This window comes from Streptomyces sp. NBC_01294, assembly GCF_035917235.1.
Lineage (GTDB): Bacteria > Actinomycetota > Actinomycetes > Streptomycetales > Streptomycetaceae > Streptomyces > Streptomyces caledonius.
In genome coordinates this window covers 6244515-6300890 of record NZ_CP108423.1, presented here as the reverse complement: position 1 = coordinate 6300890, position 56376 = coordinate 6244515, and the positions used below count along the sequence as shown (strand labels likewise).

The 56376-nt window shown below is 71.3% G+C and carries 53 protein-coding genes and 2 rRNA genes (2 of these 55 running past the window's edge); 23 read left to right on the top strand and 32 right to left on the bottom strand.

Features of this window, described 5'->3' with window-relative positions; translation table 11 throughout:
- The 3 genes from OG534_RS28500 to OG534_RS28490 form a co-directional block, all read right to left on the bottom strand.
- A 23S ribosomal RNA gene (locus OG534_RS28500) occupies positions 1-870 on the bottom strand (it extends 2254 nt beyond the left edge of the window).
- 282 nt (positions 871-1152) lie between these two features.
- Positions 1153-2677, bottom strand: a 16S ribosomal RNA gene (locus OG534_RS28495).
- The 16S and 23S rRNA genes sit together here, the layout of an rRNA operon.
- 557 nt (positions 2678-3234) lie before the next feature.
- Positions 3235-3876: a DNA-3-methyladenine glycosylase gene (locus OG534_RS28490; protein WP_326591762.1), complete on the bottom strand. Its 642-nt coding sequence runs from the start codon at positions 3874-3876 to the stop codon at positions 3235-3237.
- A 109-nt stretch (positions 3877-3985) separates the two neighbouring features.
- On the opposite strand from OG534_RS28490, the gene OG534_RS28485 reads away from it, so the two are divergent.
- The 3 genes from OG534_RS28485 (at position 3986) to OG534_RS28475 (ending at position 6003) form a co-directional block, all read left to right on the top strand.
- Entirely contained in the window at positions 3986-4768 is a 783-nt protein-coding gene (locus OG534_RS28485; protein WP_326591760.1) for a sporulation protein, read from the top strand.
- 49 nt (positions 4769-4817) lie between these two features.
- Positions 4818-5351: a YbhB/YbcL family Raf kinase inhibitor-like protein gene (locus OG534_RS28480; protein ID WP_326591759.1), complete on the top strand. Its 534-nt coding sequence runs from the start codon at positions 4818-4820 to the stop codon at positions 5349-5351.
- Between the two features lie 148 nt (positions 5352-5499).
- Positions 5500-6003 (top strand): HNH endonuclease, encoded by a 504-nt coding sequence (locus tag OG534_RS28475; RefSeq protein WP_301372004.1) that lies wholly within the window; start codon positions 5500-5502, stop codon positions 6001-6003.
- A gap of 59 nt (positions 6004-6062) precedes the next feature.
- Here the strand turns inward: OG534_RS28475 and OG534_RS28470 are convergent, their stop codons facing one another.
- From OG534_RS28470 to OG534_RS28455, 4 genes are all read right to left on the bottom strand, one after another.
- Positions 6063-6833, bottom strand: a complete 771-nt coding sequence (locus OG534_RS28470) for a sulfite exporter TauE/SafE family protein (protein ID WP_326591757.1) — start codon at positions 6831-6833, stop codon at positions 6063-6065.
- An 89-nt stretch (positions 6834-6922) separates the two neighbouring features.
- Positions 6923-7909: an SPFH domain-containing protein gene (locus OG534_RS28465; RefSeq protein ID WP_326591756.1), complete on the bottom strand. Its 987-nt coding sequence runs from the start codon at positions 7907-7909 to the stop codon at positions 6923-6925.
- A gap of 84 nt (positions 7910-7993) precedes the next feature.
- On the bottom strand, positions 7994-8422 hold the full coding sequence (locus tag OG534_RS28460; protein ID WP_326591755.1) for an NfeD family protein: 429 nt from the start codon (positions 8420-8422) through the stop codon (positions 7994-7996).
- Positions 8423-8476: 54 nt separating this feature from the next.
- Complete coding sequence (locus tag OG534_RS28455; RefSeq protein WP_326591753.1) at positions 8477-9271, bottom strand: ABC transporter ATP-binding protein; 795 nt, start codon at positions 9269-9271, stop codon at positions 8477-8479.
- 133 nt (positions 9272-9404) lie between these two features.
- On the opposite strand from OG534_RS28455, the gene OG534_RS28450 reads away from it, so the two are divergent.
- Positions 9405-10190, top strand: a complete 786-nt coding sequence (locus OG534_RS28450; RefSeq protein ID WP_326591751.1) for a hypothetical protein — start codon at positions 9405-9407, stop codon at positions 10188-10190.
- A 207-nt stretch (positions 10191-10397) separates the two neighbouring features.
- Here the strand turns inward: OG534_RS28450 and OG534_RS28445 are convergent, their stop codons facing one another.
- The 3 genes from OG534_RS28445 to OG534_RS28435 all read right to left on the bottom strand — a co-directional run bounded on the left by OG534_RS28445 (position 10398) and on the right by OG534_RS28435 (position 12579).
- Positions 10398-10643 (bottom strand): chaplin, encoded by a 246-nt coding sequence (locus tag OG534_RS28445; RefSeq protein WP_326593913.1) that lies wholly within the window; start codon positions 10641-10643, stop codon positions 10398-10400.
- Between the two features lie 147 nt (positions 10644-10790).
- Positions 10791-11453, bottom strand: a complete 663-nt coding sequence (locus OG534_RS28440) for a response regulator transcription factor (RefSeq protein WP_326591749.1) — start codon at positions 11451-11453, stop codon at positions 10791-10793.
- A complete protein-coding gene (locus tag OG534_RS28435) occupies positions 11446-12579 on the bottom strand; it encodes a GAF domain-containing sensor histidine kinase (RefSeq protein WP_326593912.1) in 1134 nt (377 codons plus the stop codon). The genes OG534_RS28440 and OG534_RS28435 overlap by 8 nt, the downstream gene beginning before the upstream one ends.
- Positions 12580-12751: 172 nt before the next feature.
- Here OG534_RS28435 and OG534_RS28430 point away from each other — a divergent pair, with 172 nt between their 5' ends.
- The 3 genes from OG534_RS28430 (at position 12752) to OG534_RS28420 (ending at position 15632) form a co-directional block, all read left to right on the top strand.
- On the top strand, positions 12752-13555 hold the full coding sequence (locus OG534_RS28430; RefSeq protein WP_326591747.1) for an SDR family NAD(P)-dependent oxidoreductase: 804 nt from the start codon (positions 12752-12754) through the stop codon (positions 13553-13555).
- Between the two features lie 62 nt (positions 13556-13617).
- Positions 13618-14667 (top strand): S-adenosylmethionine:tRNA ribosyltransferase-isomerase, encoded by a 1050-nt coding sequence (locus OG534_RS28425; RefSeq protein WP_442807247.1) that lies wholly within the window; start codon positions 13618-13620, stop codon positions 14665-14667.
- A gap of 308 nt (positions 14668-14975) precedes the next feature.
- The gene (locus tag OG534_RS28420) at positions 14976-15632 is read left to right on the top strand and encodes a transglycosylase SLT domain-containing protein (RefSeq protein ID WP_326591746.1); all 657 of its coding nucleotides are present in this window, start codon (positions 14976-14978) and stop codon (positions 15630-15632) included.
- Between the two features lie 112 nt (positions 15633-15744).
- Here OG534_RS28420 and OG534_RS28415 read toward each other — a convergent pair whose 3' ends face one another.
- Positions 15745-18255: an ABC transporter ATP-binding protein/permease gene (locus OG534_RS28415; protein ID WP_326591745.1), complete on the bottom strand. Its 2511-nt coding sequence runs from the start codon at positions 18253-18255 to the stop codon at positions 15745-15747.
- Between the two features lie 231 nt (positions 18256-18486).
- Here OG534_RS28415 and OG534_RS28410 point away from each other — a divergent pair, with 231 nt between their 5' ends.
- Positions 18487-20133 carry a streptophobe family protein gene (locus OG534_RS28410; protein ID WP_326591743.1) on the top strand — a complete coding sequence of 549 codons (1647 nt, stop codon included), beginning with the start codon at positions 18487-18489 and terminating at the stop codon, positions 20131-20133.
- 343 nt (positions 20134-20476) lie between these two features.
- A complete protein-coding gene (gene serB, locus OG534_RS28405) occupies positions 20477-21676 on the top strand; it encodes a phosphoserine phosphatase SerB (RefSeq protein WP_326591741.1) in 1200 nt (399 codons plus the stop codon).
- Between the two features lie 118 nt (positions 21677-21794).
- On the opposite strand, the gene OG534_RS28400 is transcribed toward serB, so the two are convergent.
- The 4 genes from OG534_RS28400 to OG534_RS28385 all read right to left on the bottom strand — a co-directional run bounded on the left by OG534_RS28400 (position 21795) and on the right by OG534_RS28385 (position 24260).
- On the bottom strand, positions 21795-22316 hold the full coding sequence (locus OG534_RS28400) for a SixA phosphatase family protein (RefSeq protein ID WP_326591740.1): 522 nt from the start codon (positions 22314-22316) through the stop codon (positions 21795-21797).
- Between the two features lie 83 nt (positions 22317-22399).
- Positions 22400-22621, bottom strand: coding sequence for a hypothetical protein (locus tag OG534_RS28395; protein ID WP_326591739.1), 222 nt, complete (start codon positions 22619-22621; stop codon positions 22400-22402).
- A 137-nt stretch (positions 22622-22758) separates the two neighbouring features.
- Positions 22759-22878, bottom strand: coding sequence for an SGM_5486 family transporter-associated protein (locus tag OG534_RS28390; RefSeq protein ID WP_267882100.1), 120 nt, complete (start codon positions 22876-22878; stop codon positions 22759-22761).
- Positions 22879-22883: 5 nt separating this feature from the next.
- Complete coding sequence (locus tag OG534_RS28385; protein WP_326591736.1) at positions 22884-24260, bottom strand: CynX/NimT family MFS transporter; 1377 nt, start codon at positions 24258-24260, stop codon at positions 22884-22886.
- A 90-nt stretch (positions 24261-24350) separates the two neighbouring features.
- Between OG534_RS28385 and OG534_RS28380 the strand changes: the two genes are divergently transcribed.
- A complete protein-coding gene (locus OG534_RS28380; RefSeq protein WP_326591735.1) occupies positions 24351-25055 on the top strand; it encodes a FadR/GntR family transcriptional regulator in 705 nt (234 codons plus the stop codon).
- Here OG534_RS28380 and OG534_RS28375 read toward each other — a convergent pair.
- The 3 genes from OG534_RS28375 to fabG all read right to left on the bottom strand — a co-directional run bounded on the left by OG534_RS28375 (position 25036) and on the right by fabG (position 27268).
- Complete coding sequence (locus OG534_RS28375; RefSeq protein WP_326591734.1) at positions 25036-25467, bottom strand: hypothetical protein; 432 nt, start codon at positions 25465-25467, stop codon at positions 25036-25038. The genes OG534_RS28380 and OG534_RS28375 overlap by 20 nt on opposite strands.
- Before the next feature lie 305 nt (positions 25468-25772).
- Positions 25773-26543 carry an enoyl-ACP reductase FabI gene (gene fabI / locus OG534_RS28370; protein ID WP_326591733.1) on the bottom strand — a complete coding sequence of 257 codons (771 nt, stop codon included), beginning with the start codon at positions 26541-26543 and terminating at the stop codon, positions 25773-25775.
- Between the two features lie 5 nt (positions 26544-26548).
- A complete protein-coding gene (gene fabG / locus OG534_RS28365; RefSeq protein WP_326591732.1) occupies positions 26549-27268 on the bottom strand; it encodes a 3-oxoacyl-[acyl-carrier-protein] reductase in 720 nt (239 codons plus the stop codon).
- Positions 27269-27452: 184 nt separating this feature from the next.
- On the opposite strand from fabG, the gene OG534_RS28360 reads away from it, so the two are divergent.
- From OG534_RS28360 to tyrS, 3 genes are all read left to right on the top strand, one after another.
- Positions 27453-28976, top strand: coding sequence for a TldD/PmbA family protein (locus OG534_RS28360; RefSeq protein WP_326591730.1), 1524 nt, complete (start codon positions 27453-27455; stop codon positions 28974-28976).
- Positions 28973-30376, top strand: a complete 1404-nt coding sequence (locus OG534_RS28355) for a metallopeptidase TldD-related protein (protein ID WP_326591728.1) — start codon at positions 28973-28975, stop codon at positions 30374-30376. Before OG534_RS28360 ends, OG534_RS28355 begins: the two co-directional genes overlap by 4 nt.
- A 66-nt stretch (positions 30377-30442) precedes the next feature.
- Complete coding sequence (gene tyrS / locus OG534_RS28350; RefSeq protein WP_326591727.1) at positions 30443-31717, top strand: tyrosine--tRNA ligase; 1275 nt, start codon at positions 30443-30445, stop codon at positions 31715-31717.
- A 105-nt stretch (positions 31718-31822) separates the two neighbouring features.
- Here tyrS and OG534_RS28345 read toward each other — a convergent pair whose 3' ends face one another.
- Positions 31823-32101 (bottom strand): GlsB/YeaQ/YmgE family stress response membrane protein, encoded by a 279-nt coding sequence (locus OG534_RS28345; RefSeq protein ID WP_326591726.1) that lies wholly within the window; start codon positions 32099-32101, stop codon positions 31823-31825.
- 176 nt (positions 32102-32277) lie between these two features.
- On the opposite strand from OG534_RS28345, the gene OG534_RS28340 reads away from it, so the two are divergent.
- Positions 32278-32619, top strand: coding sequence for a DUF3099 domain-containing protein (locus tag OG534_RS28340; RefSeq protein WP_326591725.1), 342 nt, complete (start codon positions 32278-32280; stop codon positions 32617-32619).
- Positions 32620-32755: 136 nt separating this feature from the next.
- Positions 32756-33007 (top strand): hypothetical protein, encoded by a 252-nt coding sequence (locus tag OG534_RS28335; protein WP_326591724.1) that lies wholly within the window; start codon positions 32756-32758, stop codon positions 33005-33007.
- A gap of 6 nt (positions 33008-33013) precedes the next feature.
- Here OG534_RS28335 and moaA read toward each other — a convergent pair whose 3' ends face one another.
- The 3 genes from moaA to OG534_RS28320 form a co-directional block, all read right to left on the bottom strand.
- Complete coding sequence (gene moaA / locus OG534_RS28330; protein WP_326591722.1) at positions 33014-34003, bottom strand: GTP 3',8-cyclase MoaA; 990 nt, start codon at positions 34001-34003, stop codon at positions 33014-33016.
- Between the two features lie 178 nt (positions 34004-34181).
- Positions 34182-35810 (bottom strand): solute symporter family protein, encoded by a 1629-nt coding sequence (locus OG534_RS28325; RefSeq protein WP_326591721.1) that lies wholly within the window; start codon positions 35808-35810, stop codon positions 34182-34184.
- Positions 35807-36172, bottom strand: coding sequence for a DUF485 domain-containing protein (locus OG534_RS28320; RefSeq protein ID WP_326591719.1), 366 nt, complete (start codon positions 36170-36172; stop codon positions 35807-35809). The genes OG534_RS28325 and OG534_RS28320 overlap by 4 nt, the downstream gene beginning before the upstream one ends.
- 256 nt (positions 36173-36428) lie before the next feature.
- Here OG534_RS28320 and OG534_RS28315 point away from each other — a divergent pair, with 256 nt between their 5' ends.
- A complete protein-coding gene (locus tag OG534_RS28315) occupies positions 36429-37970 on the top strand; it encodes a S8 family serine peptidase (protein ID WP_326591718.1) in 1542 nt (513 codons plus the stop codon).
- A gap of 85 nt (positions 37971-38055) precedes the next feature.
- Here OG534_RS28315 and OG534_RS28310 read toward each other — a convergent pair whose 3' ends face one another.
- From OG534_RS28310 to OG534_RS28300, 3 genes are read right to left on the bottom strand one after another with little or no spacing between them, the layout of a single operon-like run.
- Positions 38056-39099 (bottom strand): zinc-dependent alcohol dehydrogenase family protein, encoded by a 1044-nt coding sequence (locus tag OG534_RS28310; protein WP_326591717.1) that lies wholly within the window; start codon positions 39097-39099, stop codon positions 38056-38058.
- A gap of 56 nt (positions 39100-39155) precedes the next feature.
- Positions 39156-39842: a lysoplasmalogenase gene (locus OG534_RS28305; RefSeq protein WP_442807161.1), complete on the bottom strand. Its 687-nt coding sequence runs from the start codon at positions 39840-39842 to the stop codon at positions 39156-39158.
- Positions 39839-40939 (bottom strand): sterol desaturase family protein, encoded by a 1101-nt coding sequence (locus OG534_RS28300; protein WP_326591715.1) that lies wholly within the window; start codon positions 40937-40939, stop codon positions 39839-39841. Before OG534_RS28300 ends, OG534_RS28305 begins: the two co-directional genes overlap by 4 nt.
- A 92-nt stretch (positions 40940-41031) precedes the next feature.
- Here OG534_RS28300 and OG534_RS28295 point away from each other — a divergent pair, with 92 nt between their 5' ends.
- Positions 41032-44097 (top strand): NACHT domain-containing protein, encoded by a 3066-nt coding sequence (locus OG534_RS28295; RefSeq protein ID WP_326591714.1) that lies wholly within the window; start codon positions 41032-41034, stop codon positions 44095-44097.
- Positions 44098-44121: 24 nt separating this feature from the next.
- Here the strand turns inward: OG534_RS28295 and OG534_RS28290 are convergent, their stop codons facing one another.
- The 4 genes from OG534_RS28290 to OG534_RS28275 are packed head-to-tail and all read right to left on the bottom strand — an operon-like array spanning position 44122 to position 48366.
- Entirely contained in the window at positions 44122-45345 is a 1224-nt protein-coding gene (locus tag OG534_RS28290; protein ID WP_326591713.1) for an amidohydrolase family protein, read from the bottom strand.
- Positions 45342-46649 carry an amidohydrolase family protein gene (locus OG534_RS28285; protein WP_326593907.1) on the bottom strand — a complete coding sequence of 436 codons (1308 nt, stop codon included), beginning with the start codon at positions 46647-46649 and terminating at the stop codon, positions 45342-45344. Before OG534_RS28285 ends, OG534_RS28290 begins: the two co-directional genes overlap by 4 nt.
- A gap of 21 nt (positions 46650-46670) precedes the next feature.
- On the bottom strand, positions 46671-47555 hold the full coding sequence (locus tag OG534_RS28280) for an SDR family NAD(P)-dependent oxidoreductase (protein WP_326591712.1): 885 nt from the start codon (positions 47553-47555) through the stop codon (positions 46671-46673).
- Between the two features lies 1 nt (position 47556).
- Positions 47557-48366 carry an acetoacetate decarboxylase family protein gene (locus OG534_RS28275; protein WP_326591711.1) on the bottom strand — a complete coding sequence of 270 codons (810 nt, stop codon included), beginning with the start codon at positions 48364-48366 and terminating at the stop codon, positions 47557-47559.
- A gap of 125 nt (positions 48367-48491) precedes the next feature.
- On the opposite strand from OG534_RS28275, the gene OG534_RS28270 reads away from it, so the two are divergent.
- From OG534_RS28270 to OG534_RS28245, 6 genes are all read left to right on the top strand, one after another.
- Positions 48492-49139 carry a TetR/AcrR family transcriptional regulator gene (locus OG534_RS28270; protein ID WP_326591710.1) on the top strand — a complete coding sequence of 216 codons (648 nt, stop codon included), beginning with the start codon at positions 48492-48494 and terminating at the stop codon, positions 49137-49139.
- A 152-nt stretch (positions 49140-49291) separates the two neighbouring features.
- The gene (locus OG534_RS28265; RefSeq protein WP_326591709.1) at positions 49292-51880 is read left to right on the top strand and encodes an MXAN_6230/SCO0854 family RING domain-containing protein; all 2589 of its coding nucleotides are present in this window, start codon (positions 49292-49294) and stop codon (positions 51878-51880) included.
- A 53-nt stretch (positions 51881-51933) separates the two neighbouring features.
- The gene (locus OG534_RS28260; RefSeq protein WP_326591707.1) at positions 51934-52911 is read left to right on the top strand and encodes a DEDDh family exonuclease; all 978 of its coding nucleotides are present in this window, start codon (positions 51934-51936) and stop codon (positions 52909-52911) included.
- Between the two features lie 96 nt (positions 52912-53007).
- Positions 53008-53241: a hypothetical protein gene (locus tag OG534_RS28255; RefSeq protein ID WP_326591706.1), complete on the top strand. Its 234-nt coding sequence runs from the start codon at positions 53008-53010 to the stop codon at positions 53239-53241.
- 126 nt (positions 53242-53367) lie between these two features.
- Positions 53368-54159, top strand: coding sequence for an SURF1 family cytochrome oxidase biogenesis protein (locus OG534_RS28250; protein ID WP_326591705.1), 792 nt, complete (start codon positions 53368-53370; stop codon positions 54157-54159).
- A gap of 9 nt (positions 54160-54168) precedes the next feature.
- Positions 54169-54924 carry an SDR family oxidoreductase gene (locus OG534_RS28245; RefSeq protein WP_326591704.1) on the top strand — a complete coding sequence of 252 codons (756 nt, stop codon included), beginning with the start codon at positions 54169-54171 and terminating at the stop codon, positions 54922-54924.
- 17 nt (positions 54925-54941) lie between these two features.
- Here OG534_RS28245 and amaP read toward each other — a convergent pair whose 3' ends face one another.
- The 3 genes in view from amaP to OG534_RS28230 are tightly spaced (at most 5 nt apart) and all read right to left on the bottom strand, a layout consistent with a single transcriptional unit that may run on beyond the window.
- Positions 54942-55499, bottom strand: a complete 558-nt coding sequence (amaP, locus tag OG534_RS28240) for an alkaline shock response membrane anchor protein AmaP (protein ID WP_326591702.1) — start codon at positions 55497-55499, stop codon at positions 54942-54944.
- A 5-nt stretch (positions 55500-55504) separates the two neighbouring features.
- Positions 55505-56089: a DUF6286 domain-containing protein gene (locus OG534_RS28235; protein ID WP_326591700.1), complete on the bottom strand. Its 585-nt coding sequence runs from the start codon at positions 56087-56089 to the stop codon at positions 55505-55507.
- Positions 56086-56376 carry the 3' portion of a hypothetical protein gene (locus OG534_RS28230; protein ID WP_326591699.1) on the bottom strand. It continues 123 nt past the right edge of the window, so the window shows 291 of its 414 coding nt (coding positions 124-414); its start codon lies beyond the right edge, outside the window; it ends in the stop codon at positions 56086-56088. Before OG534_RS28230 ends, OG534_RS28235 begins: the two co-directional genes overlap by 4 nt.

Below are 56376 nucleotides of genomic sequence, written 5' to 3'. Positions count from 1 at the left end.
GTCATCCCCCAGGTTTTCAACCCTGGTGGGTTCGGTCCTCCACGAAGTCTTACCTCCGCTTCAACCTGCCCATGGCTAGATCACTCCGCTTCGGGTCTAGAGCGTGCAACTCAATCGCCCTATTCGGACTCGCTTTCGCTACGGCTTCCCCACACGGGTTAACCTCGCTACACACCGCTAACTCGCAGGCTCATTCTTCAAAAGGCACGCAGTCACGACCGTTGTTCCGAAGAACAACGGCGACGCTCCCACGGCTTGTAGGCACACGGTTTCAGGTACTATTTCACTCCGCTCCCGCGGTACTTTTCACCATTCCCTCACGGTACTATCCGCTATCGGTCACCAGGGAATATTTAGGCTTAGCGGGTGGTCCCGCCAGATTCACACGGGATTTCTCGGGCCCCGTGCTACTTGGGAGATTCTTAAGCAAGCCGCTGATGTTTCGTCTACGGGGGTCTTACCCTCTACGCCGGACCTTTCGCATGTCCTTCGACTACATCAACGGTTTCTGACTCGCCGACCGGCCGGCAGACCGATCAAAAGAATTCCCACAACCCCGCATGCGCAACCCCTGCCGGGTATCACACGCATACGGTTTGGCCTCATCCGGTTTCGCTCGCCACTACTCCCGGAATCACGGTTGTTTTCTCTTCCTGCGGGTACTGAGATGTTTCACTTCCCCGCGTTCCCTCCACACTGCCTATGTGTTCAGCAGTGGGTGACAGCCCATGACGACTGCCGGGTTTCCCCATTCGGACACCCCCGGATCAAAGCTCAGTTGGCAGCTCCCCGGGGCCTATCGCGGCCTCTCACGTCCTTCATCGGTTCCTGGTGCCAAGGCATCCACCGTGCGCCCTTAAAAACTTGGCCACAGATGCTCGCGTCCACTGTGTAGTTCTCAAACAACGACCAGCCACCCACCACCCCACCGGACAAACCGATGAGTTCACTGGGGCCGGCACTGAAGACATGACCTTACGGCCGTACCTTCAGGACCCAACAACGTGCCAGGCACGATCCCGTCCACCATCGCTGTTTTCCACGCCGAAGCAGTACTCACAGGAGGTTTCAGAAACCGTGCCAACTAATCAACGTTCCACCCTGAGCTGACCGTGCAGAACGTTTGTCTGCAATCGGTACTGTGCTCCTTAGAAAGGAGGTGATCCAGCCGCACCTTCCGGTACGGCTACCTTGTTACGACTTCGTCCCAATCGCCAGTCCCACCTTCGACAGCTCCCTCCCTTACGGGTTGGGCCACCGGCTTCGGGTGTTACCGACTTTCGTGACGTGACGGGCGGTGTGTACAAGGCCCGGGAACGTATTCACCGCAGCAATGCTGATCTGCGATTACTAGCAACTCCGACTTCATGGGGTCGAGTTGCAGACCCCAATCCGAACTGAGACCGGCTTTTTGAGATTCGCTCCACCTCACGGTATCGCAGCTCATTGTACCGGCCATTGTAGCACGTGTGCAGCCCAAGACATAAGGGGCATGATGACTTGACGTCGTCCCCACCTTCCTCCGAGTTGACCCCGGCGGTCTCCTGTGAGTCCCCATCACCCCGAAGGGCATGCTGGCAACACAGGACAAGGGTTGCGCTCGTTGCGGGACTTAACCCAACATCTCACGACACGAGCTGACGACAGCCATGCACCACCTGTATACCGACCACAAGGGGGGCACTATCTCTAATGCTTTCCGGTATATGTCAAGCCTTGGTAAGGTTCTTCGCGTTGCGTCGAATTAAGCCACATGCTCCGCTGCTTGTGCGGGCCCCCGTCAATTCCTTTGAGTTTTAGCCTTGCGGCCGTACTCCCCAGGCGGGGAACTTAATGCGTTAGCTGCGGCACCGACGACGTGGAATGTCGCCAACACCTAGTTCCCAACGTTTACGGCGTGGACTACCAGGGTATCTAATCCTGTTCGCTCCCCACGCTTTCGCTCCTCAGCGTCAGTAATGGCCCAGAGATCCGCCTTCGCCACCGGTGTTCCTCCTGATATCTGCGCATTTCACCGCTACACCAGGAATTCCGATCTCCCCTACCACACTCTAGCTAGCCCGTATCGAATGCAGACCCGAGGTTAAGCCTCGGGCTTTCACATCCGACGTGACAAGCCGCCTACGAGCTCTTTACGCCCAATAATTCCGGACAACGCTTGCGCCCTACGTATTACCGCGGCTGCTGGCACGTAGTTAGCCGGCGCTTCTTCTGCAGGTACCGTCACTTTCGCTTCTTCCCTGCTGAAAGAGGTTTACAACCCGAAGGCCGTCATCCCTCACGCGGCGTCGCTGCATCAGGCTTTCGCCCATTGTGCAATATTCCCCACTGCTGCCTCCCGTAGGAGTCTGGGCCGTGTCTCAGTCCCAGTGTGGCCGGTCGCCCTCTCAGGCCGGCTACCCGTCGTCGCCTTGGTGGGCCATTACCCCACCAACAAGCTGATAGGCCGCGGGCTCATCCTTCACCGCCGGAGCTTTCAACTCCTACCCATGCGGGCAGGAGTGGTATCCGGTATTAGACCCCGTTTCCAGGGCTTGTCCCAGAGTGAAGGGCAGATTGCCCACGTGTTACTCACCCGTTCGCCACTAATCCACCCCGAAGGGCTTCATCGTTCGACTTGCATGTGTTAAGCACGCCGCCAGCGTTCGTCCTGAGCCAGGATCAAACTCTCCATGAATGTTTACCCGTAATCGGGTGCACACATCACTTAGAGCGGGCACGTCAGGTCGGAATAAGACCGACGCGCCACAACGTCCTCGCTGTGTAATTGCCTACAGGTACCGTCCGAAGACGACCCCGCAGGTCTTTTTCAAAGGAACCTCATCCACCGAAATGGACGGGGTATCAACTTTTGGCGTTGATTTTTGGCACGCTGTTGAGTTCTCAAGGAACGGACGCTTCCTTTGTACTCACCCGCAGCTACATTCGCTGGGGCTTTCCTCCGGGCTTTCGTTCTGTTCTTGCGTTTCCAACTCTACCAGATCATTTCCGCGCCGTTTCCGGCTTGGATTTGAATTCAGTGACCGTTGGGGGTCTTTGCCTTTCGGCGCTCCACCACATTAGCGCTTATCTCTTGTGGCTCATAATCGAGCCACCGGCCGGGAATTCGGGCATGCCGAATAGGACCCCGCCAGGGGTAAGTCGTAGGTAGTGGGTTGGCCGCTCTGGGGGTCTGCTGACAGCAGTGCCCCGTTCAAGCGGCTCGGGCTACGTTAGGCGCACGGACAGGCCGAGTCAAGTTGAGCGGCGGCGTGGCGCGTGGGCCCGGTACGGGCTCACCGTCGGGTCGTCGGTGAGCCAGAAGCGGTACGGGTGGGTGGCGCCGGCTCCGCCGACTCCCGTGCGCGGGCCGCTGCTCACCAGGTCGGGCGAGGTGGGGGTGCCCGTGAGGAGGGACAAGGGGGAATCGGGGCCCGCGCAGAGGTCGGTGCCGTCGAGGGAGCGGTCGACGTCCAGGGCCGTGGCCAGGCGGGCCGGGCCTTTGGCCAGTTCTCTCGGGTTTCTGGCTGTAACCCGACGTTTGGCGGCCAGGTCGGCACCGACGGTGACCTCGCCCGCGCGCACCAGGACCCCGCCGGCGTGGCCCGGCGGGCCGCACACCAGGTTCAGGCTGAACCACATGCCGTAGATGAAGTAGACGTACGCGTGTCCGGGTGGACCGAACATCGATGCGTTGCGTGCGGTGCGGCCGCGGTAGGCGTGGGAGCCCGGGTCGGACTCCCCCTCGTACGCCTCGACCTCCGTGATGCGCAGTTCCAGGGGGCCTTCCGGGGTACGGCGGACGAGGGTGCGGCCGAGGAGGTCCGGGGCCACCGTGAGGACCGGGCGGTCGAAGAAGGACCTGGGCAGGGGCGTACGGTCAGGGCGCGCGCTCATCCGGTCGAGCGTAGTGGAACGCGTACGCCTGCAACCGGGGCCTAAGGTTCCGCGTTGGTAAGGGGTAGTCGCGGCATAGTCGCCAGATCGTTTCAAGGGGAGTTTGAGCATGGGCTTCAAGAAGCTGTTCGCGAGCCTGGGTGCCGGTGGCGCTTCGGTGGACACCGTCATCACCGAGCCGAACGTCGTTCCGGGCGGGATCGTCCAGGGCGAGGTCCGGATCCAGGGCGGATCCGTGGAGCAGCAGATCGAGGGGCTGTCCGTCGGGCTGCAGGCACGGGTCGAGGTCGAGGGCGGGGACCAGGAGTACAAGCAGGACGTCGTCTTCACCAAGCAGCGGCTGGGCGGTGCCTTCCAGGTGCAGGCCGGCGCGCTGCACGTGGTGCCGTTCGGGCTGGAGATCCCGTGGGAGACGCCGATCACCCACTTCGGGGGTCAGCACCTGCACGGGATGAACATCGGGGTCAGCACCGAGCTGGAGATCGCTCGTGCGGTGGACGCGGGCGACCTCGACCCGATCAACGTGCACCCGGTGCCGGCGCAGCAGGCGATCCTCGACGCCTTCCGGCAGCTCGGTTTCTCCTTCCGCAGTGCGGACATGGAGCGCGGGCACATCCGAGGGACGCGCCAGTCGCTGCCCTTCTACCAGGAGATCGAGTTCCTGCCGCCGTCGCAGTACCGCGGGCTGAACCAGGTCGAGCTCACCTTCATCTCGGACGGCCGGGAGATGGACGTCGTCCTGGAGATGGACAAGAAGCCGGGTCTGTTCAGCGAGAGCAGCGACACATACCGCTGCTTCCAGGTGGGTCTGCAGTCGTACCAGGGGACCGACTGGGTCGCGTACCTGAACCAGTGGATCGCGTCCGTCGGTTCGCAGCGCAACTGGCTCTAGCCGGTCCTAGGCTCGGACCGGTAATCGCGAGCGATCAGGAGGGTCAGCAGTGACCGAGCAGAGCAGGGCGCCTCTTCCGCACGACTTCCACCCGGAGGTGCACGCCTTCACCGTCACCAGCGCGGATCTCGCGCCGGGCGCCGATCTGGGCGAGGCGCAGGTGCACGCGGGTGGGAACGTCTCGCCGCAGCTGCGGTGGGAGGGTTTCCCTGAGGGGACGAAGAGCTTCGCGGTGACGTGCTTCGACCCGGACGCGCCCACGGGCAGCGGGTTCTGGCACTGGGTGCTCTTCGATCTGCCGGCCTCGGTCACCGAGCTGCCGGCCGGGGCGGGCAGCGGGAAGTTCGAGGGACTGCCGGCCGGGGCCGTGCACGCGCGGAACGACTACGGGAGCAACGACTTCGGCGGGGCGGCTCCGCCGGCCGGGGAACGGCACCGGTACGTCTTCACCGTGTACGCGGTGGATCAGGCGAAGCTCGGCCCCGGGGCCGATGCGTCCCCGGCCGCCGTCGGGTTCAATCTGCGCTTCCACACCCTCGGGCGTGCCCAGCTCGTCGGTGAGTACGAGGCGCCCGCGGGCTGATCTTCGCCGAGCGTTTGCCCGGTCCTGGTCTAAAGAAGGCCAGGACCGGGCATTTTTATTGCGTTGTCCCGCGTGGCGCGCGCGGCCAGAGTGGTTGCGGGCCTTGCCGCCGGTGTGGTCGCGGGCCTGCACACGGGAGGTGGGCGAGATGCGGGACACGCTGGTGCTGAATGCGAGCTTCGAGCCGCTGTCGACGGTGACCCTGAACCGGGCTGTGGTCCTGGTTCTCCAGGACAAGGCCGTCGTCGAGCAGTCGCACCCCGAGCTGCGTGTGCGTGCGGCCACCATGGATCTTCCGATGCCCCGGGTGATCAGGCTCTGCCGGTACGTACGGGTGCCTTTCCGAAGACATGCTCCCTGGTCGCGGAGGGGGGTGCTGGTCCGGGACCAGCACCGGTGCGCGTACTGCGGGAAGCGCGCGACGACCGTGGACCACGTGCTGCCCCGGGCCCAGGGGGGTGGGGACACGTGGCTGAACACGGTGGCCTCCTGTGCCGAGGACAACCACCGCAAGGCGGCGCGGACGCCGGAGGAGGCGGGGATGCCGCTCCTGCGCAGGCCCTTCGTGCCGTCTCCGGCGGACGCCATGCTGCTGGCCCTGGGGGTTGCCGGGCGGGAGGCGCTCCCGGAGTGGCTGGAGCGCTCCGCCTAGGGGGATCCCCGCTCGCCGGGTAGTCGGCCGCGCTGGGCGACGTAACTCTGCTACGTCGCTCAGCGGACCAGCAGCTGGACGATGGCGAGGATGCCGACCGTCACGATGACCGCGCGCAGGACGGTCGGCGAGAGCCGGCGGCCGACCTTGGCTCCGATCTGGCCGCCGATGGTGGAGCCGACGGCGATCAGGAGGACGGCCGTCCAGTCGAACTCGGCGACGAAGAGGAAGAGGACGGCCGCGATGCCGTTCACCAGGGCGGCGATGACGTTCTTGACGGCGTTGATCCGTTGCAGGTCGTCGCGGAGCAGCAGGCCCATCAGGCCGAGGTAGAGAACGCCTTGGGCGGCGCCGAAGTAGCCGCCGTAGGCGCTGGAGAACAGCATGCCGCCGAGCAGGGCGGGTCCGCCGTCGGGGTGGCCGGTGTCGCCTCCGGCGGCTTCCTGGCGTCGGCGCAGGGCTGCGGCGAGCCGGGGCTGGAGGACGACGAGCACGAGGGCCAGTGCGATCAGGACGGGCACGATCGTGTCGAAGGAGTCGGACGGCAGGGTGAGGAGCAGTACCGCGCCCGCGAGTCCGCCGACGAGGGAGACGGAGCCGAGGCGCAGGATGCGGGCGCGCTGCCCTTGGAGCTCCTTGCGGTAGCCGATGGCTCCGCTGATCGAACCGGGCACCAGGCCGAGGGTGTTGGACACGTTGGCGGTGACCGGTGGCAGGCCGGTGGCCAGGAGCACCGGGAAGGTGATCAGGGTGCCGGAGCCGACGATGGTGTTGATCGTGCCCGCGCCGATGCCGGCGGCGAAGATCGCGAGTGATTCCCAGATGGACATGGACGGTGCCATCCCCTTCGCATGAGTGAGTCGCCTCCCCGCCATGAAGGTCGAGGGGTCCCACTGATCATGCAGGAGGGGATGGCCGGTCAGTCGATGGGGGGCTGTTCGCGGCGCTCCGCGGAGTCCTTGTCGCGTGCGGAGGGGATGCCGCCGCCGTCCTTGCCGATGTTCCCGGGGTTGAAGCCCGAACCGCCGCCCATCGGACCGAAGTTGCCCATGGCGCCGGACAGGCCCTTGAGGGCGTCGCCGATCTCGCTCGGCACGATCCAGAGCTTGTTGGCGTCGCCTTCGGCGAGCTTCGGGAGCATCTGGAGGTACTGGTAGGCGAGGAGCTTCTGGTCGGCGTCGCCGGCGTGGATGGACTCGAACACCGTGCGGATGGCCTGCGCTTCACCTTCGGCGCGCAGCGCGGCGGCCTTGGCGTCACCCTCGGCGCGCAGGATGGAGGACTGCTTCTCACCCTCGGCGCGCAGGATCTCGGACTGCCGGACACCCTCGGCCTGGAGGATCGCGGCGCGCTTGTCGCGGTCGGCGCGCATCTGCTTCTCCATCGAGTCCTGGATGGAGGTCGGCGGCTCGATGGCCTTGAGCTCGACGCGGTTGACGCGGATGCCCCACTTGCCGGTGGCCTCGTCGAGGACCCCGCGCAGGGCGGCGTTGATCTCCTCGCGGGAGGTGAGGGTCCGCTCCAGGTCCATGCCGCCGATGATGTTGCGCAGGGTGGTGACGGTGAGCTGCTCGATCGCCTGGATGTAGCTGGCGACTTCGTACGTGGCGGCGCGGGCGTCGGTCACCTGGTAGTAGATGACGGTGTCGATGTTGACGACCAGGTTGTCCTGGGTGATGACGGGCTGCGGCGGGAAGGGGACGACCTGCTCGCGGAGGTCGATCCGGTTGCGGATCGAGTCGATGAACGGAACGACGATGTTGAGGCCCGCGTTGAGGGTGCGGGTGTAGCGGCCGAACCGCTCGACGATGGCGGCGCTGGCCTGCGGGATCACCTGGATCGTCTTGACCAGTGCGATGAAGACCAGAACCACCAGAATGATCAGGACGATGATGATCGGTTGCATGCGGTTCCCCGTGCCCTTCCGGCTGTCTGTGCTGCCCCGTTGAGCGGAGTCTCGCAGACCCGGGGGCTGCGAGCAGGCTGCTTGTCACATCACGACGGCGGTCGCCCCGTCGATCTCCACGACGTCCACGGACTGGCCGGGTTCGAAACTGGTGTCCGTGTCGAGTGCGCGGGCGGACCAGATCTCGCCGGCGAGCTTGATGCGTCCGCCGCTGCCGTCGACGCGTTCGAGGACGACGGCTGATCTGCCCCTCAACGCGTCGATGCCGCTGCGGTGTTGGGGGCGCTGATCGCGGTGCCGGTTGGCGATCGGCCGTACGACGGCGATCAGCGCGACCGACACGACGACGAAGACCAGGACTTGGGCCACCACTCCCCCGCCGAGGGCTGCCGTGACGGCGGCCGCGACCGCCCCTACGGCGAACATGCCGAACTCGGGCATCGCGGTCAGGACGAGCGGGATGCCCAGTCCGACCGCGCCGATGAGCCACCACACCCACGCGTCGATGTCCACATGGTCATGGTAGGTCGGGCGGGCGCGGTCGGGACAGGGTGCGGTGCACCCGTACTAGCCGAGGGGCAGGCCCTGTGCGGTCCAGCGGTCGTTGCCGTTGCGCTCGACGACCAGCGGGAGGCCGAAGCACAGCGAGAGGTTGCGGGACGTCAGTTCGAGGTCGATCGGGCCCGCGGTGACGACCTTGCCCTGGCGGATCATCAGGACGTGGGTGAAGCCGGGGGCGATCTCCTCGACGTGGTGCGTGACCATCACCATGGAGGGGGCGAGCGGGTCGCGGGCCAGGCGGCCGAGACGGCGTACGAGGTCCTCGCGGCCGCCGAGGTCCAGGCCGGCGGCGGGCTCGTCGAGGAGCAGCAGCTCGGGGTCGGTCATCAGGGCGCGGGCGATCAGCGTGCGCTTGCGCTCGCCCTCGGAGAGGGTGCCGAACTTCCGGTCGAGGTAGTCGGTCATGCCGAGGCGGTCGAGGAAGGCGCGCGCGCGCTGCTCGTCGATGTCCTCGTACTCCTCCTGCCAGGTCGCCGTCATGCCGTAGGCGGCGGTGAGGACGGTCTGCAGGACGGTCTGCCGCTTGGGCAGCTTGTCGGCCATCGCGATACCGGCGACGCCGATGCGGGGGCGCAGCTCGAAGACGTCGACCTTGCCGAGGGTGCTGCCGAGGATGGTGGCAGTGCCCTTGGTGGGGAAGAGGTAGCTGGAGGCGAGGTTCAGCAGAGTGGTCTTGCCGGCGCCGTTGGGGCCGAGGATCACCCAGCGCTCCCCCTCCTTCACCGACCAGGAGACCTGGTCCACCAGAGCCCGGCCCTCGCGGACCACGGATACGTCCACCAGCTCCAGAACATCGCTCATGAGCGTGTTGTCACCCCTTGCAGTCACGGTTCGCAGTGCGCCGGTAGACGCAGCCCCAGGGGAAAACCTACGCCACTGCGGGAGGGGTCCGGGGCCGGGGCCCGGTGCCGGAGCCGATCCGTAAAGTGGGGGGATGCTTTTCGAACCACGTTCAGGGCGGCTGGCCGCCTGGGGGAACGCGCTGCTGGCCGGTTTGGTCTCGCCCGACGAGGCCGTGTTGTCGATCGTGGGCGAGGACGCCGTGCACCGGGTGGAGGGGCTGCCGGGTGAGGAGGGACCGGTCGGTCTCACCCTGGCGCTCGGCCGGCTCCGGGCGCTGGGGGTGACGGGGCTGCGCGTGGCGCTGCCGGCGCCGGGGCATCCGCTGGGGCTGAGCGGGCCGGCGGAGTTCAACGCGCGGGCGCTGGAGGCCGAGGAGGCGGTCGTCTCGGTGGGGGCGCCGCTGGGGCTGGTGCCGGAGGTGGCCGAGGCCGGGCCGGCCGGGGACGTCCACGTGTCGGTGACCTGGCACGTGCTGCCGGTACGGGAGGCACCGCCGGCGGACGTGCCCTCGCTGGGCGAGGCGGAGCGGGAGCTGGCGGAGTCGCTGCGCGAGGCGACCGTGGCGCTGACCCGGATGGACGTGGCGGGGTCCGGGCCGGTGGCGGAGGCGGCGCTGTCGGCGTACCGGGCACGGGCGGAGGCCGGACGGGACGCGCTGGCGCCGGGGTATCCGGCGCGGGCGGTGCGGGTGCTGGCGCTGGCGCAGCGGGTGGACCTGATGGTGTCGCTGGCGTACGAGAAGGGGCACGGGGGCGCGGTGGCCGCCTCGGAGATGGCGGCGCGGGCGGAGGTGTTGCGGCCGGTGGAGCGGGTGGCTCGGCGGGCGCTGGTCGCGGCATACAACTCGGCCGTTGAGGAGCGTGAGCGGGGGCGCTAGCCGCGCGGGGGCGGTGGGCGGTGCGGGGCGGCTGCGCCGGGCCGAACGGGGCTGCGCCCCGCTCCTGGGGCTCCGCCCCGGACCCCGCGCCTCAAACGCCGGCGGGGCTGGATTTGGCTGCGCCCGGCCGGGCTGGGCAGGCGGCGGAAATGCAGCGGCCCCGCTTCCAGGGGAGAGGGGGAAGCGGGGCCGCGGGTTCGGCCGGGGTCAGGCGTTCACGCCCGTGTTGCCGAAGGCCGGGTTGAGCAGGCCGATCACGTTGACCGTGTTGCCCACCACGTTCACGGGGACGTGGACGGGGACCTGGAGCAGGTTCCCGGAGGCCACGCCCGGCGAGTTCAAGGCCCCGCCCTCCGCCGACGCACCGCCGTGCGCCGAGGAGACACCGGCGCCGGCGGCGACGAGGCCGCCCGCGATCATGGTGACGGCTGCGGCCTTCTTGAAGTTCTTCACGTTCTCGTCCTCCAGTACGTCTGCCGCGACCAGCCGTCGCGGCACGCCATGGAGAACGGCCGGCCCGCGATCGGGATACGCCATGTGGGCTACATACACCCGACCGTATGAATCTCAGTCCGGAACGAGACGATCCGATGACGCCCCTTACTCGGCGATTCCGTGCCGGACCGCCCACAATGCGGCCTGAGTCCGGTCGGAAAGGTCCAGCTTCATCAGGATGTTCGAGACGTGCGTCTTGACCGTCTTCTCGGACAGGACCAGGGCGCGGGCGATCTCGCGGTTGGAGCGGCCGTCCGCGATGAGGCCGAGGACCTCGCGTTCGCGGTCGGTCAGCGAGCCGGGCCGCCCGGCTGAGGGGCCCTGGTCGTCCTGGGAGAGCAGGGACTCCGCCACCTCCGGCTGGAGGAGGACGTGGCCGGCGTGGACGGAGCGGATGGCTCCGGCCAGGGCGTCGGGGTCGATGTCCTTGTAGACGTATCCCGCGGCGCCGGCCCGCAGGGCGGGGACCACGGTCCGCTGCTCCGTGAAGCTGGTGACGATCAGCACCCGGGCGGGGTTCGCCAGCTCCCGCAGCCTGCGCAGCGCCTCGATGCCGTCGGTGCCCGGCATCTTGATGTCCATGAGGATCACGTCGGGCCGCAGCTCCTCGGCGCGGGCGATTCCCTCCTCGCCGTCCGAGGCCTCGCCCACCACCTCGATGTCGTCCTGGACCTCCAGGAAGGTCCGCAGGCCGCGCCGGACCACCTGGTGGTCGTCGACCAGCAGGACACGGATGCGGATGCCGCTTCGGCCGCCACTGTCAGCCACCGGGGACCTCCATCTCGATCGTGGTGCCCTGACCGGGCTCCGAGTGCACGGTGAGCCGGCCGCCGACGCCGCTCGCGCGGTCGCGCATGGAGACCAGACCCAGGTGGCGGCCGGCCCGGCGGACGGTGCGGGGGTCGAAGCCCTTGCCGGAGTCGACGACCTTGAGGACCGCTCCCCCGGCGGGCGTCCGGGTCAGGGTGACCTCGACCCGGTCGCCCTCCGAGTGGCGCAGGGCGTTGTGGAGGGCCTCCTGGGCGACGCGCAGGACCGCTTCCTCCTGGGTCGCGGGCAGGGCCCGTACGCCGTCGCAGGCGAAGGTGACGTGCGCGGCGTGGGCGCGGTCCAGTACGTGGGCGTGCGTGCGCAGGGTGGCGATCAGGCCGTCCTCGTCCAGGGCGGCCGGGCGGAGCTCGGTCACGGCGGCGCGCAGTTCGTCGGCGGCCTCCGCGGCCAGGGCCGCCACCTGCTGGAGCTCGTCCTTGGCCCGGGCCGGGTCGCGGTCGACGAGGGCGGCGGCGGCCTGGGCGGTGAGGCGCAGCGAGAAGAGCTTCTGGCTGACGGCGTCGTGCAGCTCGTGGGCGAGCCGGGAGCGCTCCTCGGCGATGGTGAGCTCGCGGCTGCGCTCGTAGAGCCGGGCGTTGGTGAGGGCGATCGCCGCGTGCTGGGCGAGGAGGGAGAGGAGTTCCTGGTCCTCGTCCGTGAAGCCGTGCGGGCCGCGCTTGTTCGCGAGGAAGAGGGCGCCGAGGGTCTCCTCCCCGTCCCGGACGGGCATGCCGAGGAAGTCGGACATCTCGGGGTGGGCGGCGGGCCAGCCCTCGAAGCGGGGGTCCTCGCGTACGTCGGCCAGGCGCTCGGGGCCGCCCTCGTGGAGCATCGCGGCGAGGATGCCGTGCTGGCGGGGCAGCGGGCCGATGCGGCGCCACTGCTCCGCGCTGATGCCGTCGACGACGAACTGGGCGAAGCCGCCGTGGTCGTCCGGGACGCCCAGGGCCGCGTACTCGGCGTCGAGGAGCTCGCGGGCCGACACGACGATCGTGCGCAGGACGTCGCGGACCTCCAGGCGGCGGCTCATGGCGAGCAGCGCGGTGCTCACGGCTGCCAGGCCGCTGCGGGGTCCGCCGGGCAGGGGGCTACCGGTCATGGGCACACCGTACCCGCGGCCGTGACCTGCGGGATCGGGCGGTGGATGTAGGTCCAACGGACCCGTGCGGGTGGGGCTCGCGGCCGACGCGGCGGCGGGTGGTCCCTTCCTAGGTTGGGGGCATCTGCTGATCGGAACGGGAACGAGGGGTGCTGTCATGTCGGTGGCGATCGTGACGGGGGCGTCCAGGGGGCTCGGCCGGGCGCTGGCCGGGGAGCTGGCGGCGCGCGGCTGGGACCTGGTGCTGGGTGCGCGGGGCGAGGGGGCGCTGAAGGAGGCCGCCGGCGGGCTGGAGCGGGCCTCGGGGGTGCGGGTGGTGGCCGTGGCCGGGGACGTGTCCTCGCGGGCCCACCGGGCGGCGCTGGTGGCCGCGGCGCGGGAGCTGGGCGGGCTGGACCTGCTGGTGAACAACGCCGGGGTGCTGGGGGCGGAGCCGTTGGTGCCGCTGGAGCTCCATCCGCTGGACGGGCTGCGCGAGGCGTTCGAGGTCAATGTGGTGGGGCCGCTGGGGCTGGTCCAGGAGGCGCTGCCGCTGTTGCGGGCCTCGGAGGCCGGGGCGGTGCTGAACATCAGCTCGGACGCGGCGGTGGTGGCGTACGCGACGTGGGGGGCGTACGGGGCGACCAAGGCGGCGGGGGACCTGATGTCGGCCGTCCTGGCGGTGGAGGAGCCGGGGCTGCGGGTGTGGTGGGCGGATCCGGGCTCGATGCGGACGCGGATGATGGCGGCGGCCGAGCCCGGGGAGGACCTGACGGGCCTGCCGGCGCCGGAGGAGGTGGCCCCGGCGCTGCTGCGGCTCGTGGAGGGGGCGCTGCCGAGCGGGCGGTACACGGCGCAGGGACTGGCGGGCGAGGGGCAGGCGGCCGAGGGGCGGGCGGGCGAGGGGCAGGCGGAGGAGCCGGCGGGCGAGGGCCCGGCCGCGGGGGCGGTCCGGGAGACGGGATCGGGGGCCGGGCGGTGAGCGGGCGGCGGGCACTGCGGGAAGCAGTCCCCTATATAGGGGACAGAATTCACATACCGGACATTCCACCGGAGCTGCTGGCCCGGGTCCCCGCCGAGCAGCGCGGGCCGGGGCTGGGGCGGGACGCGGTGCGGCTGCTGGTGTCCCGGGGCAGTGCGGAGGTGTCGCTGCGCGCCTTCCGGGACCTTCCGGAGCTGCTGCGGGCCGGGGACGTGCTGGTGGTGAACACATCGGCCACGCTGGCGGCGGCCGTGGACGCCCGGCTGGGCGGCGAGGACCTGGTGGTGCACTTCTCGACCCGGGGCGACGGGGGCCGCTGGGCGGTGGAGCTGCGCGGCCCGGCCGGCCGGGGGACGACCCGGCCGCGCGCCGGGGGGCCGGCCGGGGCGGTGGTGGAGCTGCCGGACGGGGGCCGTCTCGTCCTGGAGGAGCCCGTGGCGCCGGGCGCCCACCGGCTGTGGTGGGCGCGGCCGCTTCCCGCGCCGTACGGGGTTCCGGCGCTGCTGCGGGCGCACGGGCGGCCGATCCGGTACGCGTACACGGAGCGGGACCAGCCGCTGTCGGCCTACCAGACGGTGTTCGCCGTACCGGCGGCCGACGGCTCGGGCTCGGCGGAGATGCCGAGCGCGGGCCGGCCGTTCACGGCGGAGCTGGTGGCGCGGCTGGTGAGCCGCGGGGTGCAGTTCGCGCCGCTGACCCTGCACACCGGGGTGTCCTCACCGGAGGCGCACGAGCCGCCGTACGCGGAGCGGTACGAGGTGTCCCCGACGACGGCGGGGCTGGTGAACGCGGCGCGGGCCGCCGGGGGCCGGGTGATCGCGGTGGGGACCACGGCGGTGCGGGCCCTGGAGTCGGCCGCGGACGCTCAGGGGCTGGTGCGCCCGGCCGGCGGGTGGACCGATCTGGTGGTGACGCCGGAGCGCGGGGTGCGGGTGGTGGACGGTCTGCTGACCGGACTGCACGAGCCCGAGGCGTCCCATCTGCTGATGCTGGAGGCGGTCGCGGGGCGGGCCGCCGTACGGCTCGGGTATGCCGAGGCGGTGGCCCGTCTCTGCCTCTGGCACGAATTCGGGGATGTCCATCTGCTACTCAAGGATGAGAACCGTCACTGATCGCATTGCGGCAGCAACGCATGGTGAAACCGTTACGTGCCCGATGTGAGCCCGGGCATAGGACCCACGTCACTTACGAAGCTCCCTAGTGGACGGGTAAAGGTCCTGTCAGCACCCTCGTACCTTGCGCCGAGGCCCGAAATCGGGCCTCGGCGCCCGTGCGTGATCCACTAAGCAGCTTCGTACGTCACACCTTTGCCACAGGTTTTTGCCACCGCTAAGAATTGCCCTCGTCGCACAGCGCCGCTGATCCCAGATCCCCGCGGCGCGTTCCTGCGGCTCCCGCTATTCGAAGAGGTTGCCCCGCCATGTCTGCTTCCCGCACCCCCGGTCACAGTCGTCTGACGAAGGCACACAAGCTGTCCATTGCCGGCGTCACCACCCTGAGTGCCGCCGCGCTCGCCTTCTCCCTCGTTCCGGCCGGCGCCGTGGAGGCCGAGACCGTCAACGCCGCCCCCGTCGCCTGGACCAAGGTCGTCGACGGCGTGCAGACGAAGGCCCTGCAGCAGCACCTCTCCGTTCAGCAGGTCGTCGCGGACAAGAACGCGAAGGACGCCGCCAAGGCCAAGGCCGAGGCCGCCGCGAAGAAGGAGCGCGAGAAGAAGGAGGCCGCCAGCCGGTCTGCCGCCCGCACCCCGGTCTTCGCGAACAACCTGGACGGCTGGATCAAGGAAGCCCTCTTCATCATGAAGAAGGAGGGCATTCCGGGCACCTACGCCGGAATCCACAAGAACATCATGCGTGAGTCCAGCGGCAACCCGATGGCGATCAACAACTGGGACATCAACGCCCAGAACGGCATCCCCAGCAAGGGTCTGCTCCAGGTCATCCTCCCGACCTTCAAGGCGTACCACGTCAAGGGCACCAAGTTCGACCAGTACGACCCGGTCGCCAACATCGTCGCCGCCTGCAACTACGCGGCCGACCGCTACGGCTCGATGGACAACGTCAACAGCGCCTACTAAGGCCGGCGGCGTACCCCGAGCTCAGCCCCCATGCGCCTCAGGGCGGCACCCGGACTTTCCGGGTGCCGCCCTGAGGCGTTTCGTGCGTACGGTCCCTGCCGCTGGCTGCGCGTTACCTGCCCGCGCGCATGACCTCGGGCTCGTGGCGGCGCAGCAGGCGCTGCACCAAGAAGCCGCAGGCGATGCCGATGAGCAGCAGGACGGTGATGTTCAGGCTCCACTGGCCGACCGTGGCGTCCCAGAGCGGGTCGGTGTTGGTCGGGTTGTCACGGTCCCACGGTGGCATGAGCGTGCCGAGGTTCAGCGTGGTGCCGGCGGCGGCGACGGCCCAGCGGGACGGCATCAGCCAGGCGAACTGTTCCAGGCCCGGGGAGTCGTAGACCTGGAAGAGGATGCCGGTGAAGACGACCTGGACGATCGCAAACATGACCAGCAGCGGCATGGTCTTCTCGGCGGTCTTCACCAGTGAGGAGATCACCAGGCCGAACATCATCGAGGTGAAGCCGAGCGCGATGACCGACAGGCACAGCTCGACGGCCGGCGGCATCAGCAGGCCCTCGGCGGGCAGGTCGCGCGGGAAGAAGCCGATCGCGCAGATGACGACGCCCTGGATGGCCGTGATGACGCCGAGGACGATCACCTTCGACATGAGGTAGGCGGACCGGGACAGGCCGGTCGCGCGCTCCCGCTCGTAGATGACGCGTTCCTTGATCAGCTCACGGACCGAGTTGGCGGCGCCCGAGAAGCACATGCCGACCGCGAGGATCAGCATGATCGTGCCGGCGTCGCCGTTGAACTGGGACGGCGGCTTCGGCGGGGCCAGGCCGAAAGTCGCGGGGATGACCGTGGAGACCACGCCGAGGACCGCGGGCAGGATCAGCATCAGGCCGATGAAGCCCTTGTCGGAGGCGATCACCGAGACGTAGCGGCGGATCAGCGTCCACAGCTGCGAGCCCCAGCCCTGGGGCTTGGGCGGCATCATCTGCTGCGGCGACGGCATCGCGACGGACTGCGGGGCGACGGCGTCGATGTCGGCGGCGTACAGCTGGTAGTGCTGGGAGCCCTTCCAGCGGCCGGCCCAGTCGTAGTCGCGGTAGTTCTCGAAGGCCGAGAAGACGTCCGCCCACGTGGTGTAGCCGAAGAAGTTCAGCGCCTCGTCCGGCGGGCCGAAGTACGCGACCGAACCGCCCGGGGCCATGACCAGCAGCTTGTCGCAGATGGCCAGCTCGGCGACCGAGTGGGTGACGACGAGGACCGTGCGGCCGTCGTCGGCGAGGCCGCGCAGCAGCTGCATGACGTCGCGGTCCATGCCCGGGTCGAGGCCGGAGGTGGGCTCGTCCAGGAAGATCAGCGAGGGCTTGGTGAGCAGCTCCAGGGCCACGGAGACGCGCTTGCGCTGACCACCCGAGAGCGCGGTGATCTTCTTGTCCTTGTGGATGTCGAGCTTGAGCTCGCGCAGCACCTCGTTGATGCGGGCGGCGCGCTCGGACTCGGCGGTGTCGCCGGGGAAGCGGAGCTTGGCCGCGTACTTCAGCGCGGTGCTGACCCTCAGCTCCTTGTGCAGGATGTCGTCCTGCGGGACCAGGCCGATGCGCTGGCGGAGCTCCGCGAACTGCTTGTACAGGTTGCGGTTGTCGTAGAGGACGTCGCCCTGGTCGGCGGGCCGGTAGCCGGTCAGCGCCTTGAGCAGGGTGGACTTGCCGGAGCCGGACGGGCCGATGACGCCGATCAGCGACTTCTCCGGGACGCCGAAGGTGACGTCCTTCAGGATCTGCTTCCCGCCGTCGACCGTGACGGTGAGGTGGCGGGCCGAGAAGGAGACCTCGCCGGTGTCGACGAACTCCTCGAGGCGGTCGCCGACGATCCGGAACGTCGAGTGGCCGACGCCGACGATGTCGTTCGGGCCGAGCAGCGCGGTGCCCGACTTGGGCAGCGGCTGACCGTTGACGTAGGTGCCGTTGTGGCTGCCGAGGTCGTGGATCTCGAAGCGGCCGCCCGGCATCGAGCGGAACTCGGCGTGGTGGCGGGAGACCTGGAGGTCGGAGACCACCAGTTCGTTCTCCAGCGCACGGCCGATCCGCATGACGTGACCCAGCGAGAGCTGGTGGAACGTCGTCGGGCTGCGGTCGCCGTAGACGGGCGCCGCGCCCTGCGCGGGGCGGGGTGCGGCGCCGCCCTGCTGGTGCGGGAAGTGGGCCTGCTGCGCGTGGTTCTGCTGCTGCTCCCAGGCCTGCTGCTGGGGCTGCTGCTGCGGGGCCTGGTAGGCCGGGGCCTGCGGCTGGGCGTACGCCTGCGCCGGGGCCTGCTGGGCCACGGCCGGCTGCGGCGCGGCGGCGGCGCTCAGGTTCAGTCGCGGCCCGTCGGTCGCGTTGCCCAGGTGGACCGGCGTGCCGGGCACGAGCTGGGTCTGCTGGACCCGGGCGCCGTGCACGTAGGTGCCGTTGGTGCTGCCGTGGTCCTCGATGCCCCAACCCTGGCCGTTCCAGGTGATGGTGGCATGCCGCCACGACACGCGGGCGTCGTCGATCACCACGTCTCCCTGGGGATCGCGCCCCAGCGAGTACGACCTGGACGGATCGAGCGTCCAGGTCCTTCCATTCAATTCCAGTACGAGTTCCGGCACTCCAGCCCCACTTAAGTCCCCCGAGAATCCCCCATGACGTCAGGGAGTCTAGGGATGGCGAACATCCTGGGGAACTATTTCAGGCCCGCAGCCGTATGTGGAATCCGGGCCTTGCCGGGGCGTCTACGACTGCCCGTTGACGGGGTCGAAAGTCACCCGGAGAGTGAGATACGGGACTTCTCGCCCGGTGGTCCCGTCGCGTACCGCTCGGTCGGCTTCGGGGGTTCACGCATGCGCCGCATTCGTTGGGGAGACGTGCTGCTGTCCGCCGTCGCCGCCGTGGGCTGGTCCCTCATCGTGATGGCGGCGGTGGCCGCGTCGGGGCTGCACCTGCTGGGCGCCGACGCGGCCGGGGGCTCGCTCGGGGCGATGGCGGCGGCCGTGGTGGTCCTCGCCGTGGGCGGAACCGTGACCCCCTCGGGTGACGTCTCGGCCTTCGGGGTCACCGGGGCGGGTGCCCAAACCTCTCTGGACGTCATGCCCTTGGGGGTGTCGCTGGCCGGGGCGCTGGTCCTGGCATGGGTGTTCCTGCGCTCGCTCCGGGCCGGGGCGGGCCCAGGTGAGACGGCAGCCAGGGTCGCGGCGCTCACGGCGCTGCTCGTCGCGACGGCGGGCGGGCTGGCGTGGGCCGGGCACGACGTGGTCACCCTCGACGGGACGGCGGCGCTGCCGAAGACGCCGGCGAAGGTCGAGATCCCCGGGATCGGGGACATCGGGATCGGGGACATCGGGATCGGGGACATCGGCGGGCTGCTCCCGGACCGCATCGGGGACCTGATCGAGACGCAGACCCGGGTGGGTTTCTCGGTGGAGCTCGGGCCGAGTCTGGCGGGCGCGGGGGTGTGGGTGCTCGCGGTGCTGGCGGTGGCGCTGCTCGTCTCGCGGCGCGGGCCGGCGGTGCTCGCCCGGTTCCGTCCGGCCGCCTCGGCGGTGGTGGCGATGCTGCTGGTCGCGGTGGCGGCCGGGCTGGCCTCGGCGGTGTGGGCGGCGCTCGGCGAAGCGGCCGCGGAGCCGGGGCAGGGCCGGCGGGTGCTGGGGGCCGCGCTGCTGGGCGCGCCGAACGGGAGCTGGCTGGGGGTGCTGCTGGGGCTGTTCGTGCCGGTGCACGGGCAGGTCACGGGTGCGCCGGCCCGGCTGCTGCCCCATCCGATGGACGATCTGCTGGCGGTCTCCGCGCGGGAGCCGGTGACGGTGGCCCGCCTGGCGGAGTACGACGAGCGGGTCTGGCTGCTGGTCGCGGGGGCGGCCCTGCTGCTGCTCTACGCGGGCGTGCTGGCGGCCGTACGGACTCCCGGGCGCGGGATCCCGGGATGCGCGGCGCGGATGTCGGCCGTGACCGGGGTGACGCTGGCGGTGCTGGCGTGGCTGACGGGGCTCTCCGCGGATGCCTCGCTGGCGGTGCTGGGCGTGGACGCGGTGGACGCGGGGGTGGAGCTGCGGGGGGACGTCGTGTACGCGCTGTTGCTGGGGGCGGTCTGGGGTGCGGTGGCGGGTGGGGTGGGGGCGGGGGTGGCGCGGGGGCGGCGTGCGGCTGTTGTGCCGGGGGCGGTGGGGGTGGGGTGGCCGGTGCCGGAGTCTGGTGCGCCGCCCGTTCCGTACGGTCGTCCGCCCGGCGGGGGTGATGGCCGGTATCCGCCCCCTGGAGGGACCGGGCGGGGTTCCGGGCCGTACGGCGGGGCGTCGTCGCCGTCGCAGCCGCCGTCGCAGCCGCCGTCGCCGTCGCACCAGGAGCCGCATGTCTCCTGGGACGTGACGGTGACCGGCATCCCGCCGCGGCCTCCGGGGCCCCCGAAGCCGGGTCGGCGCCCGCCCTTCACGCCGCCTCCGCCGCCGGGGGGTCCGCCGCCTCCGCCGAAGCCGTCGGCTCCGCCGCGGTGACGGTGGGCGCGGGGGCCGCTGCGCGGAGCTCTCCCCGCCCCGCCCTTCCTCCGTTCCCCGGGCGCTGCCCGGACCCGCGCCTCAAACGCCGGCGAGGCTCAAAGATCGGGGCTCCGCCCCGGACCCCGCTCCTCAAACGCCGGAGGGGCTGGATGGGCGGGGCTGGATGGGCGGGGCTCGGCCATCGGCCCCGCGCTTCAAGCGCCGGCGGGGCTGGAAAGCCGGGCTCGGGCATGGACCCCGTGCCTGGAGCGCCCGCGGGGCTGGATGTGGCGCGGCGGGGCGTTCAGGGAATGGGATGGGGGTCCTGTGCCGGGAGTCGGGAAGATACGGTGAGGGCACCATGAGCGCATCGCAGACCTCCGACGTCCCCACCCTCCTCGTCAAGATCTTCGGCAAGGACCGTCCCGGGATCACCGCCGGGCTGTTCGACACCCTCGCCGCCTACTCCGTCGACGTCGTCGACATCGAGCAGGTCGTCACCCGTGGTCGCATCGTCCTGTGCGCCCTCGTCACCAAGCCCGCCGGCGGCGCCGAGGGCGACCTGCGGGCCACCGTCCACAGCTGGGCCGAGTCCCTCAAGATGCAGGCCGAGATCCTCTCCGGCACCGGTGACAACCGGCCGCGCGGCAGCGGCCGCTCCCACGTCACCGTGCTCGGGCATCCGCTCACCGCCGAGTCCACCGCGGCCATCGCCGCCAAGATCACCTCGGTCGGCGGCAACATCGACCGTATCTTCCGGCTCGCGAAGTACCCGGTGACGGCGGTGGAGTTCGCCGTCTCGGGTGTCGAGACCGAGCCGCTGCGCACCGCGCTGGCCACCGCTTCCGCCCACATCGGCGTGGACGTGGCGGTGGTCTCGGCCGGACTGCACCGCCGGGCCCAGCGCCTGGTCGTCATGGACGTGGACTCCACCCTCATCCAGGACGAGGTCATCGAGCTCTTCGCCGCCCACGCCGGGTGCGAGGCCGAGGTCGCGGAGGTCACCGAGCGGGCCATGCGCGGTGAACTGGACTTCGAGCAGTCGCTGCACGCCCGGGTGGCGCTGCTGGCCGGGCTGGACGCCTCCGTCGTGGACAAGGTCCGTGCCGAGGTGCAGCTGACCCCGGGCGCCCGGACCCTGATCCGCACGCTCAAGCGGCTCGGCTACCAGGTGGGCGTGGTCTCCGGCGGCTTCACCCAGGTGACGGACGATCTGCGGGAGCGGCTGGGGCTGGACTTCGCCTCCGCCAACACCCTGGAGATCGTCGACGGGAAGCTGACGGGCAAGGTCACCGGCGAGATCGTGGACCGGGCGGGCAAGGCCCGGCTGCTGCGCCGCTTCGCCGCCGAGGCCGGGGTGCCGCTGGCCCAGACGGTGGCCATCGGTGACGGCGCCAACGACCTGGACATGCTGAACGCGGCCGGGCTGGGCGTGGCCTTCAACGCCAAGCCGGTGGTCCGCGAGGCCGCGCACACGGCGGTGAACGTGCCCTTCCTGGACGCGGTGCTGTATCTGCTCGGGATCACCCGCGAGGAGGTCGAGGCCGCCGACCTGGCCTGACTCCCCCGACGCTCAGACGAAGCACCACATGAAAGGGCCCCGGCGGCCGGTGCGGCTGCCGGGGCCCGTTCGTGCGTCGTGGCGCAGGTCGGTGCAGGTCGGTGCAGGTCGGTGCAGGTCAGTGGTCCTTGGGGGTCCAGAAGTCGAGCAGAGTGCCCACGCCGGGCTCCACGGACTTCCACGAACCGGTGAAGGAGACGACGGCGAGCGCCCCGGTCGGGAACCCCGTACGGGTCATGTGCTCGAGGGTGTCGCCCTCCGCGCGCCCGGAGAGGGCGTCGGCGAGGGCGTGCATGCCGGGGTTGTGGCCGATGACGAGGAGGTCGGAGACCTCGTCGGAGACCTCGTTCAGCAGGGCGATGAGCTCGCCCGGCGAGGCGTCGTAGACCCTCTCCTCGTAGTGGGTCTTCGGCCGGTGCGGCATCTCCTGGACGGCGAGCTTCCAGGTCTCGCGGGTGCGGGCTGCGGTGGAGCAGAGGGCCAGGTCGAAGGCGATGCCGGTTTCGGCGAGCTTCAGACCGACGGCCGGCGCGTCCTTGCGGCCTCGTTCCGCCAGCGGGCGGTCGTGGTCGGACACATCAGGCCAGTCGGCCTTGGCGTGCCGGAGGAGGGCGATCCTGCGGGGTGTGTCGGCGCTCATGACTCCCAGCTTCGCATGAAACGGGCCATGGGGCTGAGGGGTGTTGGGGGGCTCACCCCGGGGGGTGAGGGGCGCGCGGGAGGTCAGCCGACGGCTCGCAGGAGCGCTTCGGTGACCTGGACGAGGCCCGAGACCTCGCCGGTGGCCGCGTGGGCCTCGGCGGAGCCGGCGAGGAGCAGCATCAGGAGCCCGAAGGCCAGGGCGGGCAGGGCCAGCGCCCACCAGTGCAGGCGGGTGCTCGCGCCGGTGACGGCGCGTGCCCGGGGGCGGGACGGGAGGGACCTGGTGTGCATGGGGGCCGACATGGCCGCCTCCGTGGGTGTGGACCGGACTGGCTCGCTGTCAACGAATCTATGGATCCGGTGCAGCGGTTCCCATCCGGGGCACACCCCAGTTCACCCTGAGCCTGACCCCCTAGGGGGTGGTGGGGTTACCCCCACCCTCACGGCGAGGCGATCGTCGCGATCACGGAGATGATCACGGTGATGCCGAGGATGGCACCGAGGACGAGGCCGAGCTTCTTGCGGCCGTCCTGCGGGTTCGGTTCGAGTACGGGTGACATGCCGGTCAGTCTCGCATGCCGCATTCGTCCTCGATCGTGCGGTCCCGGCCGGCCAGGATGCCGAGCGCGATCTGCGGCACGAGCAGGCCGGCCATCAGGGCGAGCGGCAGGTCCCAGCCTCCCCCAGCTACCGCTGGGAGGTGCCCCCGGCTGTGCTGGTAGAGCGTGCCGATGACGAGGGGGCCGGGGATGGAGAGCAGGTAGCCAGTGCTCTGGGCGAAGGCGGAGAGCTTGACGACGCCGGCCGGGGACTTGGCGCGCAGCCCGATGAGGGTGATGACCAGCGGGAAGGCGCAATTGGAGACGCCGAGCAGGAGCGCCCAGGCCCAGGCTCCGGCGGCGGGTGCGAAGTAGAGCCCGAGGTAGCCGGTGAGGCCGAAGACGCCGAGGGCGGCGGCGATGGCTCCCTGGTTCTTCATGCGGGCGGCCAGGCCCGGGATGACGAAGGCGAGCGGGACGCCCATGACCATGGTGACGGCGAGGAGCACGCCGGCGGTGGAGGCGGACACTCCGGCGTCGCGGAAGATCTGCGGGAGCCAGCCCATGGTGATGTACGCGCCCGTGGCCTGGAGGCCGAAGTAGCAGGCCAGGGCCCAGGCGGTGCGGCTGCGGGCGACCCGCGGGCCCGTGTCGGCGCGTACGGCGGGGCCCGTTCCTGCCGCGGCGGCGGCGGCCCTGGCCCGCTCGGCGCGCCGGGAGGTGCGGGCGATGGGCAGCCAGGGCAGTACGGCGACCACGGCGAGGCCGGCCCAGACCAGCAGGCCGGTGCGCCAGCTGCCGCCGAGGGCGCCGGTCAGCGGGACGGTCGCGGCGGCGGCGAGCGAGGTTCCGGCGGCCAGGGCCATGGAGTACAGGCCGGTCATGGTGCCGACCCGGTCCGGGAAGTAGCGCTTGACGATCACCGGGAGCAGGACGTTGGTGAGGGCTATGCCGGCCAGGGACAGGGCACTGGCGGCGAGGAAGCCGGCCGCGCCGGCCGCGAAGGGGCGGATCAGCAGGCCGGTGGCGACGGCGGCCATGCCGGCGCAGACGACGGCGGCCGGGCCGAAGCGGCGGGAGAGCCGGGGCGCGGTGACGCCGAAGACGGCGAAGCAGAGGGCGGGGACCGAGGTGATCAGTCCGGCGACGGTGCCGCTCATGCCGAGACCCGTGCGGGTCTCCTCGAAGAGGGCGCCGAGGCTGGTGATGGCGGGCCGCAGGTTCAGGGCGGCCAGCACGATTCCGACGATGAGCACCGGACCGAGCCAGGAGGGCTGCTCGGGCGTGTGCGGGGTGGCGGCCGTGGTGCGGTCCGCGGAGGCCCCGGCCGCGCCGGTGGCCTGCCGCGAGGACGTGTGGCCCCCGGCGGGCCGGTCGAGCGTCTGGATCTCTTCGTCGGACATTCGGCCATCATAGAATCATGGGATGATTGGCTGTCCAGTCGCGTGCAACATAATCGCAGTCACCGTCACAGTCACCGTCGAGAGGGACCCATGCCGCTGACCTCGCCCCGGCGCTCCGCACTCGTCGATCAGGTGATCGCCCAGCTGCGGAACCAGATCACCTCCGGCGAGTGGCCGGTCGGCGCCCGCATCCCGACCGAGCCGGAGCTCGTCGAACTGCTCGGCGTCGCCCGCAACACCGTCCGCGAGGCCGTGCGGGCGCTGGCGCACAACGGCCTGCTCGACATCCGGCAGGGCTCGGGCACCTACGTCATCGCGACCAGCGAGCTGGCGGGCGTCATGCACCGGCGCTTCGCCGGGGCCGAGCCTCGGCACATCGCCGAGCTGCGGTCGACGCTGGAGTCCTCGGCGGCCCGGCTGGCTGCGGAGCGGCGGACCGAGCGGGACCTCGTGCAGCTGGACGCCCTGCTGGCGCGCCGCGAGGAGGCGTGGGCGGGCGGGGACGCGGAGGTCTTCGTGGCGGCGGACGTGAGCCTGCACATGGCGGTGGTGACGGCCTCGCACAACGACGTGCTGATCGAGCTGTACGCGGACCTCGGCGAGCTGGTGGCCGACTGGCTGCGGGCGGACGTGGGCACCGAGCTCGATCCCGGAGCCCATCTGGACCACGCCCGGCTGATCGAGGCGATCCGGCGGGGTGACGGGGACGCGGCGGCCTCGGAGGCGGCGGGCTACCCGTTCACCTGCCTCGGCGAGAGCGCCGAGGGGAATCCGCTCACGGCCGCTGGTGGCTGACCCACGCCGAGCGGACTTCCTTCCAGCAGCGGCCGGTGAGCTCGGCCCGGCCGGCCGGGCCGACGGCCACGGCGACGCCGTCGCCGTCCACGTCCCACCAGCGGTCACACTCGACGTGCAGCCGTACGAGGTCGGTCTCCGGGTAGGCGTTGTGGCAGTGCGCCGTCACCTGCGAGCCCTCGATCGCCGTGTCGCAGTCGGCTCCGAAGAGTTCCCGGGCGGAGGGCAGCGAGGGCTGCGCGGGGGGCTCCACCGGGATCTCGGCGAGCTCCACGACAGCCGGGGCCACCGCCTCGGGGCCGGGCGCCGACTCGTCTCCCCCGGGCTGCGCGGCCGCTCCGGGGATCAGGAGTCCGGTCAGGACCACTGAGGTGACCAGTATCGAGACCGCTCGGCTCGGCTTCGCTCGCACTCCTACCTCCTCCCCGCAGGAGCCGGGAAGATCCCGACGTGGCCAGTTTGCAGGCATCTGTCCTGGTTTTCGACTCGGGAAGATTCGCTCAGCCGGTGAACATGCGATCGAGCGCGCGACCGCAGGGCCCGCCCCGGCCTGCTCCGGGCTCCGCCCCGCCGGGCGCCGTACCCCGCCCCGGCCCGTGCCGGGCCCCGCCCGCACCGGGTCCCGGCCGGTCCGGCCCGCGCCAACGGCGGCGGCCGCGCCTCCCGGAGGGGGAAGCGCGGCCGCCGTCGTACGGACGCAGGGGATCTGACCGGAGGTCAGGCACCCATCGCGTGCAGGCCGCCGTCCACGTGGACGATCTCGCCGGTGGTCTTCGGGAACCAGTCCGACAGCAGGGCGACGACGCCCTTGCCGGTCGGCTCCGGGTCGCTCATGTCCCACTCCAGCATGGAGCGGGTGTTCCAGACCTCGGCCAGCTCGCCGAAGCCGGGGATGGACTTCGCGGCCATCGAGCCGATCGGACCGGCCGAGACCAGGTTGCAGCGGATGTTCTCCTTGCCCAGGTCACGGGCGAGGTAGCGGCTGGTGGCCTCCAGCGCGGCCTTGGCCGGGCCCATCCAGTCGTACTGGGGCCAGGCGAACTGCGCGTCGAAGGTGAGGCCGACGATGGCCGCGCCCTCCGCCGGGAAGAGCGGCTTGCAGGCCATGGCCAGCGACTTCAGCGAGAACGCCGAGACGTGCATGGCGGTGGCGACCGACTCGAACGGCGTGTTCAGGAAGTTGCCGCCGAGGGCGTCCTGCGGGGCGAAGCCGATGGAGTGCACGACGCCGTCGAGGCCGCCGAGCTCGTCGCGGACGAGGCCTTCCAGGCGGGCCAGGTGCTCGTCGTTGGTGACGTCGAGCTCGATCACCTTGACCGGCTTGGGCAGCTTCTTGGCGATGCGCTCGGTCAGCGACGGGCGCGGCCATGCGGTGAGGATGACCTCGGCGCCCTGCTCCTGGGCCAGCCGGGCCGTGTGGAAGGCGATGGAGGACTCCATCAGCACACCCGTGATGAGGATGCGCTTGCCCTCGAGAATTCCGCTCATGGTGATCAGTGACCCATGCCCAATCCGCCGTCAACGGGAATGACGGCTCCGGTGATGTACGCGGCGTCGTCGGACGCCAGGAAGCTCACGGCTGCCGCGATCTCCTCGGGCTGCGCGTAACGGCCGAGCGGCACCTGGCCCACGATGCCCGCGCGCTGCTCGTCGGTGAGCACCTTCGTCATGTCGGTGTCCACGAAACCGGGGGCGACGACGTTGAAGGTGATGTTGCGGGAGCCCAGCTCACGGGCGAGCGAGCGGGCGAAGCCGACCAGCGCGGCCTTGGAGGCGGCGTAGTTCGCCTGGCCCGCCGAGCCGAGCAGTCCGACGACCGAGGAGATCAGGACCACGCGGCCCTTCTTGGCACGCAGCATGCCACGGTTCGCGCGCTTGACCACCCGGAAGGTGCCGGTGAGGTTGGTGTCGACGACCGAGGCAAAGTCCTCCTCGGACATCCGCATCAGCAGCGTGTCCTTGGTGATGCCGGCGTTGGCCACCAGCACCTCGACGGCGCCGTGCGTGTCCTCGATCTGCTTGTAGGCCTGCTCCACCTGCTCGGAGTCGGTGATGTCGCACCGCACCGCCAGGACACCGAGCGAGGTGAGCGCCTCCGGCGGCTCACCCGACCGGTACGTGATCGCGACCTTGTCGCCGGCCTGCGCGAAGGCTCGGGCGATGGCGAGGCCGATGCCCCGGTTTCCTCCGGTGACGAGAACCGAGCGGCTCAACGGATCACCCTTTCGCTAGCGGTCTGAATACCAAAAACCTATAGGTCACATCCCTCGTACGGAGAATCGACCCCCGACAGGGCCTCGCGACAGGCTCTGTCGAGTCCCTACAGAAAGATGTAGGCACAAGCGCCCTGATCGCGACATGATCGGAGCGACCGTCCCCGACCCCGGGAGGACTTCCGTGCCCCATTCCATCGACGCGGCCTTCACCGCGCTGCCCTTGCGGGCGCTCGCCGACGCGGCGCTCGCCCGGGCCCGCGCGCTGGGCGCCGACCATGCCGACTTCCGGCTGGAGCGCGTCCGCAGCGCCTCCTGGCGCCTGCGGGACGCCAAGCCCTCCGGCGGGTCCGACACCACCGACCTCGGCTTCGCCGTCCGGGTGGTGCACGGGGGCAGTTGGGGATTCGCCTCCGGCGTGGACCTGACCATGGACGGCGCCGCCAAGGTGGCCTCGCAGGCCGTGGCCATGGCGAAGCTCTCCGCCCAGGTGATCAAGGCCGCGGGCTCGGACGAGCGGGTGGAGCTCGCCGACGAGCCGGTGCACGCCGAGCGGACCTGGATCTCCGCCTACGACGTGAACCCGTTCGAGGTGCCGGACGCGGAGAAGGCGGCGCTGCTCGCCGACTGGAGCGCGCGCCTGCTGGCGGCCGACGGGGTCGCGCACGTGGACGCCTCGCTGCTCGCCGTGCAGGAGAACAAGTTCTACGCCGACACCGCGGGCACCTCGACCACGCAGCAGCGGGTGCGGATCCACCCGCAGCTCACGGCGGTCGCGGTCGACGCCTCCACCGGCGAGTTCGACTCGATGCGCACCATCGCCCCGCCCGCCGGCCGCGGCTGGGAGTACCTGACGGGCACCGGCTGGGACTGGAACGCCGAGCTGGAGCAGATCCCCGGCCTGCTCGCCGAGAAGATGCGGGCGCCGAGCGTGCAGGCCGGTCGCTACGACCTGGTCGTGGACCCGTCCAACCTGTGGCTCACCATCCACGAGTCCATCGGCCACGCCACCGAGCTCGACCGGGCGCTGGGCTACGAGGCGGCGTACGCGGGGACCTCCTTCGCCACCTTCGACCAGCTGGGCAAGCTCAAGTACGGCTCCCCGATCATGAACGTGACGGGTGACCGCACCGCCGAGCACGGACTGGCCACCGTCGGCTTCGACGACGAGGGCGTCGAGGGGCAGAGCTGGGACCTCGTCAAGGACGGAACGCTGGTCGGCTACCAGCTGGACCGGCGGATCGCGAAGCTGACCGGCCTCGGGCGCTCCAACGGCTGCGCCTACGCCGACTCCCCCGGGCACGTGCCCGTCCAGCGGATGGCGAACGTCTCGCTCCAGCCGGATCCGGGCGGGCTGTCGACCGAGGACCTGATCGGCGGGGTGGAGCGCGGGATCTACGTGGTCGGCGACCGCTCCTGGTCGATCGACATGCAGCGCTACAACTTCCAGTTCACCGGGCAGCGCTTCTTCCGGATCGAGAACGGCAGGCTGGCCGGGCAGCTGCGCGACGTCGCGTACCAGGCCACCACCACCGAGTTCTGGGGCTCGATGGAGAAGGTCGGCGGTCCGCAGACCTACGTCCTGGGCGGCGCCTTCAACTGCGGCAAGGCCCAGCCGGGCCAGGTCGCGGCGGTCTCGCACGGCTGCCCGTCCGCGCTGTTCCGCGACGTGAACATCTTGAACACCACGCAGGAGGCCGGCCGATGAGCACGCTTTCGAACGGACGCACCAAGCCGCACGAGATCGTCGAGCGGGCGCTGGAGCTGTCGACCGCCGACGGCTGCGTCGTCATCGCCGACGAGGAGTCCACCGCCAATCTGCGCTGGGCGGGCAACGCGCTCACCACCAACGGCGTCACCCGCGGCCGGACCCTCACGGTCATCGCCACGGTCGACGGCAAGCAGGGCACGGCCTCGGGGGTCGTGTCGCGCTCGGCCGTCACCGCGGCCGACCTGGAGCCGCTGGTCCGGGCCGCCGAGGCCGCCGCCCGCGGGGCGGGCCCCGCCGAGGACGCCCAGCCGCTGGTCACCGGGACCCCTGCCTCGCCGGACTTCACCGACGCCCCGGCCGAGACCACCTCGGCGGTGTTCGCGGACTTCGCCCCGGCGCTCGGCGAGGCCTTCGCCCGGGCCCGCGAGGGCGGCCGGGAGCTGTACGGCTTCGCCAACCACGAGCTGGTCTCCACGTACGTCGGCACCTCGACGGGCCTGCGGCTGCGCCACGACCAGCCCATGGGCACCCTGGAGCTCAACGCCAAGTCCCCCGACCGCCAGCGCTCGGCCTGGGCCGGCCGCTCCACCCGGGACTTCAAGGACGTGGACCCGACCGTCCTGGACGCGGAGCTCGCCGTGCGCCTCGGCTGGGCGGAACGGAAGATCGACCTGCCCGCCGGGCGGTACGAGACCCTGCTCCCGCCGACGGCCGTGGCGGACCTGCTGATCTACCAGATGTGGTCGGCGGCGGCCCGGGACGCGGTGGAGGGCCGTACGGTCTTCTCCAAGCCCGGGGGCGGCACCCGGGTCGGTGAGAAGCTGACCGAGCTGCCGCTGACCCTGCGCAGCGACCCGAACGCGCCGGGCCTGGAGTCCGCGCCGTTCGTGATCGCGCACAGCTCCGGCGACGACGCCTCGGTGTTCGACAACGGCCTGCCGGTCCCGGCGACCGAGTGGATCCGGGACGGCGAGCTGGCCCGGCTGACCACGACCCGGCACACCGCCGCTCTGACGGGCCTGCCGCTCTCCCCCTCCTTCGGGAACCTGATCCTGGACGGCGGCGGCGACAAGTCGCTGGAGGAGATGGTGGCCGGCACCGAGCGGGGTCTGCTGCTGACCTGCCTCTGGTACATCCGAGAGGTGGACCCGGCCACGCTGCTGCTCACGGGCCTGACCCGGGACGGCGTCTACCTGGTGGAGAACGGCCAGGTCGTGGGCGAGGTCAACAACTTCCGGTTCAACGAGTCCCCCGTGGACCTGCTGTCGCGGGCCTCGGAGGCCGGGCGGACCGAGAAGACCCTGCCACGCGAGTGGAGCGACTGGTTCACCAGGGCCGCGATGCCCGCCCTGCGCATCCCGGATTTCAACATGAGTTCGGTCAGCAAGGGCGTCTGACCCACCTAGACTGATCGTTGCAACGAAGTGTTGCAATTTCCGATCATCCGAAGGAGTCGAGAGACCGTGACGGACATCGTCGACGAACTGAAGTGGCGTGGGCTCTTCGCCCAGTCCACTGACGAAGAAGCGCTGCGCAAGGCGTTCGCGGACGGTCCGGTCACGTTCTATTGCGGCTTCGACCCGACGGCCGCCTCGCTGCACGTGGGGCACCTGGTGCAGGTGCTCACCGTGCGCCGGCTCCAGCTGGCCGGGAACCGGCCGCTGGCGCTGGTCGGCGGGGCCACCGGGCAGATCGGCGACCCGCGGCCGACGGCCGAGCGGACGCTGAACGCCCCGGAGACCATCGCCAACTGGGTGACCCGGCTGCGCACCCAGATCGAGCCGTTCCTGTCCTTCGAGGGCGAGAACGCGGCGCTCATGGTGAACAACCTGGACTGGACGGCGGGCATGTCCGCCATCGAGTTCCTCCGGGACATCGGCAAGCACTTCCGCGTCAACAAGATGCTGACGAAGGACTCCGTCGCCAAGCGGCTGGACTCCGACCAGGGCATCAGCTACACCGAGTTCAGCTACCAGCTGCTCCAGGGCATGGACTTCCTGGAGCTGTACCGGCGCTACGGCTGCGTGCTCCAGCAGGGCGGCTCCGACCAGTGGGGCAACCTGACGGCCGGACTCGACCTGATCCACCGGGTCGAGCCGGGCGCGGTCGTGCACGCGCTGGCGACCCCGCTGATGGTCAAGGCGGACGGCACCAAGTTCGGCAAGTCCGAGAGCGGGGCCGTCTGGCTCGACCCGGAGATGACCACGCCGTACGCGTTCTACCAGTTCTGGCTGAACGTGGACGACCGGGACATCTCCACCTACATGCGGATCCTTTCCTTCAAGTCCCGCGAGGAGCTGGAGGTGCTGGAGGCGCAGACCGCCGAGCGGCCGCAGGCGCGTGCCGCGCAGCGGGCGCTGGCGGAGGAGCTGACCACGCTCGTGCACGGCGCCGACCAGTGCGCCGCCGTGATCGCCGCGTCGAAGGCGCTGTTCGGTCAGGGCGACCTGGCGGAGCTGAGCGATGCCACGCTGGCCGCGGCCCTGTCCGAGCTGCCGCACGTCAAGGTGGCGGCGACGGACCTCGGCCCGGTCGTCGACCTGTTCGCGGAGACCGGCCTGGTCGCGAGCAAGTCGGCGGCGCGCCGGACCGTGAAGGAGGGCGGCGCCTACGTGAACAACGTGAAGGTCGCCGCCGAGGACGCGGTCCCCGCCAAGGAGGACCTGCTGCACGGGCGCTGGCTGGTGCTGCGCCGCGGCAAGAAGAACCTGGCCGCGGTGGAGGTCACCGGCGCCTGAGCGGACGTCACCGGCGCCCGGCGCGTCGGGGCGGCACGGAACACGGCGGAGGGGCCGGTGCGGACATGCGGTCCGGCCGGCCCCTCCGTCATGATCCGGGGTGCCTCACGTCGTCTGGCGCCCGCGGCCCCGGATCGATCCGTAGACCATCTCGCCGAGCGCGACCACGGCGACCGCGCCGGCGAGCTGCAGCAGGTGGCGGATCCAGTCGATGCCCCTGGTCTCGCCGACGCCGATCCAGGTGGCCACGGCGTTGCCGAGGACCGCGCCGGCGATGCCGAAGAGGGTGGTCAGCCAGAGGGGCTGGTGCTGCTTGCCCGGCAGGATGGCCCGCGCTATCAGCCCCAGCACGAAACCGACGATGATCGCCCACAACCAAGACATGTCGAGCCTCCTCCTGGCGCGTTGTGCGCACGTGGGCCCAGTCTCGACCCGTCCGGCGTACAACGCATTTCGGACAGCACCGATAGGGGTGCCCCCTCTCCTCGCGCTGACGGGGGCCGCGTACGGTGGGAGGGTCCGGGCCGGGCAGCGGCCGGCGGGTGATCAGGTGGTGGAGCGTGGAGCGGACGAAGCGGCAGAAGCGGAACGGGGCCGAGGTCTTCCGTATCACCGGTGCGCGGATGGGGCTCGCCGAGGACGTCCGGGGCCGCCAGCGCCGGTACGTGATCTCGATGGTCGTCAGGACCCTTTCGGTCATCGCGACCGTGCTGTTGTGGAACGTGCAGCGCCCCGTGGCCATCGTGACGCTCGTCGCGGGAGCCCTGCTGCCGTACGTGGCCGTGGTCATCGCCAACGCGGGGCGCGAGTCGACGCCCTCGCTGCCCTCGCACTTCGTCCCGGCCCCTGTGCGGCCGGCACTGGATGCCGGAAACCTCAAGAAAAGCTCAGATCAATCATGAAGTTCCGGTGCACTCCACCGGGTCCTGCGTGACATACTGCTCACGCGCTCCGCATCCCCCGTCGGAGCGACGGACCGACGCCGGGCAGCTCCCCCCGTGGCTGCTCGGCGTCGCCATTCCGTTCTAGGGTGGGGCCGTGACTTCTTCCGCCTCCGCCGCCCCCGACGAAACCCCCACCTGCTCCGCCAAGGGCTGCCGCGACGCGGCCGTATGGGTCCTGGCGTGGAACAACCCGACGCTGCACACGCCGGAGCGGCGCAAGACCTGGCTGGCGTGCGAGGAGCACCGCGAACACCTCTCCCAGTTCCTGGGGGTCCGCGGTTTCCTCAAGGACGTCGTGAAGCTCGACGAGTGGGTGCAGCCGGAGGGCTCGGAGCGCCTGCGCTGAAGCGGGTCAGCCGCCGATCGCGGACATCGGGCGGTCGGGCTGCAGGAAGGACGGGTCGTCGAGACCGGACCCGGCCTTCTTGCCCCACATCGCGACCTTCCACAGCCGGGCGATCTCCTCGTCCGGGGCTCCCGAGCGCAGGGCGGCGCGCAGGTCCGACTCCTCGGTGGCGAACAGGCACGTACGGACCTGGCCGTCGGCCGTGAGCCGGGTGCGGTCGCAGGCGCCGCAGAACGGGCGGGTGACGGAGGCGATGACGCCGACGGTGGCCGGGCCACCGTCGACCACCCAGCGCTCGGCGGGTGCGGAGCCGCGCTCGTCGGCGCCTTCCTCGGTGAGCGTGAAGCGGGTGCGCAGGGACTGCAGGATGTCCCCGGCGGTGATCATGCCGTCGCGCTTCCAGCCGTGCTGGGCGTCGAGCGGCATCTGCTCGATGAAGCGGAGCTCGTACTCGTTCTCCACGGCCCAGGCGAGCAGGCCGGGGGCCTCGTCGTCGTTGAGGCCGGGCATGAGCACGGCGTTGACCTTGACCGGGGTCAGGCCGGCGTCGCGGGCCGCGGCCATGCCGTCGATGACGTCGTGGTGCCGGTCGCGGCGGGTGAGGGTCTTGAAGACCTCGGGCCGCAGCGTGTCCAGGGAGACGTTCACCCGGTCCAGGCCGGCGGCCTTGAGCGCCTGTGCGGTGCGCTTGAGGCCGATGCCGTTGGTGGTGAGCGACATCTTCGGGCGGGGCTCCAGGGCCGCGCACCGCTCGACGATCCCGACGAGGCCGGGGCGCAGCAGCGGCTCGCCGCCGGTGAAGCGGACCTCGGTGATCCCGAGCATGGTGACCGCGATGCGGATCAGCCGGACGATCTCGTCGTCACTGAGCAGATCGGACTTGCCGAGCCACTGCAGTCCCTCCTCGGGCATGCAGTAGGTGCAGCGCAGGTTGCACTTGTCGGTGAGGGAGACGCGCAGGTCGGTGGCCACGCGGCCGTAGGTGTCGAGAAGCACTGTGGGCCCACTCCCCTGTCCGGATCTGTAGGGTGCGCGTCGCATTGGATCTACGTCACGCGTTCTATTTCGAGCGTACGCGACGCGTGTGTCATGTAGAGCTGCCCAAATGAACGAGACGTAACGTGGCCGCGTCGTACGGACCTACGACGCGGCCACGCTGGGTGTTCGTACGATGTCAGTGCGCCCCGGTACCGGTGAGGGAGCGGACCTCCAGCTCGGCAAACTTCTGCGGGTCGGCCTTCTCCTTCGACAGGACGGTTCCCAGCCATCCCAGGAGGAAGCCGAGGGGGATCGAGATGATGCCCGGGTTCTCCAGCGGGAACCAGTAGAAGTCGGCGTCCTTGAACATCGAGGTGGGCTTGCCGGACACGACCGGGGAGAACAGCACCAGGCCGACCGCCGAGATCAGCCCGCCGTAGATGGACCAGAGCGCCCCCTGGGTGGTGAAGCGCTTCCAGAAGAGGCTGTAGAGGATCGTCGGCAGGTTGGCGGAGGCGGCGACCGCGAAGGCGAGGGCGACCAGGCCGGCCACGTTCAGGTCACGGGCGAGGGCACCCAGGCCGATGGCGACGGCCCCGATGACGACCGTGGACCAGCGGGCCGCGCGGACCTCCTCCTTCTCGGTGGCGTTGCCCTTGCGGATCACGTTCACGTACAGGTCGTGTGCGAAGGACGAGGAGGAGGCGAGGGTCAGGCCCGCGACCACGGCGAGGATGGTGGCGAAGGCGACGGCGGAGATCACGGCGAGCAGGATGGCGCCGCCGGTGGAGTCGGGTCCGCCGCCGACGGCTTGGGCGAGCAGCGGCGCCGCGGTGTTGCCGGCCTTGTTCGAGGCCAGGATGTCGGCCCGCTCCAGCAGGGCCGCGGCCCCGAATCCGAGGGCGATGGTCATCAGGTAGAAGGCGCCGATGATGCCGATGGCCCAGTTCACGGACTTGCGGGCGGCCTGGGCGGTGGGCACGGTGTAGAACCGGATCAGGATGTGCGGCAGGCCGGCGGTGCCGAGGACGAGGGCGATGCCGAGCGAGATGAAGTCCAGCTTCGACGTCGAGTCCTTGCCGTACTTGAGGCCTGGTTCGAGGAACTTCACCCCTTGTCCGCTGTTCTCCGCGGCCTTGCCCAGCAGGTCGGAGACGTTGAAGTTGAACTTCACCAGGACCAGGACGGTGATCAGCAGCGCGCCGGCGATCAGCAGGACGGCCTTGATCATCTGGACCCAGGTGGTGCCCTTCATTCCGCCGATGGTCACGTAGACGATCATCAGGACGCCGACGAGTGCGACGACGGCCACTTTGCCGCCGTCGTTGGTGATGCCCAGGAGCAGCGAGACGAGCACGCCGGCGCCGGCCATCTGGGCGAGCAGGTAGAAGATCGAGACCACGATGGTGGAGGTGCCGGCGGCGGTGCGGACGGGCCGCTGGCGCATCCGGTACGCGAGGACGTCGCCCATCGTGTAGCGGCCGGAGTTGCGCAGCGGCTCGGCGACGAGCAGCAGGGCGACCAGCCAGGCGACGAGGAAGCCGATGGAGTAGAGGAAGCCGTCGTAGCCGAAGAGGGCGATGGCTCCGGCGATGCCGAGGAAGGACGCGGCGGACATGTAGTCGCCGGAGATGGCGAGGCCGTTCTGGAAGCCGGTGAACTGGCGGCCGCCCGCGTAGAAGTCGGCGGCGTCCTTGGTCTGGCGGCCGGCCCAGATGGTGATGATCAGGGTGGCGACGACGAACAGCCCGAAGAGGGCGATGATCAGCGGGCGGTGCTCGGAGGCGCCCGCGGCGACCGTCGTCAGGTGGTGCGTACCGCTCATTCCGCGGCCTCCATCCGCGCCTTGATGGCCCCGGCCTTGGGGTCGAGCTCGGCGGCGGCGTGCCGCGCGTACAGCCAGGCGATCAGGAAGGTCGTCGCGAACTGGGCGAGGCCGAGCACGAGGGCGACGTTGATGTTGCCGAAGAGCTTGGTCCCCATGAAGCCGCCCGCGTAGTTGGACAGCAGGACGTAGAGCAGGTACCAGGCGATGAAGGCCACGGTGAGCGGGAAGGCGAAGGAGCGGTAGGAGCGGCGCAGTTCGGCGAATTCCGCGCTCTTCTGGACGCTCGCGTAGTCATCGGCCGTGGGGCCCGCCAGTGGCGTTCCCGTGCTGCCGGGAGGCGGCGCTGCTTCGGTGGTCACGGGGGGATCTCCTTGTGACGCAGGTGCGGTGGGGACGACGGACAAAACAACCTCCGTGTGGGGGGACGGTGGTGCCGAGCCCCCCTGTCAACGGCACGGCCGGCGTGTCGGGACGGTTCAACACCCGTGGATTCTTCGGAAACTGATTTCTCGAACTGATGGCGGGGAGGGGAACGACAGCACTAGGTTCACTTGTCATGGACCCGCCCGACGCGACCGCGTCAGGGCGGCTTTTTCACGATGATCTGGAGAACCCATGGCTCATCTGGGACCCCGCAGCCGGCGCGCCCTCTCCGTACCGGTCGGCCTGGCGCTCACCGCTTCGCTCGCCTTCCTGCCCTCGGTCGCGGCCTCCGCCGCCCCGCTGGACAACACGGCCGGGACGGCGGCCTCGAAGCCCGAGACCTCCGGCCCCAAGCTGTCGTACGTGGCGAACCTGAACACGTACGCCACGATGAAGGCGGCGAAGAAGGCCGTGGAGCGGGCCGGCGGAACGGTGGTGACGGCCTATGAGCAGATCGGCGTCGTCGTCGCACATTCCCAGAACCCGGACTTCGCCAAGCAGCTGCGAGCCCAGCGGGGCCTGTTCGTGTCGGTCGGCGCCACCCGGACGGCCCCGCTCCAGGCGGTGCAGACCACCGAGGAAGGGGCGACCCAGCAGCTGAGCGCGGCGGACGCGGCCAAGGCCGCGGCGCAGGCCCAGGACGGGCAGGAGCCGCTCGAACCCAACCAGTGGGACCTGCGGACGATCAGGGCCGACGAGGCTCACAAGATCAACGATGGCAGCCGGGACGTCACCGTGGGCATCATCGACACGGGTGTCGACGACACCCACCCCGATCTCGCCCCGAACTTCTCCAAGGGCCAGTCCGCCAACTGCGTCGGCGGTGTCGCGGACACCACCGAGGGCGCCTGGCGCCCGTACGCCGACGGCAGCGACCACGGCACGCACGTGGCCGGCACCATCGGGGCCCCGCGCAACGGCCTCGGCATCAGCGGTGTGGCGCCCGGCGTGAAGATCGCCGCGATCAAGGTGAGCGAGCCCGGGACCAGCCTCTTCTACACCGAGGCTGTCGTCTGCGGCTTCATGTTCGCCGCCGAGAAGGGGATCGAGGTGACCAACAACAGCTACTACGTCGACCCCTGGCTCTTCAACTGCAAGACGGACGACGACCAGAAGGCGCTGGTGGAGGCCATCGCCCGGGCCACCAAGTACGCCGAGCGCAAGGGCACGCTCCACGTGGCCTCGGCCGGCAACTCCAACCAGGACCTGGCGGCCGACTCCCTCGTCGACGACACCAGCCCCAACGACACCACCCCGGTGCCGCGCACCATCGACCCGAAGGTCTGCCTGGACCTGCCGACGCAGCTGCCGGGCGTGGTCACGGTCTCGGCGACCGGTGACAAGGGCCTGCGCTCGTACTACTCCAGCTACGGCCTCGGGGTCGTGGACGTCGCCGCCCCCGGCGGCGACAAATGGCAGGTCCCGGCCACCCCGGACGCCAACGGGCGCGTGCTGTCCACCGTCCCGGGCGGGGGCTACGGCTACAAGCAGGGCACCTCGATGGCCGCCCCGCACGTCGCGGGCGTCGCGGCGCTGCTCAAGAGCGCCCACCCGTCGGCCACGCCGGCGCAGCTCCAGACGATGCTGAAGTTCCAGTCCACCAAGGCGGCCTGCCCGACGCAGATCTACGACGCCGCGGGCGCCCTGATCGACGCCACCACCTGCGCGAGCAAGTGGGGCCAGACCGGCTACTACGGCCACGGCGTGGTCGACGCGCTCAAGGCCGTGAAGTAGGCGGCAGCGGTAACGGTGAACGGACGGGCCGGGCGGGGATCACCCCGCCCGGCCCGTCCGTTCGTCTGGTCGTCCGTTCAGCCGGTCAGAGCTTGATCAGCACCTTGAGCGCGCTGCGGTCGTCCATCGCGCGGTAGCCGTCCGGGACCTCGTCCAGGGACACGGCCCGGTCGAAGACGGGCGACGGGTCGATCGCGCCGCTGAGCACGTCCTCCAGCAGCTCCGGGATGTAGGCGCGCACCGGGGCCACGCCGCCGCGCAGGGTGATGTTGCGGTCGAACATCACACCGAGGTCGAGGCCGGTGCCGCTGCCGTGCGGGACGCCGACGTAGCCGACGGACCCGCCGTCGCGGGTGATGTTCACGGCGGTGCGCATGGACTGCTCGGTGCCGACCGCCTCGATGACCGCGTGCGCGCCGCGGCCGCCGGTGAGCTCGCGCACGGCCGCCTCGGCGGCCTCGCCGCGCTCGGCGACGACGTCGGTGGCACCGAAGAGCCTGGCTATGTCCGTACGGGCGGTGTGGCGGCCCAGTGCGATGATCCGCTCGGCGCCGAGTCGCTTGGCGGCGAGGACGCCGCACAGGCCGACCGCGCCGTCGCCGACCACGGCGACCGTGGAGCCCAGGCGCACGCCGGCGCCCAGCGCCGCGTGGTGGCCGGTGCCCATGACGTCGGAGAGCGCGAGCAGCCCGGTCAGCAGGTGGTCGTCGGAGACGGCCTCGGCGGGCAGCTTCACCAGGGTGCCGTCGGCGTGCGGGACGCGGACGGCCTCGCCCTGGCCGCCGTCGTGGCCGACCGAGCCCCAGAAACCGCCGTGGTCGCAGGAGGTGAACAGGCCCTCCTTGCAGTACTCGCAGGTGCCGTCCGACCACATGAACGGCGCGACGACCAGGTCGCCGGCGCGGAGGCCCGAGACGGACGGGCCGGTCTCCTCGACGATGCCCAGGAACTCGTGACCGATGCGCTGACCGGGCTGACGCTCGGCCTCGCCGCGGTAGGCCCACAGGTCGCTGCCGCAGATGCAGGCGCGCAGGACGCGGACGACGGCGTCCTCGGGGCGCTGGATCGCAGCGTCGGGCACCTCCTCCACCCGGATGTCGTGCGGGGCGTGGATGACGGTGGCGCGCATGGTGGTGCAGTCCTCCGGATCGGGGTCGTTCAGTCTTGTATGACTGAGGAACCGTCCTACCGTACGCCTGCTTCCCGGGAGGTCACACCGGTGGCCAGGAGGTACTGGGCGGCCACGTAGGTGGCCATGATCCAGAAGTCCGGGCGGGGCAGCTGGGGCCAGTCGGCGACGCCGCTCGCGATGAGGGTGTCGGAGAGCAGGAACAGCGCCCCGCCGATGCCGGCCCGCAGGCCGAGGGCGCTGGAGCGGAACGCCATGGCGGTGAGCAGCAGGCTGTAGCCGGCGACGGGGATCCGCAGGTCGGGCGGCAGGTCGGCCCACAGCAGGGCGACCGTCCCGAGGAGGGCGAGCGTGTACGCGCCCCCGAGCAGCGGGTTCGCGGCCCGCTTGCCGAACAGGACGAGGTAGCAGACGTGGCCGACGGCGAAGGAGCCCATGCCGATGAGGAAGGCGGGCTCGGCGTCGAAGAGCAGCGCGAGGTCGCCGCCCCAGCCGAACAGCAGCGCGGCGACCAGCAGGCGGGGCGCGCCGCGGGTGATCACGTAGACGACGAGCAGCGGCATCAGCAGCGGCTTGGCGAGGACGTGCCCGAGGTGCCAGTCGGCCAGCAGGGACCCGAGGTCGACGGCGGTGGCCGCGGCGAAGGCCACGAGGGCGGCCCGGCCGAGGCGCAGCCGCGCGCCCGGCGCGCGGTCGGCGGCCCAGGAGGGGGCGGGGCGGCCCGGGGACTCGGCGGTGCTCACGCGGTGGTCTCCTGAACGGCCGTGTCGACGGCGGGGGCCGGGGCCTGCGCGGCCGGAGCCTGTGCGGCCGGCGTGGCGGGTGCCGGGGCCTGCACGGCGGCGTCGGCAGCGGTGCCGGTGGCCGGAGCGGGTACGGATGCGGGCGCGGGCACGGATGCCGGCGCAGGCACGGATGCCGGCGCAGACGCGGATGCCGGCGCAGACGCGGATGCCGGCGCAGACGCGGATGCCGGCGCAGACGCGGATGCCGGCGCAGACGCGGATGCCGGCGCGGGCTGCCAGCCGGGGCCGCGGAAAACGTGTCCCGCCCGCTGGCTCCAGCTCCCGGCGGCGCGTACGTCCCGCGCGATGGCGGCGTACTCGTGGGTGGCCACGCGCAGCGGGTTGTGCGTGGCGATGTTCTTCGTGAGGCCGTAGACCGGCTTGTCGGTCTCCCCGACCCAGGATCCGAACATCCGGTCCCAGAGGATCAGGATGCCGCCGTAGTTGCGGTCCAGGTAGCCGCCCTGGGAGGCGTGGTGGACGCGGTGGTGGGAGGGGGTGTTGAAGACGTACTCGTAGGCCCGGGGCAGCTTGCCGATGCGCTCGGTGTGGACCCAGAACTGGTAGAGGAGGTTGATGCCGTAGCAGAACGGGATCACCGCCGGGTGCACCCCGAGGGCCACCATCGGCAGGTAGAACCACCACGTGGTCGCGCTGGTCCAGGGCTGGCGCAGGGCGGTGGTGAGGTTGAAGCGCCGGCTGCTGTGGTGGACGACGTGGCAGGCCCACAGGATGCGGATGACGTGGTGGCCGCGGTGCTGCCAGTAGTAGAGGAAGTCCTGGGCGAGCAGCATCAGCGGGACGGTCCACCACAGGAACGGCACGCGCAGCGGGGTGAGTTCGTAGACGGCGGTGAAGACCGCGACCACCGGGATCTTCCAGAGGAGGTCGAAGCCGATGCTGCCGAGCCCCATGGTGATGCTGGTGACGGCGTCCTTGGTGTCGTATCCGGCGGCGTCCTCGTCGGGATGCAACCGGTAGCTCACCACTTCGATGACGGTGAGCAGCACGAAGGCGGGTATGGACCACAGCACGACATCGGGCAGGTTCGGCATGTCCGCACCATAGAGGCGGCTCAGCGGGTGCGCTAGGGGTTGTTACCGATCGGTATCCATCGAGGTTACCGACGGTTCGGGGAGGGTGGGGAATGACGGGTTTCGAGACGGTTCTCTTACGGGTGGCGGGTACGGCGGCGGGGGCGCTGGTGAAGTCGCTGCTGGCCCGGGCCCCGGGAGCGGGGCTGACGCCGGATCCGGCCCGCCCGGTGCCGCGCTGGCGCGGGCCGTCCGCGGAACTGGGCGAGGCGGAGATCCGCCGCCTGGCGGACACCCTGGCGGCCCGCCTCGGCAACGCCACAGCCCGCCTCCCGGAGCACGAGCGCCTGGCGGCCCTGGCCGCGGTCGGCGACGCCTTCGCCGCGCTCGGCCCGCTGGACGCGGACGCCCTGTTCGCGGCGGACCTGGAGCCGTCGGCCCTGGCGGCGGCCGTGCCTGCGCCCCCGGCCGGCCTGGGCGCCGCGGCCGAGGCGCTGTACGGGCGGCTGGTGCGGCTGTGCTGCGCGCACGCGGTGGAGTACGTGACCACCCTGCCGGGCTTCGGGGCCCGGGCGGACGTCGAACTGGTGCGGCGCACCGGGGAGCTGACCCGGGCGGTCGACCGGCTTCAGGAGGGCGGGGACGGGGCGGCGTACGCCTTCGAGGAGCGCTACGCCCGCTACGTGGCCGACACCCACGGCCGCCTCCAGCTCTACGGCCTCACCCTCAGCCGCTCCCGCCAGGAATGGCCGCTGGACGTGGCCTACATCAGCCTGGCGGTGAGCGCTGAGCCGCAGCTGATGCCGGGCGAGCCGGGGATGCACCAGACCTCGCTCCGGGCGGAGCAGGCGCTCGGCACGTCCGACCGGGTCCTGCTGCGCGGCCCGGCGGGATCGGGGAAGTCGACCCTTGTCCAGTGGCTGGCCCTGAATTCGGCCCGGCAGGCCGATGGCCCGTGGAGCACGTCCGTCCCCTTCGTACTGCGGCTGCGGGCGTTCACCTCGGCCGACGGCCTGCCCCTGCCGGAGGACTTCCTGCGCGCGTCGGGTGTACCTCTGACGGCTCCACCGGGCTGGACCGAGAAACTCATGGCCTCGGGTCGGGCGTTGGTCCTGGTGGACGGCGTGGACGAGGTCCCGCAGCGGCTGCGCGCCCGCACGGAGGCGTGGCTGCGCTCGCTGATCTCGGCGTTCCCGGCGGCGCGGTACGTGGTGACGACCCGCCCGTCGGCGGTACCGGAGGACTGGCTCGCGGGCCTCGGCTTCACCTCCCACTCGCTGATGCCGATGGAGCAGACGGACATCCGGGCCTTCGTCGCGCACTGGCACGCGGCGGCACGGGCGCAGGGCCAGGAGGTGGATGCGTACGAGGCCTCGCTGCTCGAAGCGGTCGCCTCCCGGCGGGACCTGGCCCGGCTGGCCACCAACCCGCTGATGTGCGCGCTGCTCTGCGCGCTGAACCAGGACCGGCGGATGCAGCTGCCCCGCGCCCGCAAGGAGCTGTACGACGCGGCCCTGGACATGCTGCTGGTCCGCCGGGACACGGAACGGGAGATCAGCGGGGTCGAGGGGGTCTACCTCACCCGCGACGAACAGATCGCGCTGCTCCAGCGGCTGGCGTACTGGCTGATCCGCAACGGCCAGGTGGAGGCGGGCCGCGACGAGTCCGTCGAGATGGTCGGCGAGTGGCTGGACTCGATGCCGCAGGTGCGGGCTCAGGGCGGCGCGGAACAGGTCTTCGCCCACCTGCTGATCCGCAGCGGCCTGCTCCTGGAACCGGCGCCGGGCTCGGTGATCTTCGTCCACCGCACCTTCCAGGACTACTTGGGGGCCAAGGCGGCCGTGGAGTCCCGTGACTTCGGGGTCCTGGTGAGAAACGCCCACGACGACACCTGGGACGACGTGGTCCGCATGGCCGTGGGCCACGCCCGCCCGGACGAACGCACCCGCCTGCTGCGAGGACTGCTCCGCCGAGCCGACAAGGTCAAGGGCTCCCGCAACCGGCTGGTCCTCCTGGCGGCGGCCTGCCTGGAACACGCCTCCGAACTGGATCCGGAGGTCTCGTCGGCCGTGCTGGCCCGAACCGCGGAGCTGCTGCCACCGCGCGGTCCTGAACAGGCCGAGCAACTGGCCGGGGCGGGCGAACTGGTCCTGGACCTGCTTCCCTTCCCGGAGGACGGGATGAGCGACCTGGCCGCAGCCGGCACCATCCGCACGGCGGCCCTGGTCGGCGGGGAGCGCGCGCTGACGGTGATCCGCCGCTTCCGTGCGGAGACCGGGCCGAAGGCCGCGTACGAACTCGACGACGCGTGGGCCCGCTTCGAGGCCCACGCCTACGCGGAGGGCGTGCTCGGCGGGGCCGACCTCGGCTACGGCGTGCTGACGGTGAGGACGGTCGAGCAGCTCGCCTGCCTCGGAGCGCTCCAGCAGTTCGAACGGCTGCGCCTGGTCGGATTCCCGGAGATCCCCGTGGAGATCTCGGGGCGGCGCGGCCTGCGCGTCCTCCACGTGGTGGACTCCCCTGACCTGACCGACATCGGGCCGCTGGCGGCGCTGCCGCGGCTGGAGAGCCTCAGCCTGCACGGCTGCCCGGCCCTGGCCGATCTCACCCCGCTGACGGACCTGGAACTGGAGCACCTGTTCACCCTGGGCAGCCCTCGGCTCCAGCTGCACGTCCTGGAGCGGCTGACCGGCCTGCTCTCCCTCGGTCTCGGCTCGACCGGCGGCCACCGGTCCGTCGGGGAGCTGCCGGGGCTGCCGAGGCTGACCAAGCTGTGGCTGTTCGAGGGAACCGAGAGCATGTCCCTGGAAGGCCTGGAGCGCTGGCCGGAACTCGCTTCTCTGAGCATCGCCGGAGACGATCAGAGCCGTGATCTGTGGGCCGCGCAGAATCCCCCCGACCTCACCTACTTGCAGATGATCCACTGCCATGAGCTGACCCCCGGGAACCTCCTGCGGTTTCCCCGGCTCAACCATCTGTGGCTCGCCGACTGCCGGCTCGTCTCCGCGCCCGCCGCGCTGCGGGACCTGTCCGAACTGGCCACCCTCACCCTCAGCTCCTGCGGCACGGTGGATCTCAGCGGGCTCGCCGGCCTGCCGGGGCTGACCGTCCAGGTGTACCGGGGCACCGAGGTGCTCGGTGCCCACCTGTTCCCGCCGGAGCGGATCCGGATCCTGTGACCCGGACCGCCCCGGAGGGACACGTCACCAGACCCGGACCGAGCCCCCGCGGGCGAAGGCCGGGCTGGTGGCCTCGGGGGGGATCTCGGTCAGGGGCTCCGCGATCTCCGACACCAGCGGGCCGTGCTTCGCCGCGAGCGCGTCCAGCAGCCCCGGGTCGAAGCCGTAGACGCGGGCCGCGTTGCCGCCGACCATCGCGGCGACCTCCTCCCGCGGGAGGCCCGCGTAGGCGATGCGGAGGCCTTCGCGGGAGAACGGGGTGGTGCCCTCGTCGTGGGGGTAGTCGCTGCCCCACATGATCTTGTCGAGGCCGATCCGGTCGCGCAGCGGGACCTCGTGGGGGCGCATGAAGCTGGCTCCCACGAAGCAGTTGTCCCGCCACACCTCGCTCGGGCCCCGGCCCATGGAGTCCGCGAGGCCCGCCCCGAACTTGGACTCGGCCGTGGACGATGCCGCGACCAGGCGGCCGTGGTAGTAGTCCAGCATCTCCAGCACGCCGGGGATCCATCCCGAACCCTGCTCGGTGAGGACCAGTTTGAGGCCCGGGTGGCGGCGGAAGGCGCCGCCGAAGACGAGGTGCCACAGGGCGCGGTGCGAGAACCAGGTGGTCTCCACCATGAAGACCGCGCGGGCGGCGGGTTCGTCCCCCAGCGGGGGCGAGGCCGAGCCGCCGTGGTGGTTGACCGGGACGTCCAGCTCGTCGCACACCGCCCAGATCGGGTCGTACGCCGCCGAGTAGAGCTCCGGGACGGTGGAGCCGGGCGGGACGCCGGGCAGCAGGATGCCGCCCGTGAGGCCCGCCTCCTTCGTGCGGCGGATCTCCTTCACCGCCGCTTCCACGTCGTTGAGGAGGATCTGCACCACGCCCGCCCGCCGGCCCGGCGCGTCCGCGCAGAAGTCCGCCAGCCAGCGGTTGTGGGCCTGGAGCCCGGCCCAGCGCATCGTGTACTCCGCGGCCGTCGGCGGCTGGGCCATGAGGGAGGCCTTGGGGAAGAACGGCGGGATGGTGTTGGGGAAGACGACCTCGGCGACGATCCCGTCCGCCTCCAGTTCCGCCAGGCGCCGCGCCGAGTTCCAGTTGCGGTCGGCCGTGTCCGCGAGGAGGTCCTCGTACGGGTTCACGTACGTGGCGGCCCAGGCGTCGAAGTCGTCGTGGTACCGCTTCTCCAGGTACGGCTTGTAGTCCAGCAGGTCGGCGCCCGCGTGGCAGTCCGCCGAGATGACCGTGTAGCGCTCCGCGGCCGTCACGGGTTCACCCCCAGCACCGGGAAGTCGTGCTCCGTCAGCCAGTGGCGGCCCACCTCCCGCGAGCGGGCCCAGGAGGCCTCCACCGCCGCCTGGTCCGGGGACTGGCCCAGGTCGGCCGGGGTGGGGCCGATCCGGCGGGCGATCGGGGCGAGCTTCGCGGTGTCGAAGCCGAAGACCTCGGCCGCCGCCAGCCCCAGCATCCGGCGGGTCTCGGCGACCGGGATGTCGTGGAAGGTCTTCCTCAGCCAGTTCCGGGTGTCCGGCCAGGTGCCCTCGGGGTGCGGGAAGTCCGAGCCCCACAGGATGTTGTCCACGCCGATCTCGTAGCGCTGCGCCAGCTCCCGGCGCTTGGTGTTGGTCGCGCAGATGAAGACCTGGCGGTCCAGGTACTCGCTCGGCGGCCGCTTCAGCTCCTCGAACGGCGAGAGCTTCTTGCCGCCGTGCGCGCCGAGGTAGAGCCGGTCCATGAACCACAGCTGGTTCGGCAGCCACCAGCAGCCCGACTCTGCGACGCCGAACTTCAGGCCCGGGTGGCGCTCGAAGACCCCCGACCAGAGCAGGAACCACAGCGGGCGGGCCGGCCACCAGGTGACCTCGGAGACGAAGATGCCCAGGTGGTCGCCGTACTCGTGGCGCGGTGAGGAGCCGGAGTGGGTGACGATCGGCATCTGCGTCTCGGCCGCCGCCGCCCAGACCGGGTCGTAGCGGCGGTCGTGGTAGGGCGCCTTGTCCACCCACATCGCGGGGATCATCAGCGCGCCCAGCCCGGACTCCTTGGCCCGGTGGATCTCCGCGACGACCTTGTCCGGCTCGCCGGTGATGGGGAGGAGGGCGACCCCGCAGTGCCGCTCGGGGGTCCCGGAGACGAACTCCGCCAGCCAGCGGTTGTGCGCCTGCGCGCCCGCCATGCCGAGCTCGGGGTCCTGGTCTCCGGAGAGGCCGAGGCCCACGCCGAAGGGGGCCGCGGTCTGGCTGTCGACGGCGTCCGCGTCGGGGAAGACGACCTCGGCGGCCACGCCGTCGCCGTCGAGTTCCTTGAGCCGCTGCCCCGTGTCCCAGCCGCCCTTGAGGCCTTCCTCGTGGTCGTGGAACCACTTCTCGGCGAAGGCCTCGTTGCGGACCCCGAGGCGGGTGGCCTCGGCGCGGCGGGCGTCGCGCTCGCCGAGGAAGTCGTCGAACCGGGGGTGGAAGCGGGAGTCCAGGTAGGGCCGGTACTGCTCCGTGGGCAGGCCCGCATGGCAGTCGGAGGAGATGATCAGGTACGGGTCTTCGATCGGTGTGCCACTCACGATGTCATTCACCATGTCGCTCACGACGAACGCCCCTCAGTCGAGGATGAAGCTTTCCAGGTAGGCGGGGTTGGACCGGTCGAGCATCGACTGCGACCGGGCGCGGATCTGCCGGTCGCTGTGCTCGCTGTCCGGGAGCATCCAGAAGCGGTCGGAGCGGATGCCGTCGACGACGTGCCCGGCGACCTCCTCGACGGGCGTGAAGTTCACCTCGTGGCCGGCCTGCCTCATCGCCGCCTCGTACTGGTCGAGGCTGCGGTACGGGGACTTGCGCGGCCGCTCCTTCGCGTACCGCTCGGGCCGGTTGCGGTGCGACTCCCACAGCCCGGTGCGCAGCATGTGCGGTCCGGGGAAGAGGACGGAGGCCCCGACGGCGGCGCCCTCCGCCTTGAGGTGGGCGTAGAGCGACTCGGTCATGGTGACCACGGCCGCCTTGGTGACGGCGTACACGGAGGCGGTGGGGAGGGGGGCGATGCCGCCGTCGCCGGAGGAGGTGTTGACGACGTGGCCGGGCGCGCCGCCCGCGATCATGCGGGGGACGAAGGCCTGGATGCCGTGGAAGACGCCCCACACGTTGACGGAGAAGGCCCACTTCCAGTCGTTGGGCTCGTGCTCCCACATGCGGCCCTCGGCGCCCGAGCCGACGCCCGCGTTGTTGCAGAGCACGTGGACGGCGCCGAAGGTCTCGTACGCGGCGTCGGCGAGGGAGAGCACGGAGTCGCGGTCGCTGACGTCGACGGTGCGGGCGAGGACATCGGCCCCGTCCGCGGTCAGTTCCTCGGAGGCCTTGCGCAGGGCGCCCTCCTCCACGTCGGCGAGGACCACCTTCAGTCCCTCGGCGGCGAAGCGGCGGGCCATGGCGAGGCCGATGCCGCTGGCGGCTCCGGTGACGACGGCCACCTGTCCCGGTTCGAGTCGCACGTCAGACCCTCCCCTCGGTGCTTCCCGACGGGGGCGCGTCGAGGATCTGCATCGGGTCGTCGTAGCGCTGGTGGATGTACGGGAGCAGGGCCTGTGCGCTGACCCGTTCGACGACCCGGCCCTTCTGGTCGGTCGTCTTCTCGCCGATGGTGATCTCCACGATCCGGCGGACGGGGAGGTCGGCGATCGGGTCGAACATCGACTCGCGCAGGACGACGTCCCCGGTGATGTGCTCCAGCTTGCGGACCTTCTCGTTGCGCGTGCAGTGCACGAGCACCGGGTCCACGTCGAAGCCCGAACCGTCCACGGCGGGCAGGAACTTGAAATAGAAGTCGATCTTCCGGGTGGGCTCGGGCAGCGGCAGCGCGCGGTCCACCGCACCGCGCACCTCGACGAAGGCGATCCCGTGCCGGGCGAGGGAGGCCCGGATGACGAGGCCGTCGCGCTCGACGGTGACCTCGCCGAGCTTCTTCGGTTCGCCGAACACCTCGCGGCCGCCGACCAGGGCGCGCTCGTGGGTCATGGGCATGACGAGCGGGTACCAGCCCTCGACCCCGCCGTGCCGGGCGGCGACGGCCACCGAGCCGGCGCCGAGCGGGTAGCCCGACAGGTCGACCTTGCTGATGTTGGCCCGTACGAGGGGCCGCTCGGCGGGCTTGAGCGGTGGCGGCAGGACCGCCGCCACCACGTCGGGGTCGCTCTCCCAGACGGCCACCACGCCGGTGGACCAGATGTCGGGGAGCTTGGAACTCTTCTCGCGCGACGCCGCGATCTCGGCCTCGGTCCGCGCTCCGTACCGTACTCGTGCCATGTCTCGCACCATCCCTCGGCTCGGGGGGAGTCGGTTCTGTAACACAGTTACACCGCCACCGATGAAGGGTAAAGACCCCTGCACGCACCAGAACTGACGCTCCGACAGATGGGTGGGCCGGTTCCATGGCCAGAAACGCGCTGACCCGCGACGAGGTACTGGACGCCGCCGCGTCCCTGGTCAAGCAGCACGGCCCGGCCGCCCTCACCATGCGGGGGCTCGCCGCCGAGCTGGGCACCGCGGTGACGTCCATCTACTGGCACGTCGGCAACCGCGAATCACTGCTCGACGCCCTCGTGCAGCGCACCGTGGAGGAGATGGGTGCGATCAGGCCCGCCGGCCGCACCCCCGCCGACCGGATCCTGTCGGTGGCCCGGATCCTGCGCCGCGAGCTGCGGACCCGCCCGCACCTGATCGCGATGGTTCACGAACGCGGGCTCACCGAGCGGATGTTCCTGCCCGCCCAGCAGGCGCTGGTGCACGAGGTGCACGCCGCGGGACTGCGCGGCGCCCGCGCGGCCGACGCGGTGCGCGCCGTGCAGTTCCAGATCGTCGGCTTCCTGCTCGTCGAGCGCAATCGCGAGCGCTCCCCCGCGCAGTCCCCGGGCGAGAGCGAGCTCTGGGACCCGGCCGCGGCCTCCCACGACCCGGCGCTGGCCCGCGCCCTGGCCCGCCCGGCGGATCCGGAGCGGCTGTTCCTGCTGTCCGTACGGGCCCTGGTGCACGCCCTGCTCGCGCCGGACCCTGCGGTCGGCGGGGCCCCGCCGCGATAAATCGCTTGGCGCGCTCCCGCACCCGTGGTTGTATCTGCGGCGCGGGGGCGGCTCCGCGACGTGCTTCCTTCTCACCTTCCTCCGAAAACCGTAGCGCGTCCCCTCTCCGCCCCCGCCCACTCTCCCTTTCCGGTTCCGGAGGACTCCCCCCTTTGCCCGAGCTGTCGACCGTCCTGTTGCGCCGTCTGCACACCGTCTACGTCGACCAGGCCGGGCCCCGCCCGGGCGACCCGTCGACGACCGAGGGCCTGACGGCCCTGGAGGCCGAACTGCTCGACCGGGGCTACGCCCTGACGGGCCCGTTGCGTTCGGCGTTCGCCTGGCTGGGACCCACCGGACTCGCCGCCGCCGGCACACAGTTGATCGGGGACATCGACATCCTGCTGGGCGCGGACCGCACCCACATGCCGCTGTTCCGCTCGTTCCCGGCCTCGGTGCCCGACGACACCCACGCACTGTGGATCGACCGGGTCCTGACCCTGCTCCTGCAGTGGCCGGACCAGCCGTGCGTGCTGTGCGCGACCGTCGGCAGCGTCCGGCCCGTCGCGCCGTGCGCCCACCTGGTCTGCCGGACCTGCTGGGACGGCGCCGACTACACCGGCTGCCCGATCTGCAACCGCCGCGTCGACGCCGACGACCCGTTCATCCGGCCGTCCCCGCACCCGGGGGAGGTACCCTCCGGGGGCGGTCCGCTGCGGCTGCTGGCCTTCGGCACCGACCGCGCGGCCGACTCCGTCACCGCCCTCGGCAAGCTCCTCGCCCGCCGTACCCCGCTCTCGCCACAGGACACCGAGGAGGCCCGGGTGCTCCTCGCCCACGCGCCGGCCGGCCTGGACTGGCTCCCGGACGCGATACCGGTGCGCGAGACCAAGGCCCTGGTGCTGGGCACCCTGCTGCGCGAGCGCCGCACGCGGGAGACCGTACGGGCCCTGCTGCCCGAGCGGCTGACCACCGCCACCGACGTGCTGCGACTGCTCGCCGTGTGGTCCGGCGGAGAGGCCGACCTCCTGCGCCCCCCGCGCGTACGCTCCCTGCCGCGCCCGCTGCGGCGCGACCTGCTGGCCGTCCTGGACGGGCTCGATCCCGCGCTGCTCGTCGAGGACGTACTGCGCCACGAGGACCTGTGGAAGCGGGCCGCCGAGATCCTGCACCCCTTCGAGCAGTACGCCCGCCACCCGCGCGCCGCGCTCGCCTTCGCCGTGCTGCGCGGCACCGACACCACCGGCACCGCCCTCGGCGCCGCGCTGCTCGCCACCGCGGCCGCGTACCCGCACGCGGTACGGATCGACGGCTCGCGCGTCCGGGCGGCCACCTGGCTGGCACGCGCAGAGGAGGCCCTGCGCGGCGGGGATCCGGACCGGGCCCTGGCCGTACTGGCCGAACGCCCCGGTGAACTCGTCCGGCGCCTGGACCACCTGCTGCGGCTGTACGCGGCCGACACCCTGGCGCCGCAGGTCGCCGAGGTACTGGCGCAGCGGCTGCCGAAGGCCGGGCCGGGGCCCGTGCTGTCCGCGCTCGGACGGCTGCGGATCCGCCATCTGCCCGGTGGCCGGCGGGTGTTCTTCCCTCGCGGAGAGGTCGCGCACTCCTTCACCGTGGCGGACGACCGGGCCCCGCTGGCCGAGGCGGTGACCCGTTCGGTGTGCGAGCTGTTCGAGGCCGAGGTGCTGCGCCGGCTCGCCACGGCCGACCCGTACGACCTGGCGGTCCTCGACTCCCGCCTCGCCCACCTCCACGTCCCTTCCGCCGAGCGGGCGGCGGCCAAGGCGCTGGTCACCGTCCCCAAGGGCAGCTTCCAGGCGCTGCCGGACGGCGAGGTGCTGCGTATGTTCCTGCACTGGATGGAGCCGCCGCGCAAGCGCGTGGACCTGGACCTGTCGGTGGTGCTGTTCGACGCCGACTGGAACTACGCGGGCCTGTGCGACTACACGAAACTCGTTCACGGCAAGCGGGCCGTCGTCCACTCCGGCGACCTGGTATCGGCGCCGGCGCCCCACGGGGCGAGCGAGTACGTGGACATCGACCTGGACGTATTGGCCGACTCCGGTGTGCGCTTCGCCATGCCGGTCGTCTTCAGCTTCAACAACATCCCCTTCGAGCTGCTGCCCGACGCCTTCGCCGGGTTCATGGCCCTGCCCACCCGCTCCGGCCGCTGCGCCCGCTATGACCCGCGGACCGTGCGACAGCGCTACGACCTGGTCGGCAACTCCCGGATCCATGTGCCGCTCCTCGTCGACCTGGAGCGGCGCGGGTTCCTGTGGACCGACGTCCACCTGCCGGACGACGAGGGCTACCACAGTGTGTGGGCGCACCAGGAGGACCTGGCCCGGATCGGCCGCGACCTGTTCCAGTACTTCTCGACCGGCCGCACCACCCTGTGGGAGCTGGCCGGCTGGCACGCGGCCGCGCGCTGCCGCGAGGTGGCCGTGCTGCGCCGCACGCCCCGGCCGAGCGACCCCGACGAGCTGTGGACCTACCGCCGGGGCTCCGGCGAGGACACCGCGGCCTTCGCCGCCCGGCTGGTCGGCCTGCGCGATCCGGACGGCGTGCTGGCCTCCACGGAGGTCGACGCCCTCGCGGGCACCGCCGCTTCGGGACGGTCGGTGTTCCTCGCGCTGGTGGACGGCGAGGTCGCGCCCGCCGGCGCGAGCGGCTCCGTATACCGGCTGCTGCCGGGTCCGGTTGACGGCTGCGGCCTCGAACAGCTCGCGGCGGGCGACCTGGTCGCCGCCCTGGGCTGACGGCCGGGAAGCGCCGACGCGGCCACGGGTGTCAGTCGGGGCCGATATCCTCTGTGACCATGCTCGACGACCGTACGACCGCAGAGACGATGTGGCCGACCGCGTACCCACAGGGGTACGCGGTCGTCGACGTGGAGACCACCGGGCTCGCTCGCGACGACCGGATAGTCTCCGCCGCCGTCTACCGGCTCGACGCTCAGGGCAATGTGGAGGACCACTGGTACACCCTGGTCAACCCGGAGCGGGACCCGGGACCGGTGTGGATCCACGGGCTGACGACCGCCATGCTCTCCGGCGCCCCGCTCTTCAAGGACATCGCCGGGGAGTTCGCCGGCCGGCTCGCGGACCGGGTGCTGGTCGCGCACAACGCCATCTTCGACTGGCAGATGATCGCCCGGGAGTACGCGCGGGCCGCCGAGACCGCGCCGGTCCGTCAGCGGCTGTGCACCATCGCCCTGTCGAAGGAGCTGAACCTTCCGCTGCCCAACCACAAGCTGGAGTCGCTCGCCGCGCACTTCGGCGTGGTCCAGCAGCGCGCCCACCACGCGCTCGACGACGCCCGGGTGCTGGCGGAGGCGTTCCGCCCCTCGCTGCACGCGGCCGCACGGGACGGCGTACGGCTGCCCCTGCTGGAATGCCGGCCGCTGACCGAGTGGTCGGACTCCGCCGCCACCCCGCGGGTCGGCTACCAGTCCTCCTACCGGGGCGGCGGCTGGCGGCCCTCGCGCAAGCGGCCGGCCTGCCCGCACCCGAACCCGGGGCGCTACGAGGACGGCAAGCCGCTGCAGCAGGGCATGCGGATCGCCTTCTCCGGTGACACCTCGGTCGAGCGGGAGCTGTTGGAGGACCGGGCGGTCGAGGCGGGCCTGCACATCGCGACGAGTGTGTCGCGGCTCACCAGCCTCCTCGTGACGAACGACCCCGACTCGGCGACCTCCAAGACGGTCAAGGCGAAGTCCTTCGGCACGCCCGTCGTCGACGAGGCGGCCTTCACGCAGCTGCTGAGGGACGTGGCCCCGGCGGAGTCCTGAGCCCGCGGAAGCCTCGTTGCGCCGCTCGGGTGCAGGCGCGGCGACTCACCCGGCTGGATCTTGTTCCGGCCCTTCCCCGTGCGCAGCATTCGGCGCATGGCACGTTGTGAGGTCTGCGGAAACGATTACGGCATGTCCTTCGAGGTGCACGCGCAGGGCGCCGTGCACGTCTTCGACTGCTTCTCCTGCGCCATCCACCGCATGGCGCCCGTCTGCGAGCACTGCCGGGTCTCGATCATCGGGCAGGGCGTCGAGGTCGAGGGCCAGTGGTACTGCGGGGCGCACTGCGCCCGCGCGGAGGGGAAGGTGGGCATCGTCGACCGCGTCTGACTCCCCCGCACCCCGCGGGCGTTCCCGGCCCGCGTTCCCCCGGGGCGTCCGCCCCGTCCTCCTGTCACGACCCCGGACGGCCACCCGGCCGCCGGGGTCCTCCGCGCTGGGGGTAACGTCGTGGGCGTGTACCGCTTTGTGCTGACCCGGCAGTGGGTGTGCCTCACCCTCATGGCCCTCGTCCTCATCCCCGTGATGATCAAGCTCGGGTTCTGGCAGTACCACCGCCATGAGCACCGGGTCGCGCAGAACCAGCTGATCGAGGCGAACCTGCGGGCCGAGCCGGTCGCCATGACCGAGGTCACCTCCCCCGGCCACCGGGTGCCCCGCGCGGACTTCTGGCGTGCGGTCACCGCGACCGGCACGTACGACACCGCGCACGAGGTTGTCGTACGGCTGCGGACCAACAACGACGACAAGGTCGGCTTCCACGTCGTGACCCCGCTCGTCCTCGCCGACGGCCGGGTGGTGCTGGTCAACCGCGGCTGGGTGCCGGGCGGCGACGACCCCCGCGCCTACCCGCCGGTGCCGGCCGCACCCGCGGGCGAGGTCACTGTCACCGGCCGGCTGAAGGCCGACGAGACGAGCGGCGGCAGCGGCATCAAGAACCGCAAGGGCCTGCCGGACCGCCAGGTGATGCTGATCAACAGCGTGCAGCAGGCGGAGTACCTGGGCCGGCCGGTCCTCGGCGGATACCTGGAGCTCGACGACCCGGCCGCGGCCGCCGGCGGCCCCGAGACCGTCGCCGATCCCGACCACGACTCGATCGGCGCGCACATGGCGTACGCCGTCCAGTGGTGGCTGTTCGCCTCCGCGGTGCCGGTGGGCTGGCTGGTCCTCGTACGTCGGGAGAAGCGCGACCGCGAGGAGGCGGCGGCGCAGGCGGAAGCCGCCGAACAGGAGCACGCGACGGCGTAGCGTGTCGGCATGGATCTTGGACTGAAAGACCGTGTCTACATCGTCACCGGGGCCACGCGCGGCCTCGGCTTCGCCTCCGCCCGGGAACTGACCGCCGACGGCGCGAAGGTCCTCCTGACGGGCCGGGACGAGAAGCGGGCGGCCGACGCCGCCGCCTCGCTCGGACCGAACGCCACGGGTGTGGCGGCCGACAACGCCGACCCGGCGGCGGCCGGCCGGCTCGTCGCCGGCGCGCGCGAGCGCTTCGGCCGCCTCGACGGCATCCTCATCAGCGTCGGCGGACCGGCTCCGGGCTCCGCGGCCGACAACACCGACGAGCAGTGGTCGGCGGCCTTCGAGTCGGTCTTCCTGGGCGCGGTCCGCCTCGCGCGGGCGGCGGCCGCCGAGCTGGGCGAGGGCGGGGTCATCGGCTTCGTCCTGTCGGGCTCGGTCCACGAGCCGATCCCCGGCCTGACCATCTCCAACGGCCTGCGCCCGGGACTGGCGGGCTTCGCGAAGTCCCTGTCGGTGGAGCTCGGCCCGCGCGGGATCCGGGTCGTCGGCCTGCTTCCGGCGCGCATCGACACCGACCGCGTGCGCGAGCTCGACGCGCTGTCCGGTGACGCGGAGGCGGCGCGCGCGGGCAACGAGTCCCGCATCCCGCTGCGGCGGTACGGCGCCCCGGAGGAGTTCGGCCGCACGGCGGCGTTCCTGCTCTCCCCGGCGGCCTCCTACCTGACGGGCGTCATGCTCCCGGTCGACGGCGGCTACCGGCACGGTTTCTGACCGGCCGTTGCCGGGGGCTACGTCACGCGCTGGGCGCGGTGGGACGTCACCTTGAGGCGGGCCTCCGTCGGCAGTTCCGGGAGGCCCGCCGAGGTCCGGGCGTGGGTGAGGACCTGGCCCGCCACGGCGGCCAGGGCGTCGGCGGGGACCGCGTGGGGTTCCAGTTCCAGGGCGACCCGCAGGGCGGGCGCCCCGCGTCGCCGGCGCAGGGTGGCCCTGCAGCCCGCGACCCCCTCCACGGCGCCGGTCTCCGCGGCCACCGCCTCCTCCAGCGCGCGCCCCCGCAGCAGGGCGTACGCCCCGTCGCCGGTGTCCACGACCACCGCCGCCAGCCGCGGACGCCTCACCTGGGACAGCAGCCACCACAGCGCCAGCACGACGCACAGCCCGAGCCCGGAGAGCACCGCCCACCACCACCAGTCCTCGGCGTGCCAGTACCGGCGCCGGGCCTCCTCGGCCAACAGCGGTGCGTGCCGGCCGTTCAGCGGCCACGAGGCCGTCAGCAGCACGACCCCGGCCGCCAGCAGGACCGCTCCCACCAGCGCCAGCAGCGTCCGGTTCACCGCCCCGAGCATCCCGCTCACCTCCTGACCCGCACCCGCGGCTGCGGCGGGTGCACGAGGCCCAGTTCCTCGATGCCGACGGCGAGGACCGCGTCCAGGTCGGCCCGTACGTCGTCCAGTTCGCGGAAGTGCGAGGTGGCCCTCACCCTGATGCGGGAACGGCCCACCCTGACCCGGACCGAGCGCACCCCGGACACCTCCATGGCCCGGTCCCGCAGGATCTGCGCGGCGTCCTTGCGCCCGATCCCGGCCCGTACGCCCGCGCCCGGGTCCGGGCTCCGCATCGTCAGGATCCCGCGCAGCCCCGGGGCGAGCGCCAGCAGCAGGAGCACCGCCCCGGCCAGGGCCAGGGCCCCGCCGGTCAGCTGCACCGCCAGGTCCGCGGGGGTCCGCGTCTCCAGCTGGTGGACGAGTTCGCGGCGCCAGCGCATGCCGGGCCGGTCGGTCAGCACGGCGGCCAGGTCGTACAGGAACAGCACCGCCACGCCCAGCAGGACCAGGGCGGTGAGCGCGGCGGGGATGCGCCGGGCGGAGCGGAACCGGGCGGCGCTGGTGCGGTCGGCCCTGGTGGGGCCGGCCTTGGTGGGGGCGGGGGCCGTCACCGCAGCCGCCGGTCCCGCCCGGCGTGCGTCCGGGTGTGGGCGGAGTGCAGGTGCTCGATGTCGACGTCCACCTCGGGTACGGACATCGACGCGCACTCCTCGATGCGCAGGGCGACCTGGCGTCGTACGGCCGCGCACTGGGCGGCGAGGTCGGAGGGGTAGTCGAGCTCCAGGCTCACCCGGACCCGTGCGATGTCGTGGTGCACGGTGACGGTCGCGTGCGGGGGCGCGCCCGAGGTCGTGGCGAGCGCCTCCCGGGCGGCCTGGGCGGCGATCTTGGCGACGAC

Bases quoted from the DNA above. Each gene is read 5' to 3' on its own strand.
- OG534_RS28490 (WP_326591762.1), bottom strand. From the start codon at position 3,876: ATGAGCGCGCGCCCTGACCGTACGCCCCTGCCCAGGTCCTTCTTCGAC.
- OG534_RS28485 (WP_326591760.1), top strand. From the start codon at position 3,986: ATGGGCTTCAAGAAGCTGTTCGCGAGCCTGGGTGCCGGTGGCGCTTCG.
- OG534_RS28475 (WP_301372004.1), top strand. From the start codon at position 5,500: ATGCGGGACACGCTGGTGCTGAATGCGAGCTTCGAGCCGCTGTCGACG.
- OG534_RS28470 (WP_326591757.1), bottom strand. From the start codon at position 6,833: ATGTCCATCTGGGAATCACTCGCGATCTTCGCCGCCGGCATCGGCGCG.
- OG534_RS28465 (WP_326591756.1), bottom strand. From the start codon at position 7,909: ATGCAACCGATCATCATCGTCCTGATCATTCTGGTGGTTCTGGTCTTC.
- OG534_RS28455 (WP_326591753.1), bottom strand. From the start codon at position 9,271: ATGAGCGATGTTCTGGAGCTGGTGGACGTATCCGTGGTCCGCGAGGGC.
- OG534_RS28450 (WP_326591751.1), top strand. From the start codon at position 9,405: ATGCTTTTCGAACCACGTTCAGGGCGGCTGGCCGCCTGGGGGAACGCG.
- OG534_RS28430 (WP_326591747.1), top strand. From the start codon at position 12,752: ATGTCGGTGGCGATCGTGACGGGGGCGTCCAGGGGGCTCGGCCGGGCG.
- OG534_RS28420 (WP_326591746.1), top strand. From the start codon at position 14,976: ATGTCTGCTTCCCGCACCCCCGGTCACAGTCGTCTGACGAAGGCACAC.
- OG534_RS28410 (WP_326591743.1), top strand. From the start codon at position 18,487: ATGCGCCGCATTCGTTGGGGAGACGTGCTGCTGTCCGCCGTCGCCGCC.
- serB (WP_326591741.1), top strand. From the start codon at position 20,477: ATGAGCGCATCGCAGACCTCCGACGTCCCCACCCTCCTCGTCAAGATC.
- OG534_RS28400 (WP_326591740.1), bottom strand. From the start codon at position 22,316: ATGAGCGCCGACACACCCCGCAGGATCGCCCTCCTCCGGCACGCCAAG.
- OG534_RS28395 (WP_326591739.1), bottom strand. From the start codon at position 22,621: ATGTCGGCCCCCATGCACACCAGGTCCCTCCCGTCCCGCCCCCGGGCA.
- OG534_RS28390 (WP_267882100.1), bottom strand. From the start codon at position 22,878: ATGTCACCCGTACTCGAACCGAACCCGCAGGACGGCCGCAAGAAGCTC.
- OG534_RS28385 (WP_326591736.1), bottom strand. From the start codon at position 24,260: ATGTCCGACGAAGAGATCCAGACGCTCGACCGGCCCGCCGGGGGCCAC.
- OG534_RS28380 (WP_326591735.1), top strand. From the start codon at position 24,351: ATGCCGCTGACCTCGCCCCGGCGCTCCGCACTCGTCGATCAGGTGATC.
- fabI (WP_326591733.1), bottom strand. From the start codon at position 26,543: ATGAGCGGAATTCTCGAGGGCAAGCGCATCCTCATCACGGGTGTGCTG.
- OG534_RS28355 (WP_326591728.1), top strand. From the start codon at position 28,973: ATGAGCACGCTTTCGAACGGACGCACCAAGCCGCACGAGATCGTCGAG.
- OG534_RS28345 (WP_326591726.1), bottom strand. From the start codon at position 32,101: ATGTCTTGGTTGTGGGCGATCATCGTCGGTTTCGTGCTGGGGCTGATA.
- OG534_RS28325 (WP_326591721.1), bottom strand. From the start codon at position 35,810: ATGAGCGGTACGCACCACCTGACGACGGTCGCCGCGGGCGCCTCCGAG.
- OG534_RS28315 (WP_326591718.1), top strand. From the start codon at position 36,429: ATGGCTCATCTGGGACCCCGCAGCCGGCGCGCCCTCTCCGTACCGGTC.
- OG534_RS28310 (WP_326591717.1), bottom strand. From the start codon at position 39,099: ATGCGCGCCACCGTCATCCACGCCCCGCACGACATCCGGGTGGAGGAG.
- OG534_RS28300 (WP_326591715.1), bottom strand. From the start codon at position 40,939: ATGCCGAACCTGCCCGATGTCGTGCTGTGGTCCATACCCGCCTTCGTG.
- OG534_RS28295 (WP_326591714.1), top strand. From the start codon at position 41,032: ATGACGGGTTTCGAGACGGTTCTCTTACGGGTGGCGGGTACGGCGGCG.
- OG534_RS28285 (WP_326593907.1), bottom strand. From the start codon at position 46,649: ATGGTGAATGACATCGTGAGTGGCACACCGATCGAAGACCCGTACCTG.
- OG534_RS28275 (WP_326591711.1), bottom strand. From the start codon at position 48,366: ATGGCACGAGTACGGTACGGAGCGCGGACCGAGGCCGAGATCGCGGCG.
- OG534_RS28270 (WP_326591710.1), top strand. From the start codon at position 48,492: ATGGCCAGAAACGCGCTGACCCGCGACGAGGTACTGGACGCCGCCGCG.
- OG534_RS28255 (WP_326591706.1), top strand. From the start codon at position 53,008: ATGGCACGTTGTGAGGTCTGCGGAAACGATTACGGCATGTCCTTCGAG.
- OG534_RS28245 (WP_326591704.1), top strand. From the start codon at position 54,169: ATGGATCTTGGACTGAAAGACCGTGTCTACATCGTCACCGGGGCCACG.
- amaP (WP_326591702.1), bottom strand. From the start codon at position 55,499: ATGCTCGGGGCGGTGAACCGGACGCTGCTGGCGCTGGTGGGAGCGGTC.